Annotated in this window: 42 protein-coding genes and 1 pseudogene; 31 read left to right on the top strand and 12 right to left on the bottom strand. The window is 33.6% G+C overall.

Going from position 1 to position 41,565, the window contains the following annotated elements:
• Positions 1–445: 445 nt before the first annotated feature.
• The 4 genes from CaldiYA01_RS12135 to CaldiYA01_RS12120 are packed head-to-tail and all read right to left on the bottom strand — an operon-like array spanning position 446 to position 4,407.
• Positions 446–664, bottom strand: coding sequence for a hypothetical protein (locus tag CaldiYA01_RS12135; protein WP_207180085.1), 219 nt, complete (start codon positions 662–664; stop codon positions 446–448).
• Between the two features lie 21 nt (positions 665–685).
• Positions 686–1,810 carry a Ger(x)C family spore germination protein gene (locus CaldiYA01_RS12130; RefSeq protein WP_207180083.1) on the bottom strand — a complete coding sequence of 375 codons (1,125 nt, stop codon included), beginning with the start codon at positions 1,808–1,810 and terminating at the stop codon, positions 686–688.
• The gene (locus CaldiYA01_RS12125; RefSeq protein ID WP_207180081.1) at positions 1,807–2,913 is read right to left on the bottom strand and encodes a GerAB/ArcD/ProY family transporter; all 1,107 of its coding nucleotides are present in this window, start codon (positions 2,911–2,913) and stop codon (positions 1,807–1,809) included. The genes CaldiYA01_RS12130 and CaldiYA01_RS12125 overlap by 4 nt, the downstream gene beginning before the upstream one ends.
• Before the next feature lie 21 nt (positions 2,914–2,934).
• The gene (locus CaldiYA01_RS12120; protein ID WP_207180080.1) at positions 2,935–4,407 is read right to left on the bottom strand and encodes a spore germination protein; all 1,473 of its coding nucleotides are present in this window, start codon (positions 4,405–4,407) and stop codon (positions 2,935–2,937) included.
• Between the two features lie 350 nt (positions 4,408–4,757).
• Between CaldiYA01_RS12120 and CaldiYA01_RS12580 the strand changes: the two are divergent.
• The 10 genes and pseudogenes from CaldiYA01_RS12580 to CaldiYA01_RS12070 all read left to right on the top strand — a co-directional run.
• Positions 4,758–4,933 (top strand): annotated as a pseudogene (locus CaldiYA01_RS12580) (RNA-guided endonuclease InsQ/TnpB family protein); the annotation flags it as partial.
• Positions 4,934–5,213: 280 nt separating this feature from the next.
• Positions 5,214–5,348: a 50S ribosomal protein L34 gene (gene rpmH / locus CaldiYA01_RS12110; RefSeq protein ID WP_013291559.1), complete on the top strand. Its 135-nt coding sequence runs from the start codon at positions 5,214–5,216 to the stop codon at positions 5,346–5,348.
• Positions 5,349–5,437: 89 nt separating this feature from the next.
• Positions 5,438–5,797, top strand: a complete 360-nt coding sequence (rnpA, locus tag CaldiYA01_RS12105; RefSeq protein ID WP_207180078.1) for a ribonuclease P protein component — start codon at positions 5,438–5,440, stop codon at positions 5,795–5,797.
• Between the two features lie 3 nt (positions 5,798–5,800).
• Entirely contained in the window at positions 5,801–6,028 is a 228-nt protein-coding gene (gene yidD / locus CaldiYA01_RS12100) for a membrane protein insertion efficiency factor YidD (protein WP_207180076.1), read from the top strand.
• A 53-nt stretch (positions 6,029–6,081) separates the two neighbouring features.
• Entirely contained in the window at positions 6,082–7,107 is a 1,026-nt protein-coding gene (yidC, locus tag CaldiYA01_RS12095) for a YidC/Oxa1 family membrane protein insertase (protein WP_207180074.1), read from the top strand.
• 29 nt (positions 7,108–7,136) lie between these two features.
• The gene (gene jag, locus CaldiYA01_RS12090; RefSeq protein ID WP_207180073.1) at positions 7,137–7,763 is read left to right on the top strand and encodes an RNA-binding cell elongation regulator Jag/EloR; all 627 of its coding nucleotides are present in this window, start codon (positions 7,137–7,139) and stop codon (positions 7,761–7,763) included.
• An 89-nt stretch (positions 7,764–7,852) separates the two neighbouring features.
• A complete protein-coding gene (gene mnmE, locus CaldiYA01_RS12085; protein WP_207180072.1) occupies positions 7,853–9,220 on the top strand; it encodes a tRNA uridine-5-carboxymethylaminomethyl(34) synthesis GTPase MnmE in 1,368 nt (455 codons plus the stop codon).
• A 32-nt stretch (positions 9,221–9,252) separates the two neighbouring features.
• Positions 9,253–11,139, top strand: coding sequence for a tRNA uridine-5-carboxymethylaminomethyl(34) synthesis enzyme MnmG (gene mnmG, locus CaldiYA01_RS12080; protein ID WP_207180071.1), 1,887 nt, complete (start codon positions 9,253–9,255; stop codon positions 11,137–11,139).
• A gap of 34 nt (positions 11,140–11,173) precedes the next feature.
• Positions 11,174–11,890, top strand: a complete 717-nt coding sequence (gene rsmG, locus CaldiYA01_RS12075) for a 16S rRNA (guanine(527)-N(7))-methyltransferase RsmG (protein WP_207180070.1) — start codon at positions 11,174–11,176, stop codon at positions 11,888–11,890.
• 137 nt (positions 11,891–12,027) lie between these two features.
• On the top strand, positions 12,028–12,870 hold the full coding sequence (locus CaldiYA01_RS12070) for a ParB/RepB/Spo0J family partition protein (RefSeq protein WP_207180069.1): 843 nt from the start codon (positions 12,028–12,030) through the stop codon (positions 12,868–12,870).
• A gap of 77 nt (positions 12,871–12,947) precedes the next feature.
• Here the strand turns inward: CaldiYA01_RS12070 and CaldiYA01_RS12065 are convergent, their stop codons facing one another.
• Positions 12,948–14,591: an alkaline phosphatase gene (locus tag CaldiYA01_RS12065; protein WP_207180068.1), complete on the bottom strand. Its 1,644-nt coding sequence runs from the start codon at positions 14,589–14,591 to the stop codon at positions 12,948–12,950.
• Between the two features lie 36 nt (positions 14,592–14,627).
• A complete protein-coding gene (locus CaldiYA01_RS12060; protein WP_207180067.1) occupies positions 14,628–15,773 on the bottom strand; it encodes a phosphate ABC transporter substrate-binding protein PstS family protein in 1,146 nt (381 codons plus the stop codon).
• Positions 15,774–15,993: 220 nt separating this feature from the next.
• On the opposite strand from CaldiYA01_RS12060, the gene CaldiYA01_RS12055 reads away from it, so the two are divergent.
• The 7 genes from CaldiYA01_RS12055 to CaldiYA01_RS12025 all read left to right on the top strand — a co-directional run bounded on the left by CaldiYA01_RS12055 (position 15,994) and on the right by CaldiYA01_RS12025 (position 21,961).
• Positions 15,994–16,782 (top strand): ParA family protein, encoded by a 789-nt coding sequence (locus tag CaldiYA01_RS12055; protein WP_207180064.1) that lies wholly within the window; start codon positions 15,994–15,996, stop codon positions 16,780–16,782.
• The gene (locus CaldiYA01_RS12050) at positions 16,783–17,643 is read left to right on the top strand and encodes a ParB/RepB/Spo0J family partition protein (protein WP_207180063.1); all 861 of its coding nucleotides are present in this window, start codon (positions 16,783–16,785) and stop codon (positions 17,641–17,643) included. It abuts the gene before it with no gap.
• 92 nt (positions 17,644–17,735) lie between these two features.
• Positions 17,736–18,248, top strand: a complete 513-nt coding sequence (locus CaldiYA01_RS12045; RefSeq protein ID WP_207180062.1) for a DUF4446 family protein — start codon at positions 17,736–17,738, stop codon at positions 18,246–18,248.
• A 67-nt stretch (positions 18,249–18,315) separates the two neighbouring features.
• The gene (locus tag CaldiYA01_RS12040; protein ID WP_207180061.1) at positions 18,316–19,398 is read left to right on the top strand and encodes a PP2C family protein-serine/threonine phosphatase; all 1,083 of its coding nucleotides are present in this window, start codon (positions 18,316–18,318) and stop codon (positions 19,396–19,398) included.
• 17 nt (positions 19,399–19,415) lie between these two features.
• Positions 19,416–20,450, top strand: coding sequence for a hypothetical protein (locus tag CaldiYA01_RS12035; RefSeq protein ID WP_207180059.1), 1,035 nt, complete (start codon positions 19,416–19,418; stop codon positions 20,448–20,450).
• Positions 20,451–20,457: 7 nt separating this feature from the next.
• On the top strand, positions 20,458–21,087 hold the full coding sequence (locus tag CaldiYA01_RS12030; RefSeq protein WP_207180057.1) for a CvpA family protein: 630 nt from the start codon (positions 20,458–20,460) through the stop codon (positions 21,085–21,087).
• A gap of 37 nt (positions 21,088–21,124) precedes the next feature.
• Entirely contained in the window at positions 21,125–21,961 is an 837-nt protein-coding gene (locus tag CaldiYA01_RS12025; RefSeq protein WP_207180056.1) for a fumarate hydratase, read from the top strand.
• Between the two features lie 152 nt (positions 21,962–22,113).
• On the opposite strand, the gene CaldiYA01_RS12020 is transcribed toward CaldiYA01_RS12025, so the two are convergent.
• Positions 22,114–23,118, bottom strand: coding sequence for a CAP domain-containing protein (locus tag CaldiYA01_RS12020; RefSeq protein WP_207180054.1), 1,005 nt, complete (start codon positions 23,116–23,118; stop codon positions 22,114–22,116).
• Between the two features lie 170 nt (positions 23,119–23,288).
• Between CaldiYA01_RS12020 and CaldiYA01_RS12015 the strand changes: the two genes are divergently transcribed.
• From CaldiYA01_RS12015 to CaldiYA01_RS11995, 5 genes are all read left to right on the top strand, one after another.
• On the top strand, positions 23,289–25,298 hold the full coding sequence (locus CaldiYA01_RS12015) for a methyl-accepting chemotaxis protein (RefSeq protein WP_207180052.1): 2,010 nt from the start codon (positions 23,289–23,291) through the stop codon (positions 25,296–25,298).
• A gap of 406 nt (positions 25,299–25,704) precedes the next feature.
• A complete protein-coding gene (locus CaldiYA01_RS12010) occupies positions 25,705–27,018 on the top strand; it encodes a helix-turn-helix transcriptional regulator (RefSeq protein ID WP_207180050.1) in 1,314 nt (437 codons plus the stop codon).
• On the top strand, positions 27,002–28,009 hold the full coding sequence (locus CaldiYA01_RS12005) for a WYL domain-containing protein (protein WP_207180048.1): 1,008 nt from the start codon (positions 27,002–27,004) through the stop codon (positions 28,007–28,009). Before CaldiYA01_RS12010 ends, CaldiYA01_RS12005 begins: the two co-directional genes overlap by 17 nt.
• A gap of 73 nt (positions 28,010–28,082) precedes the next feature.
• Entirely contained in the window at positions 28,083–31,133 is a 3,051-nt protein-coding gene (locus CaldiYA01_RS12000; protein ID WP_207180046.1) for an EAL domain-containing protein, read from the top strand.
• Positions 31,134–31,301: 168 nt separating this feature from the next.
• Positions 31,302–31,697 (top strand): hypothetical protein, encoded by a 396-nt coding sequence (locus CaldiYA01_RS11995; protein WP_207180044.1) that lies wholly within the window; start codon positions 31,302–31,304, stop codon positions 31,695–31,697.
• A gap of 73 nt (positions 31,698–31,770) precedes the next feature.
• On the opposite strand, the gene CaldiYA01_RS11990 is transcribed toward CaldiYA01_RS11995, so the two are convergent.
• Entirely contained in the window at positions 31,771–32,031 is a 261-nt protein-coding gene (locus CaldiYA01_RS11990) for a stage V sporulation protein S (protein WP_013404418.1), read from the bottom strand.
• Between the two features lie 186 nt (positions 32,032–32,217).
• Here CaldiYA01_RS11990 and CaldiYA01_RS11985 point away from each other — a divergent pair, with 186 nt between their 5' ends.
• From CaldiYA01_RS11985 to csx20, 4 genes are all read left to right on the top strand, one after another.
• Entirely contained in the window at positions 32,218–32,922 is a 705-nt protein-coding gene (locus CaldiYA01_RS11985; protein WP_238480548.1) for a hypothetical protein, read from the top strand.
• 121 nt (positions 32,923–33,043) lie between these two features.
• The gene (locus CaldiYA01_RS11980; protein WP_207182865.1) at positions 33,044–33,448 is read left to right on the top strand and encodes a hypothetical protein; all 405 of its coding nucleotides are present in this window, start codon (positions 33,044–33,046) and stop codon (positions 33,446–33,448) included.
• Positions 33,449–33,526: 78 nt separating this feature from the next.
• A complete protein-coding gene (locus tag CaldiYA01_RS11975) occupies positions 33,527–34,369 on the top strand; it encodes a hypothetical protein (protein WP_207180042.1) in 843 nt (280 codons plus the stop codon).
• A gap of 252 nt (positions 34,370–34,621) precedes the next feature.
• Positions 34,622–35,020 carry a CRISPR-associated protein Csx20 gene (csx20, locus tag CaldiYA01_RS11970; RefSeq protein ID WP_207180040.1) on the top strand — a complete coding sequence of 133 codons (399 nt, stop codon included), beginning with the start codon at positions 34,622–34,624 and terminating at the stop codon, positions 35,018–35,020.
• Between the two features lie 10 nt (positions 35,021–35,030).
• Here the strand turns inward: csx20 and spoVAE are convergent, their stop codons facing one another.
• From spoVAE to spoVAC, 3 genes are read right to left on the bottom strand one after another with little or no spacing between them, the layout of a single operon-like run.
• Positions 35,031–35,384 carry a stage V sporulation protein AE gene (gene spoVAE / locus CaldiYA01_RS11965; protein WP_207180038.1) on the bottom strand — a complete coding sequence of 118 codons (354 nt, stop codon included), beginning with the start codon at positions 35,382–35,384 and terminating at the stop codon, positions 35,031–35,033.
• Positions 35,385–35,431: 47 nt separating this feature from the next.
• Positions 35,432–36,442, bottom strand: a complete 1,011-nt coding sequence (spoVAD, locus tag CaldiYA01_RS11960; RefSeq protein ID WP_207180036.1) for a stage V sporulation protein AD — start codon at positions 36,440–36,442, stop codon at positions 35,432–35,434.
• 19 nt (positions 36,443–36,461) lie between these two features.
• A complete protein-coding gene (spoVAC, locus tag CaldiYA01_RS11955) occupies positions 36,462–36,920 on the bottom strand; it encodes a stage V sporulation protein AC (RefSeq protein ID WP_207180034.1) in 459 nt (152 codons plus the stop codon).
• Positions 36,921–37,128: 208 nt separating this feature from the next.
• Between spoVAC and CaldiYA01_RS11950 the strand changes: the two genes are divergently transcribed.
• The 5 genes from CaldiYA01_RS11950 to recD2 all read left to right on the top strand — a co-directional run bounded on the left by CaldiYA01_RS11950 (position 37,129) and on the right by recD2 (position 40,744).
• On the top strand, positions 37,129–37,341 hold the full coding sequence (locus tag CaldiYA01_RS11950; protein WP_207180032.1) for a DUF1659 domain-containing protein: 213 nt from the start codon (positions 37,129–37,131) through the stop codon (positions 37,339–37,341).
• 58 nt (positions 37,342–37,399) lie between these two features.
• Positions 37,400–37,612 (top strand): DUF2922 domain-containing protein, encoded by a 213-nt coding sequence (locus tag CaldiYA01_RS11945; protein ID WP_207180031.1) that lies wholly within the window; start codon positions 37,400–37,402, stop codon positions 37,610–37,612.
• 110 nt (positions 37,613–37,722) lie between these two features.
• Entirely contained in the window at positions 37,723–37,872 is a 150-nt protein-coding gene (locus tag CaldiYA01_RS11940) for a YvrJ family protein (protein ID WP_207180030.1), read from the top strand.
• A gap of 84 nt (positions 37,873–37,956) precedes the next feature.
• A complete protein-coding gene (locus CaldiYA01_RS11935; protein WP_207180029.1) occupies positions 37,957–38,469 on the top strand; it encodes a hypothetical protein in 513 nt (170 codons plus the stop codon).
• A 49-nt stretch (positions 38,470–38,518) separates the two neighbouring features.
• Positions 38,519–40,744: an SF1B family DNA helicase RecD2 gene (gene recD2 / locus CaldiYA01_RS11930; RefSeq protein WP_207180028.1), complete on the top strand. Its 2,226-nt coding sequence runs from the start codon at positions 38,519–38,521 to the stop codon at positions 40,742–40,744.
• On the opposite strand, the gene CaldiYA01_RS11925 is transcribed toward recD2, so the two are convergent.
• On the bottom strand, positions 40,674–41,228 hold the full coding sequence (locus CaldiYA01_RS11925; RefSeq protein WP_207180027.1) for a biotin transporter BioY: 555 nt from the start codon (positions 41,226–41,228) through the stop codon (positions 40,674–40,676). The genes recD2 and CaldiYA01_RS11925 overlap by 71 nt on opposite strands.
• Positions 41,229–41,565 lie beyond the last annotated feature (337 nt).

Raw genomic sequence — 41,565 nt, 5'->3', positions numbered from 1 at the left:
GTGAATATCCACCCTTTTTATGTAGTTTTAAAAATCAATTTTTAAATGTTATCCACAATGTTATCAACAACTGTGGAAAAATAATTTCCACAACCGAAAATATGTTTTATAATCTTAGAAGCATTATTAAATATACCAAAAAAAATTATCCACATCAATAAGAAAATATATTTTGAGAATCAAATTTTCCACAGTGAAAAAATTGTCTACACCCTGTTAAAAGTCTGTGGATAAAATTGTGGATATGTGGATTATTTTTGTGAATTAAATTTATTAAAATTAAATTTTCACATGTGGATATCTTGATTAACAATGGTTAACTTTTTATAAGAACAATGCTTTTATAAAGATACAGAAAAAATGACGGGTTTTAAAAAGTAAGTAAACATAGTTTTTCTTGTGAATAATTTTTCATGTTATTTTTAAAAGTTTTTAAGTTTTTTGTTTACATAAATAGAGAAAATAACTTGTCAAATAGCTTTTCAATTAAAATGTGAGGATTTGGTACATTTTTCTTGAAATTCAAGATTAGGCTGAGTAAAAGCCCTATTAAAATCAAAATGCTTGTAAAAAAAATCTCTTTTTGAAGATACCTTCTTTTTAAGATAAGAAACTCTGTAGAAAAAATTAGCGTGTAAGCAATAACTATAAATCCTATATTCATAGCCTTTTTTCTCCTTAAATTTCATTCTTTCATCATACCAAATCGCCTTATGAAAGGCTTTACAACAATTGAGACAGAAATAAGATTTTTGTCAAAATTTAAAAGCTTCTTGTAAGAAGAGTAATAAAAATCGCTAAGGTGCAGAATGTCACAATTGAGGTCAAACGATTTTTCCAATACCTTGTTAACATCGTTTTTGATAGATTTACTGAATTCTTTTTTTATTTCTTCAATCAATGAACTTGAGATATAAGAGTTTGAATATTTTTCACCAAGGTTTGTCTCAGTAGTTATTTGAAGAGTAAAAAGAGCTTTGCCAAGCTTTCTTTTAACATTGATACTAGTCATGCTTTGTATAAGTTCTAAAGAAAACATGTCTTTGCCAATCTTTACAGGATATATTCCACTTTTTATTTTACCAACTGCCCATAAAAGTCCTCTTAACTCATTGTGAGTAAGATATCCTATCAGTTTGTAGTTGCTGAACACAGCCGTTTTTTCTACATAAAACATCTGTAATTGTGAAGATTGACCACCTGACAATTTTGTTGTCACAAATGGTACAGGTGCAGTTTTTGACTTTGTATTAGACATCTTTTGAAACTCATATATGCTAATAGGAAGCACTTTTGAATTTGCATAATAATTTTTTATTACATTTTCAAGCTCTTTTGCGGGTATCGATTCTATCGGAACGTTTGTGTCTAAAAACTTTTCAATGTCATCTGAAGTAACTATTATATATGCATCTGGTCGGAACTCGTGATATCTTAAGAACATATCAAGAATATTTTCAATTCCTTGATGTGCAACTTTTTCACTAATAACAATAATCTTGTTGTGAGAAAAGAAAAGTTTTTTATCTGACGAAAGCGTTGCATTTCGAATAGCGTCAAATATGCTTTTGCCTGTTGAAGAGAAACACCACACTCCTTTTTGTTGAGAGGTGGAAGGTATATTTGCCGGATTTTTGAGAACCTTTGGTTTTAATACCTGGTATGTTAGTTTGAACTGCCCGCTTTGGTTTTTGTCAACTCCAACTGCTTGAACAATCAGTATATCGTTAAGTTCTTTTCTGTTCCAGCAGCCTGTCAGAAAAATTAATGTTAAAAGAATTACTGTTAGAGAAAATACAAACTTTTTCATTTCTTTCTCGCCCTCAGCTTTATTTTTGCAAATAAAAGGGTAAAAAGTGGTATAAAAAATATGAAGATATATGAATACAGTGTAAAATATCTGTAACTCATAAACCTGTCAAGAGACAAAAAGTTAGGAATTATATAAAAAACAAAAGGAGTAAGCACAGATGTAAAAGGAATTGCATATACAAAGTAGTCTGCTGTATTTCTGAGCTCTTGCATTGTAGTAAGAAGGATGTACATGAAATATGTGATTTTGAGAAATATACCCATTATCCAAATGGCCATGTGAAGAGATTCAAATCTTTCAAGAAACTCTGCAATATTTAGTACCTTTATTGCAGAGTAAAATGGAAATGAGAGCCTGCTTGCTTGAGTATAGCCAAAAAGTGAAAGTACAAGCATTGTAATTGCAAGATAAAATATGTCGACTAATAAAAAAGCCACTGCAATGATTTTTGTCATATCTTTAAATATACAGTTTTTATTTTTGACAATATACGGATTTATCATTCCAATAGTAATTATTTCAGAGCTCAGTGAACACAGATATATTCCACCAAAAATAGACTGTGTAATATTTTTTTCTAAAACAGGTTTTAATGCTGCAGGGTCAAAAAATCTTAAAGAAATTATTATGATAATTGCAAGACTCAGGATTGTAATAAACGTTGTTATTTGAGCAAATCTTGCCAAAGGCTCTATACCTTTTTTAAGTGCGTAAAGACAAATAGTTAGCATTGTCACTATTAAAAAAAGAATTGGCGTTTGTGGCATAACAGCTGTTGCCATAAACTCAACAAACTGTGCAACTTGTATTGCTGTAATGTGAAAGAAAAACCAGATATATAGGATAGATAAAACTATAGAAAACCTTCCAAATACAATGTGAAGCATACTTGTAAATGTTTGATTTGGAAATAAATAGCATAGATAAATAAGTGGTAATGATACTAAGATAGAAAACGGATACATAAATACGACCGAAAGCCACACATCCTGGTTTTTTGGCGGTGCATTGAATATTGGTAAAAATGTAAGTACCATCACTATTCTGTTTACAAAAAATAGACACAAGAATTGGTAATATGATATTTTTGAATTTGACATTTTAACTTATACCACCCAGCATTAGAATTTTTTATTGAAGACAATAGGTCTTTTTTTCAAAATTCGCCAAGGGAGTCGGACAAACACGTCTTTGAGATCATGGACCACAACTGGAGCTATAGGTGCAAGATAGTTTATTCCAAATGATTTTAAGCTACAAAGATGAATTATCATTAAAATCCATATAAGCATTATTCCGTAAAGTCCACATATAGCAGACATTATAACACACGCAAATCTTATAATTGTGGCTGCGTCGGATATTGCAGGAATCATAAAAGTGGATATTGCAGTAAATGCAACTGTTACAACCATTGGAGCACCGATAAGCCCGGCTGAGACAGCTGCCTCACCAATGACAAGTGCACCAACAATGGAAATTGCTTGACCTACCGGCCGTGGAAGCCTCACACCAGCTTCTTTTAATATTTCGTATATTACAAGCATTGTAAGTGTTTCTGCAAACGAGGGGAAAGGAATACCTGCCTGGGCGCTTGTGATGCTGATTAAAAGTGATGTTGGTAAAAGCTCCTGATGAAACGTTGTAACTGCAATGTACAGTGCTGGCAGGGTTGTTGAAACAAAAAATGAAAAGTATCTCAAAAGCCTTACAATACTGTAGTAGTACGGCCTTGAATAGTAGTCTTCACTTGTCTGAAAAGCTTCAACAAATAAGTATGGAACTGTTAAAGCAAAAGGTGTTCCATCCACAAGTATTGCAACCCTTCCTTCCATAATTTTCCCGACAACTACGTCTGGTTTTTCTGAATTTCCAACAGTTGGGAAAATAGAGTATTTACCATCTTCTATAAAAGATTCTATATATCCTGATTCGAGAATGTACTCCATATCAATCTTTTCGAGGCGTCTTTTTACCTCATCTACAAGTTCTTTTTTTGCAATTGATTCTATATAGCATATTGCGATGTCTGTTTTTGATATCTTTCCAATTTTGATTGACTCAATCTTAAGTTTTGGGTCGCGTATCTTTCTTCTGATAAGTGCTGTGTTTGTTCTCAAGTTTTCAGTAAAACCTTCCCTTGGTCCTCTTACAACAACCTCTGTGTTTGGTTCCTCAATTCCGCGGGACTCCCATCCTCGTACAGATATCAAAAGACATCTGTCTATACCTTCGATAAAAAGTGCAACATCACCGCACAATATACAATGAACTGTCTTTGCCCAGTCACTTTCTTCTGTTATACAGTGGCTGTATAGAATGTTTTCTTTAATAAAGGTATATACCTCTTCACATGTAAATTGTTCCTTTCTATAAATACTGATATCTCTCATGAGAGGTTTTAAAATGTGTTCATTTATTACCATCTTGTCAACAAGCCCGTCTATCATAACAAGAAAAGCTTTTATATTACTGCTTCCTATCTTGAATTCTCTTATTATAAGGTCACTAAAGTTTCCAAATTCGTTCCTAATGTTTTGAATATTCTGGTCATAAGATGGTGTGATTGAATTTGAACCAGAATTTTTTTTCATCTTTTTCTCCAGCAATATATTTTCTGATAATAATTTTGCCCTGTAAGAAAAAATATTATACCATTGAGGTTAATAAGTGTTATAATTCTTTATAAAAGAGGTGGTAGATAAATAGTGTTAAAGATATTTATGGGATAGAACTTAAACAAAGCCTATGAAATAATCCCTTTGACTTTTTTGCATGATTTGGAGTATAATAAAATTTGTTTTATCGAAAAATTAAGCAATGAGATTTTACCTTCTCCAAGATAGAGATAAATTGCTGAAAATGTGATATAATATTCCTCAGGTGTTTAAAATGTACAAAATACAAAACCATATAAGATATGATTAACAAACATCAAGATGGAAGGTACCTGTATGTTGAGTTGCCAGCCACGGTTTTAGGTAAGAAAATAAGTAAGTAAGGATAGTGCCAAGGCTAGGTGGTAGATGGTTTGAGATTGAGTATGTGTATGAAGGTAAGCAGCAGCTGAGAATTTTTGATTTGAGCAGGTATTTAGGGGTAGACTTAGGGCTTGACAATTGAAAGTTTCACCTCACAAAGAGGCTGCAGATGCGTGCATGTTAGCAAAAGTAGCAGGAAATATAGAGGATTGTATGTATGCAAAGATTGTGAGGTTGTGGGTATGTAGTAAATGCAGATATAAATGGATCGATAGACATAGTTGTAAGGGTAACTTGAGATGTTACCAAACTTTTTGCCAAGATTCCACCTCTTTAAGGTGGATTGTAGTTCACTGTATACTGAGTAACGAAAATATAGCTAAAATAGCATAACTTTTTTAGAGGGAGGAGGGCAGAATATGAAAAGAACATACCAGCCTCATAACAAAAGAAGAAAAAGAACGCACGGATTTTTGGTAAGGATGCGAACCAAAGGTGGAAGAAAAGTTTTAAAAAGAAGAAGACTCAAAGGTAGAAAAAGACTTGCGGTGTAGTGGAAGACCACTTTAGAGCAAAAAGTGGTCTTTTTACTTAAAAAACAAATAATTGCAATAAAAAATATATTAGCAAGGAAAGAAAGTGAATGAACAAGTTCTATTCACTAAAAAAGAATGAAGAGTTTGAAGCTTGTATAAAAAGAGGAAGGTTTGCTGTACAAGAAAAGATTGTTGTTTATTCGTTGAAAAATAAACTTGCGATTAGTAGGTTTGGGATTTCGATGTCGTCAAAGTTTGGCAAGGCAACAGCGCGAAATCGGTTTAAAAGGATTGTGCGTGCTTGGATTTTAGAAAACATTGATAAAATCAAGCAGGGGTTTGACGTTGTGGTGATTGCAAGAAAGATGAAAGATGATAAAGTAAAAGCAAGAGAGATTCATCTAAACTATTTTAAAGATGACCTTGAAAAAGCGTTTAAAAGACTGAGGCTTTTGAAAGAGGAATGAAAAATGAGTGTAAAAAAATATATTTTACTAACATTAAAATTTTTGATAAGATTTTATCAGAAGTTTATATCACCACTAAAAGTAATACCAAGTTGCAGGTTTTACCCGACATGTTCTGAGTATACACTGCAAGCAATTGAGAAATATGGGTTTTACGGACTATGGCTGGGATTTAAAAGAATTATCAAGTGCCATCCGTTTCATCCCGGTGGATATGACCCTTTAAAGTAGAAATAATTTGAAATTGAAATAAAAAGTTAGAAAATTAGAGGAGGAAAGAAATTTTGAACCCGACATGGCTTGATTTTTTAGCAATCCCACTTGGACGGCTTTTAAAGTTCATATACGACTTTTTACACGGCGCTCACATTCCAGGAAGCTATGGCATAGCTATCATACTTCTTACATTGATAGTAAGAGGGCTTCTTCTTCCTTTGTATATAAAACAGATTCAATCAACCTCCAAGATGGCAGAAGTTGCACCAAGACTTCAGGAGATACAGCAAAAATATAAGAACGACCAGAAAAAGATGCAAGAGGAGATGTTAAAACTCTACCAAGAGACGGGTTACAATCCTGCAGGTGGTTGTTGGCCGCTGCTTATACAGATTCCTATTTTGTTTTCGCTGTACTATGTATTTCAAAACCCGCTTGTGTACGTGCTTGGAAAATCTCATCAGTATGTTAAAGACCTTATAACAGGCGCAACAGGTTACAATATTACGCAAAGGATTGTAGATGAGGCTCAGAAGCTTGGTCTTGACATGCACTTTTTCGGGATAAACCTTGCCCAGAAAGAGCTAATAGTACTGCCTATTTTGAGCGCTGCATTTTCATTCTTGTCAATCCTATATTCGATGAATAGCCAAAAGAAGTTCAACCCACAGTATTCCTCATCCCAGTCAAATGTTATGGCAGAGAGTATGAACAGAAGCCTTATGATTTTCAGCCCTCTTATGTCTTACTTTATAGCTCTGCAGGTGCCTTCTGGTCTTGTGCTTTACTGGACTGTTACAAACCTATTTACAATCCTGCAACAGTTTATAGCAAACGAGGTTGTGTACAAAAAGCTGAAACACAAAAAAGAGGAAGAAGAGAAGAAAAAACAGCTCGAAAAACAGGCACTCAAAATGCAGGAGATTGAATCAGAAAGAGAAAAAATTGATGAGCAAGATGAAAGCAAAAAGACTAAAACCAGAACAGAAAATTCTCAGGACGATGATCAGGAAAGATTAAGAAAAAAAGAGCTTGAAAGGTTGAAACAACAAATTTCTGGTCAGCACAGAACAAGTAAGAAAAAGAAAAAATAAAAAATTTCTTGTGCGGAGGAGAAATTTTTATGAAATGGGTAGAAAAAACTGCAAAGACGGTGGATGAGGCAGTTGACCTTGCTTTGAAAGATCTTGGTATATCGCGTGATAAGGCTGAAATTGTGGTGATTGACGAGGGGTCGAAAGGAATTTTGGGGATTATTGGTGCGCGTCCTGAAAAGGTAAAGGTGATTGCAAAACAGACGCCTGAAGAAAAGATTGAAGAGTTCTTGAGAAATGTTCTTGATAACATGGATGTCAAGATTGACAGGATGGATATGGTAAGAGATGGAGAGTTTATAAAAGTGAATCTTTTTGGGAAAAATACGTTTAAGCTTATTGGCAAAGATGGAGAGGTGCTTGATGCTCTTCAGTTTTTGACAGGTGTAGTTGTCAACAGAGGAGTAAAAGAAGATGAAACTGTTAGAGTTCTTCTTGACTGCCAAAACTTTAGAAGAAGGAAAGAAGAGCGGCTTAAGAAGCTTGCACTGTCGCTTGCAGATAAAGTGGCAAAAAGTAAAAAAAGTATCAAGTTAAGACCTATGACTCCATACGAAAGAAGAATAATTCATACTACTTTGCAAAATCACAGGTTTGTCACAACATACTCAGAAGGAGAAGAACCTTATAGAAAGGTTGTCATTACATTAAAATAAATTGATACGAATTTAAAAAGCAGGGTAAAATACTTTTGCCCTGCTTTGTTTGTATTCTAAAATGTTTTTAAAAGAGGGGAAAGTAAAAGATGGAGTTTGACACAATAGTTGCAATTTCAACTCCAATTGGAACAGGTGGAATAGGGATTGTTAGAATATCAGGTAAAAATGCTTTTGATATTGCTGAAAGGATTATAAGAAGCAAAAAATACAATACAGTGAAAGACATTCCTATAAGGTATGCAGCACTTGTTGACGTGTACGATGGTGATGAGTTTATTGATGAAGCAATTTTGATAAAGTTTAAATCTCCCCATTCGTACACAGGTGAGGATGTTATTGAAATTCAGAGCCATGGGGGATTGGTTGTACTAAAAAGGATTGTGGAAACAGCAATTAAAAATGGAGCGCGTCATGCCATGCCGGGTGAGTTTACAAAACGAGCATTTTTAAACGGCAGACTTGACCTGTCTCAGGCTGAAGCTGTTATTGATATAATAAATTCAAAAACAAGGCTTTTGCAACAAAATGCTGCAAAACAGTTAAAAGGGTTGCTAAGCCAAAAAATTGAAGAGATCACTCAGCTTCTTTTGAATCTTGTTGCATCTATTGAGGCATCAATAGACTTTTCTGAACATGAGGTTGATGAAATTTCACACAGTGAAATTTTGAGCATAATAGATGCTGCGCTGGCAAAAATAGAGAAACTTGAAAAATCATATGAGACTGGAAAAGCGATAAAGAGTGGGATTTATACTGTTATTGTTGGAAGACCAAATGTAGGAAAGTCTTCGCTTCTTAACAGGCTATTGAAAGAGGAAAAGGCTATTGTGACTGACATACCAGGTACAACACGAGATGTGATTGAAGAGGTTTTAGACATAGAAGGTATTCCGATAATCCTTGCTGACACTGCAGGGGTAAGAAAAACAGATGACATTGTTGAAAAAATTGGTGTTAAAAAGACATTGGAAAGCATAGAAAGGTCTGATCTTGTGCTATTCATGGTAGAATCAAGTGGTATATTGCAGGATGATTTGGAGATTTTTGAGGCTATAAAGAATAAGAGGTTTATTGTTATAGTAAACAAAATAGATAAAGAAGTAAATATTTCACAGGATGACATTAAAAGGGTTTTTGGGAAAGAAGGGATTTTCATATCTGTGGAGCATGACAAGAACTTGGAACTTGTTGAAAAGGCAATTGCAAATGAAGTTTTAAGTCAAAACCTTGAATCACAAGATAGTGTGCTTATAACAAACCTTCGTCACAAAGAACTTCTTTTAAAAGCAAAAGAGTTTTTACTTTCAGCAAAAGAAAACCTGTATACAGTGCCACTTGATATTCTTTCAATTGACATAAGAAATGCACTTGATAGTCTTTATCAAATAACTGGAAGAAATGTTACAGAAGATATGGTAGATAGGATATTTTCAATGTTTTGTATTGGCAAATAAAATATTTAAAAAGGGGGGTAAATCTTTAGATTATGGAATTTGTTGCAGGTGAATATGACGTTGCGGTTGTTGGAGCTGGACATGCAGGAATAGAAGCTGCGCTTGCATCTGCTCGGCTTGGACTTAGAACCATCGTTTTTGCTATTAACTTAGACTCTATAGGCAATATGCCGTGCAATCCAAGCATTGGCGGGACAGGTAAAGGACACTTAGTTCGTGAGATTGACGCGCTTGGTGGTGAGATGGGTAAGGCTGCAGATGCAACAGCAATTCAGGTACGGATTTTAAACAGGGCAAAAGGTCCTGCGGTGTATTCACTGCGAGCACAGTGTGATAGAAGCCGATATAGGCTGTATATGAAAAAAGTACTTGAAAATCAAGAAAACCTTGATATAAGGCAAGCAGAGGTATGCGAGGTTTTAGTAGAAGATGGACGTGTAAAGGGTGTTAAAATTACAACAGGCGCAATTTTTTTAGCAAAAGCGGTTGTGCTTGCAACAGGTACGTTTCTTGGTGGAAGGGTAATAATAGGTGAGACTGTTTTTGATAGTGGTCCTGACGGTATGCATCCAGCAAGATATCTGACAGAAAATCTTAAAAAACTTGGAATTGAGATGATGAGGTTCAAGACTGGCACACCTGCGCGTGTTCACAGAAGGTCTTTGGACTTTTCAAAGATGCAGATTCAGCCAGGAGATGAAAAGCCTTTGCCCTTTTCTTTTGAGAATGAAGATAATTTTAATATTGAACAAGTGCCTTGTTATTTGACATACACAACAGAGGAAACTCATAGAATAATAAGAGAAAACCTTCACAGGGCACCACTTTTTACTGGTCTTATTTCTGGAATTGGGCCAAGATACTGTCCTTCGATTGAAGATAAAATTGTAAGATTTTCAGATAAACCAAGACATCAGGTGTTTATTGAACCAACAGGGATAGATACAGACGAGATGTATGTCCAAGGAATGTCAACCTCTTTGCCAGAAGATGTGCAGGTGAGGATGTACAGAAGTGTGATAGGGCTTGAGAATGTAAAGATTATGCGACCTGCATATGCAATTGAGTATGACTGTATAAACCCATTACAACTTGAACCTACGTTGCAGTTTAAGAAAATAAAAGGGCTTTTTTCGGCCGGACAGATAAATGGGACGTCAGGATACGAAGAAGCAGCTGCACAGGGAATAATTGCAGGTATTAATGCAGCAATGTATGTCAAGGGAAAAGAAATGATTGTTTTGGACAGGTCACAAGCTTACATTGGAGTTTTGATAGACGACCTTGTAACAAAAGGGACAAATGAACCTTACCGTATTATGACATCAAGAGCAGAATACAGACTAATTTTGAGGCAGGACAATGCAGACCTTCGTCTTACTGAAATTGGTTATAAGATTGGGCTTATATCACAACAAAGATATGAAAAGTTTCTGCAAAAGAAAAAGATGATAGAAGATGAGATTAACAGGGTAAAAAATACTATAATACCGCCAAACGAAAAGGTAAATAATCTTTTAGTGCAAAAGGGTTCGTCACCAATCTCATCGGGTGTTAGGCTTTCTGACTTGTTAAAGAGGCCTGAGCTTTCGTATGACGATTTGAAGGATATAGATACAAACCGACCAGAACTTCCGTGGTATGTTCAGGATGAGGTTGAAATTGAGATAAAATACGAAGGGTATATAAAAAAGCAACTTGAGAGGATTGAACAGTTTAAAAAACTTGAAAATAAAAAGATACCAGAATGGATTGATTATAATAAAATTATTGGTCTTTCAACTGAGGCAAAACAAAAACTTTCGCAAATAAGACCTACTTCAATTGGCCAGGCTTCGAGAATTTCTGGTGTTTCACCGGCAGATATATCTGTTCTTCTTATCTGGCTTGAGACAGTCAAACACGACCAAAAAGATTAATTTTAACCTTTACATTTTAAAGGGGAAACGAAAAATGGAATTGTTGGATAAAGTTCTTGAATACTATAAGGTTAAAAATCCACTGGTTGTGAAACAACTTTTTATTAAGTATATGAATTTGGTACTGGAGAAAAATAAACTTTTTAACCTTACAGCTATAGAAAATGAAAATGAGTTTGTGGTAAAACATATTGCTGATTCTCTGTCACTGTTAAAATTCATTGAGGAAGATAACTCGTATCAAAACCCTGTTGCTATAGACATTGGCTCTGGATTTGGTGCACCAGGACTTTTTGTTAAGATTGCAATGCCAAGATTGAATATATTTCTCAATGACTCAAACAAGAAAAAGTGTAAATTTATGAATGAGGTAAAAGAATGTTTGGGAATTTCTGGTGTGACAGTTGTGTGTGAAAGAGCAGAAATTTTAGGCAGGAAAGAGGAGTTTAGAGAAAAATTTAGGTTTGTATTTGCTCGTGCAGTTGACAGATTGAATGTCCTGTGTGAATATGCTCTTCCGCTACTAGAAATTGGCGGTGTTTTTTTAGCTCAAAAAGGATTTGAATGTGAAGATGAAATTGACACTGCGAAAAATGCAATTGAAGTTTTGGGTGGAGAAATTTATAGTATAGAAAAATTTGTGCTTCCATACTCAGAGGAAAAAAGAAGTATTATTGTTATAAAAAAATTGCGACATACACCGTCAAATTTCCCCAGAAATACAAAGCAGATTGTAAAAAAACCCCTATAGTCAATGAGAAAATTGTTTTATCTTGTTTGAAAATGTATGAAAAATTTAGAAATTAAAAGAAGGATTTTTTTAAGGAGGGAAGAATATAAATAAATAGATTACCAAAGAGGATTTTTAAAGGAAGGGGAAAATAAAAGTTGTTTTCGCTTTTGATACGTCAGGCAAACAAGGGGGATATTGAAAAAGATATATATTACATTGAAGATGTTCCAATTGAAAAGGTTTTGCCAAATCCATATCAACCAAGAATTAATTTTGATGAAAGACTTATTGAAGAGTTGGCTGTATCAATAAAAACTTATGGGCTTTTGCAGCCAATTATTGTGAGGAAAAAAGGTGAATTTTATTATCTCATTGCGGGCGAGCGAAGACTCAGAGCTTGCAAACATCTGGGCTATAGTAAAATTAAAGCAGTTGTGATAAATGTAACTGACATTGAAAGTGCAATTTTAGCGCTCATAGAAAATATACAACGTCAAGACCTTGACTTTTTCGAAGAAGCTCAAGGTTACAAACAACTTGCTGACGAGTTTGGTCTCACACAAGTCGAGATTGCAAAAAGAGTTGGAAAAACCCAGTCCGCTATTGCTAATAAAATTAGGCTTTTACAGCTACCGGCTGATATAAGATGGATGATACGTGAACATGGTCTTTCAGAACGTCATGCGCGTGCTCTTTTAAAACTTGAGTCGCAGGAGGATATGAAATATATACTATCGCGAATAATTGAAGGCGGTCTTACTGTTTCACAGACAGAAAGACTTATCTCTGATTTTCTTAGTGGCAAAAAGGCTAATAAAGCTTCAAGAGTAATTAAAGTATCTATGAACGATTGCAGAGTGGTATATAATACCATAAAAAAGGCCTTGAAAATATTCCAAAAAACTGATATAAATTATGATATAAAAGAAAACAAAACAGAGGCATACTACGAAATAATCGTTAGAATAAATAAAAAATCCCCGCAGACCTCCTCATAAAAGAGGAGGTACTTTTTTGCAAAAAAAGTGCAGAAAGGGATTGTCCTTTCTGCACTGACTGTTATTTTATTATTTTATTACTTAATTATATCGAGTATATCGCTTGATACAAAGAATTTCTTAGCAGATGGGATATATACACTGACAAATTTTAATTTGTACTGGTTTGATCCCTCAATAACAATGTTTTTGTTCTGTGGAATGATATATGTTTTGTCACCTTTATTTATTAAAAGCTGTATATTGGAAGGATTGCTGTTATCAATTGAGACCTGATATCCCTTTTCTTCTAATTCTATGTTAGATAAATATGCATTTTCATTGAATGAATAAAGGTCAATACCTAAAATCTCACACATGTAGTCACAAACCTGAGTGTTATCTATAACTCCTCTTGGGATATAATTTTTTGGATGGTATGCATAAAGTACCACTTCTTCTCCTGTATGTTCATCAGATGTCCAACCAATATATGACCTTTTACTTATCATCTGGCCAAGCACTGTGTTTAGTTTACCTTGCGGAGCTGACTTAATTGCGTTTATCTCATCCTGTGTGAGGTCATCAATTCCGTAATATTTTGAAACAATCTTTTTGATATTCTCATCTGTTCTGTTATTTCCAAGAAGTTCTTCAACTCCTAATCCTGTTCGTGTAGCTTTTCGAATATATTTCAAAAGACTATTTAACATAATGCTGTCAATAGATACACCTCTTGTGCCAAGTGTCATTCCTCCATTATTATGGTCAGGGACTATTAAAACAGCTGTATCTTCTCTTGATTTTGCAAAGTCTAATGCCACTTTGACTGCTTTGTCAAAAGCCAAAACTTCTGACACAACTCCGACAGGGTCGTTTGCATGTGATGCCCAGTCAATTTCACTTCCCTCAATCATTAAGAAAAACCCGTTTCTATTCTTAGATAGAATATAAAGCGCTTTTTGTGTCATCTCTGCCAAAGATGGTTCGCCTGCATCTTTTCTGTCAAAATCATAATGCATAGCATCCTGTGCAAACAAACCCCAAATTTTTTGACCAGAATAGTTTTTTGCGTCATGCCAGTTTGTTGTAACAAAATATCCATTTTGTCTCAGGTATCCTACCAAATCTTCTTTGTCTTTTCTTTGATTCTTATCGATATACTTGTATCCTCCACCAAGGACAACATCAATATTGTTGTAAACCATCTGTTCAGCTATTGATTCATAATCGTTTCTGTTATCTGTATGTGAAGCAAATGCAGCAGGTGTTGCATGTGGAAATTGACAAGTAAAAACAAGACCAGTTGATTTTCCTAACTTTTTAGCCGCTTCCAATACAGTTATTATAGGTTTATAAAAATCTTTTTCATCAACCTGACCAACTCCAGGCATTGAAACCATCTCAGGATAAATGGAAAGGTACCTGTTTTGTGTTTTGAAACCTGTTGCATAGGCTGTTGCAGCCGGTGCTGAGTCAGTAATAGGATTGTTAGCAGAATATGTTCTTATAAGACCACATGCAAGTTCGTCCATTGCTAATGGTTCGCCATCTTGGTACCAGCGTGCAAGTGTTGTGTGTGCTATTGTCATACCATCAGGAATCATTAGAATCACATTTTTTACTCTGTTTTCATTGTCGTTTGTATCTTGCTGGGCAAATGCAAAGGTTGATAAGATGAGACATAGGATTAAAATTGATGTAATAAGTATATTTTTTCTTTTTACAAAAACATTTTTCATTTACGCTGTTCCCTCCTTGTTATTGTTTTGTAAATTTTATTTTACTGATATATAATTTTTAGCAACAATTGCCTGACCTTCATCAGAGAGAACAAAATCTACAAAAGCTTTTGTAACTTTACTTGGGTTTTTGGAAACTAAGAAGAGAAACGGTCTTTTAATTTTATATTTCCCAAGTTTAACATTCTTTTCTGTTGGTTCTACACCTTCAACCTTAACACCTTTTACTGTGCTATCTAATACACCAATCGATATATATCCAATTGAATTTTCATCCTGTGAAACTGTTGTTTTTACAGCACCAGTTGACGGCTGGACAATTGCAGAGTCTGTAATTTTTGATGATTTTCCCATAACTATTTCTTCAAATGCACCTCTTGTTCCTGAACCTTCTTCTCTTGTTACAACAACAATCTTGGCATCTTTTCCACCAACTTCTTTCCAGTTTTTAATTTTGCCAGAGAAGATATCTCTTATCTGGTCAATAGTAAGATTTGATACTGGATTTGATTTATGAACAATAATTGCAATGCCATCTTCTGCAATTTTTATCTCCTGCCAGCCTTTTGCTGATAGTTGTTTTGATTCATCTTCTGTTAATTCTCTTGATGATGTTCCAATATCAACAATTCCTTGTATAGCAGATTTTATTCCAACAGATGAACCTCCACCCTGAACTTCAATTGATACTTTTGGATACTGTTGCATGAAATATCTTGCAAGCTCGTCAGCAAGTGGCTGGACAGATGTTGAACCTGCAATCATAATTCTTCCAGAAAGATTTGATGAATAAATCTGTGGAATAAATGTGTACTTTAGTTCTAAGTTTGATTCACCTTTTGCTGACATAACAGCATTTTTTGGTATTGTCAAAAGATACTGAGCTTTTGCAGTAAGATTTTCTTTTATGGTTATAACAAGCTTGTTATATGAAACCTGTGCAACAAATTGTACCTTTGTTTTTTTGTTCTTTAATAGTGTAATCTTATTAAAGTTTGGGCCTTTAGAAATGTCTTGAGAAAATGTAATCACAATCTGTCTTTGTGTAGTTGTTGATGGTAATGATTTTGACTTTACTGTTAAACTTTGTGAATAAGAGATTAGTGGAATTAGGCATATTGTTGATATCATAAAAACAAGTACTAATAATGAAATTAACCTTTCAAAAAGAGCTTTTTTCATGGTTTACCCCTCCTTAAAATTTTTTGCAATCTCTAATATACACTTTCAATGTTTAAATTTTATTAAATCAACGTTAAATGTTTGTTTATTTTAGGTTAAAGTTTAGTTAAGGTAATATTAAGAGTATGTTAAAGATGTACTTAAAAATTAATCAAATGTTCCACGTGGAACATTCTTATGATATAATTTAATTAAAAAACTTGAAGTGAGAAGATGGAAAATGGCAAGAATTGTTGCAATTGTTAATCAAAAAGGTGGTGTTGGGAAAACAACCACCTGTGTTAATTTGTCTGCTGCTATAAGTAGAATGAGCAAAAAGGTTTTGGCAATTGATTGTGACCCACAAGGTAATCTCACAAGTGGGTTTGGAATAGACAAAAAATCTCTTGGAAAAACAACATATGATGTTTTGATAGGAAACTGCTCAGCTGACGAAGCTATTGTAAAAGAAAAGTTTGAGAATTTGAGTATTCTTCCTGCAAATGTGAACTTAGCTGGTGCTGAAATTGAACTTGTGTCAATGATTGCAAGAGAATTTAGATTAAAAGATGCTATTGAAAAGATAAAAGATGAATATGACTATATTTTTATTGACTGTCCGCCATCATTGGGATTATTGACTATTAATGCATTGGCAACCTCCAACTCTGTAATTATACCTATACAATGTGAATATTATGCTTTAGAAGGATTAAGTCAGCTTTCAAATACGATTTCACTTGTAAGAAAACATTTAAATAAGAACTTAGAGATTGATGGTGTTGTTCTTACAATGTTTGATTCAAGAACAAATCTTTCGTTGGAAGTTGTTGAAGAAGTAAAAAGGTTTTTTGGGCAGAAAGTGTTTTTGAGTTTAATTCCAAGAAATGTAAGACTTTCAGAGGCACCCTCATTTGGTCTTCCGGGTATATTTTATGACCCTGAATCAAAAGGTGCAAAAGCATACATAGAACTTGCTGAGGAGTACATAAACAGAATAGAAAATACATTTTCAAGGGGTGCGATATAAATGAAAAAGAGGCTCGGAAGAGGTCTTGATGCCCTGTTTGGGGATGAATATTTAGGTAATGAGAATGAGTCGACAGTTGAAGAGGTTAATGACCAAAATATTGAGCGAATAGAAGAAATTGATATCGATTTAATTGAGTTATCTGAAAATCAGCCAAGGAAAATATTTAATGATGAAGAAATTGAGGAACTTGCAAACTCAATTAAAAGTGTTGGGTTAATTCAGCCTATTGTGGTTCAAAAAAAAGATGGTAACAGGTATATTTTGATTGCAGGTGAAAGAAGATTAAGAGCATGTATGCTTGCCGGTATCAAGAAGGTTAAATGTATTATAAAGAAATATGAAAATCCTTTTGAGATAGCTTTGATAGAAAATATACAGAGGAAGGATTTAAATCCATATGAAAAAGCATTAGCGTTTAAAAAACTTATAGAAGAGTTTGGATACACACAAGAAAAGCTTGGGGAAAGACTTGGAATTTCGCGTGCAAAAGTTGCGAATACACTTCGAATTTTGAACCTTGGAGAAGATATAATAAACTTGATAATAGAGGGAAAAATTTCAGAAGGACATGCAAAGGTATTGCTATCAGTTGATGATGAACAGAAAAGAAATAAACTTGCACAGATTGTTGCTGAAAAGAATTTGAGTGTAAGAGAATTAGAAAAACTTGTCAAATCAAGCGATAATAAGAACGAGATTGAAGTTGAGAGTGAGATAATTCGGGAGATTGAAGAAAATCTGATGAAGCTTTTTGGACTTAAGGTTAAAATACAAAAAAAGAAAAATAGAGGGAAAATAGAAATTGAGTTTACGTCAGATGAGGAGCTTGAAAAGATAATATCTATACTCATGCCATAAAGCGAGACATCAACAAAAATCTATCCATGAAATGTTCCACGTGGAACATTAAAAACACATAGATAACATTAAATCATCGAGGGGGAAAACTAATGAAAGGTTTTATAATTACATATGCTTTTGAGATAATTATTTTTTGTCTTGCACTGAACATGATACTTTTTCTTGCACTCTTGATAGAAGTTACAAAAAACAAAAGTCTTAAAAAGAGGTTTATTGAACTTACTTCAAATCAAGATTTCAAAAATTTAGAAGATATCATAAGACAAACCAATGAAAAGGTTGAATATTTTGAAGAGGTCCTGAAAGCCTTAACAAAGAGTCACAGGACACTTAGTGAAAATACCAAACTGTGCATAAAAAAAGTGGGTATTATTCGATACGATGCATTTGAAAATGTGGGAAGCAGACTTAGTTTTGCATTAGCGCTTCTTGATGAGTTTGACACAGGAGTTGTGATAAACAGTATATATTCGAGAGAGGGTTGCAGTGTATATGCAAAACCAATAGAAAATGGAATTTCAAAGTATCCGCTTTCTGCTGAGGAGATGCAGGCAATTGACATTGCAAGAAAAAACTACATTTCAAAAGAGATAAAAGAATAATGATTATCACAAAAGAAAGGAGGGTACCTGCCAATGATGAAAAGTTTGTCATTGGCGGGGTGCAAGAATGGAGTTTTCAAAAAGCTTTTATGAGAGTATTTTGAATGGAATGCTTGACCTTGTAAGGGTCATTGACATAGATGGAGTTGTTGTTTTTTGCAATACCAAGATGAAAGAAGAATTTGGTGACCAGACAGGGAAAAAATGTTATGAACTTTTTTGCAAAGATTCGCGGTGTGAAGATTGCATTGCAACAAGGTCTGTGAGAGAAAATACACGGTTTATGAAGTATGCACATTATAAAGACAAGATATATTATGTAATAAGCTCACCAGTCTACGGTCAAAACGGGAAAGCAGTTGGAACTGTTGAGGTGTTCAGGGATATTACAGAACAGAGAAAGATTGAAGAAAGACTCAGACGCCAGAATGAGATTTTAAGACGTGATTTAGAGTTTGCAAAGAGGCTTCAACAATCCCTGCTTCCAGTAATACCAAGGATTGAAGGATACAGAATTACATACACCTATAAACCATGCGAAAGACTTGGTGGAGATTTTTTGGATGTCATTAGCATTGATGACAAAATAGTTTTCTATGTAGCAGACGTTGCAGGGCATGGACTTTTAGCATCAATGGTAACTATATTTGTAAAACAAAGTATCATTAAAAATGCGCATACATACATAAACTCAAGTGCACAAGAGATAATGAAAGGAGTTTTATTAGATTTTATTGAGATGAACTTTCCAAGCGAGATATACATCACAATCGTGCTTGGCATCTTAGAAAAACAGAGCGGAAAAGTAACAATGATTTCTGCCGGGCATGTGACAGAACCCATTTTGGTCAAAGCAAATAAGAAGGTAAAGATGTTTTCGATGAGAGGGCAGCCAATTGCATCAATTGACCTTGAACAAGGGTTTGAGATGAAAGAAACAATCCTTGAGAAAAATGACAAACTGATATTTTACTCAGATGGACTTATTGAAAGTAAAAACAAACAGGGTGAGATGTATGGCAAAAAAAGGCTTATAAAGAGAATACTGAGTATCAAAAACATAAATACAGAGCTTTTGATACGAGATGTGAGAAATTTTGTGTCAGACATAGATGACGATATAGCTGTTTTGATGATTGAGAAGATATAAAAGAGTGGGAAAGAAAAATGAGGTTTTTGAAATTTGTGTATAAACTGATTATTAGTATGGCTATAATTATTGCTTTTGTACAGACGTTAAATCTCTTTGGGATAGAGTATCTGAGTCTATATATGTTCATGAATTATAACTACACAAAAACGTATCCAAACATAAGATACTATGAAGATGTTTTGCCACTTAGAGACAAAGCTGTGGTTATTTTCAGAGGCAAGATAGGTATTTTAACAGATGATACAATAAAGTGGACAAAAATTGCATATCAAAACCATAAAGGATACTCAGATGGGCAGGTTGCAGTTGCATTTGTTGAAGGTGGGAAATATCTTCACATAATAACAGCATCAGAACAAAAAGACATTGTGTACCCTGTAACAATAAAAGATGTCAAAGCAAAAAATGGCAAAGTTTGCGTTCTTCTGAGCGACAAAGAAAACTATCTTATTGCCTATGATGATAAACAAAACATTCTTTATTCTGCAAAGATAAAGGAAGATGTCATAGATTTTGATATAGGAAATAATTTTGTTGTAGCCATTGTTAAAAGTGTATCAACTGGAGAAGTAGCAGTGTCATACATAGATAAAAGAGGGATTTTTATGTCAAGAATATTACCCTCTATCTTTATGAAAGTAAAAAAACTATACATCATACAAAACAATATTGCTGTTTGGGACGGTAAAATGCTCGATATATATGATATACAGCTGAAAAAAAGGAAAAAATCTTTTAGTTTTAGCAGTACTCCAAAACCTGTTGATGGAAACTCAAATATCTTAGTTTCGTCAAAAGAAATTCTTTCGTATAATATCTATACAGACAATTTTTCGTTCAAAAGATTATCATCATTTAATTGGGTTGTTGCGACAAACGACAAAATAGCACTGACAAAGGGCAACGAGGTTGAGATTTACTCATTGAATTTAAACAGATTAAAACAACTAAACGTAAATTCTTTTGGCTTTGTAAAAGCTGTTCTAAGTCAGGACAAGTTATATTATATATTTAATGATAGAATCGAATGTTATAAAGAAAGGTGGTAAAACTTCAATGCCAAACACAGTTGACCTTGTTGTGCTTGCAATAATTTTACTGGGCAGTTGGATTGGATATAAAAAAGGTATGCTTAGGATGGGGTTTAATATGGGGTCGTACATAATATCGTGGTTTGTTGCAGTGTTTGGGTACAAGTATGTCAGCAGCTTAATACTTCAATCACCAGTTCTTAGAGAAGCGATTTATAGTTTTGTAAGACAAAAGGTTGTAATTAAAGGGGATATTTTGCCAACAGTACCTCAGTTTTTTAAAAGTGCAATAATACAAGCTCAGCAAACGCTAAACAGAACTTTGCAGGATGCTGCAGCAGTTGTACTTGCAAACTTTATTGCGATGATTCTTGTCTTTGTCGGAACAAAAATTATAATCTCAGCGCTAAAAACATCGATTGGATTTATGAGTAAAGTTCCAGTTATTGGACAAATAGACCGTTTTTTGGGATTAATAACAGGAGTAGCTGTGGCGCTTGTAATAATCTATTTAGCTTTTTCAGTTCTTTATTTTTTCCCAAATGCTGAAATTTTCAAGACAGTCCAAAAGGGCATAAAGTCCTCAATGTTTGCCGAGTTTTTGTATGAGAATAATATAATTGTAATGCTTATGAGGCAATACTTGAAGATATAGATTTGCAATCTGAAAAATAAGGCAAAGGAGAAAAAAAATGAGAGTTGTCAAAGCTGAAATTATTGAAAAAGAAGTATATGATGTTATAAATAAAGCAGTATGTGTACTGCCAAGTGATATCAAAGATAGTCTTAACAATGCGTATGATTCAGAGGAAGGGATTGCAAAATATACATTGGAAAATCTTATAAAAAACATTAGCCTTGCACAACAAAAGATGCGACCTGTTTGCCAAGACACCGGTGCTGCAGTATTTTTTGTAGACATTGGCGAAGATGTTTTCATAGAGGGTTCATTAAAAGATGCGATAAACAACGCAGTTGCAAAAGCATATACAGATTTTTTCCTTCGAAAGTCCATGGTAAAAAGTCCAATTGAGAGGGAAAATACTAAAGACAACACTCCAGCTATAATTCACATTGATATGGTAAAAGGCGATAAAATTACAATACATTTTATGCCTAAAGGGTTTGGAAGTGAGAATAAAAGTGCGCTTTGTATGCTCGCACCGGCAGATGGTGTTGATGGGATTGAAAATTTTGTTGTTGAGACAGTGAAAAAAGCTGGTTCAGACCCGTGCCCACCAATTTTAGTTGGAGTTGGAATTGGCGGAACGTTTGAGCTTGCGGCACTTTTGTCTAAAAAAGCGCTTTTGAGGAAGGTGGGACAAAGACATCCAAAAAAATATATAGCTGAACTTGAAGAAAGGTTGCTCAAAAGAATAAACTCACTGGGGATAGGACCTGAAGGGTTTGGCGGGAAAACAACAGCGCTTGATGTTTTTGTTGAAGAATTTCCAACGCACATTGCAGGGCTGCCAGTTGCAGTGAATATATGTTGTCATGTCGCAAGGCATGTGAAGATAGAAATATAATTTAGAAATAACCAAATCAAACCGTTTTAAAAGGGGATATCTGATTACTGCGTTAAGACATCCCCTTTGAATTTTTTATCAAAAAATTAAGTAAGAAGACTTCATATTCTACAATATAAAGATGAATTGCTAATTATAGGCCAATATGCCTCTTATTTCACAAGAATGGCAAAATCCTGTGTATAGTACACATTTTCATAGTTTGGGTCAATGGCACATCCAGTACCAGCTACTTCAAAACTTTCTTCAATATTTTGCCTATGACCTTTTGAATTCAAGAGCATATGGTTAGCAAAAAAAGGTAAAAGTTTTGTCCCCATGGCAATATTCTCACCAAGTTTTCTATATAGAATATGGGCATCTTTGAATCTGTCCGAAGGAGTTTTATCAAAATTATCTGTGTGAGAAAAATAATTATATTTTGCCATGTTTTGCGAATGTATTTTCGCAAGTTCAGAAATATTATCAGAAAAACTTAAATATGGCTTATGGAGGAAAAATCTAATTGAATTCAAATGAAAAAAGTTTATTTTTTCAAAAGATGTAAGAATACTTGGTAATATATCTTTTTTCGAAGAAATAGGATGTTCATTTATTAAAAATTCATCCCAAATAGTTTTTTCTACCATAAAAATTCCACAAACGTTATTTGGCTTTGCAATCCTGTCGAAAAACAGAAAAACATAGTACGAGTTTTTTACAGCGGCTACGTCGTAATTGACTTTTAAATTGCTATCAAAATAAGTATAAGTTGAGTTTTTTCTGATTATTACAAACTTATCTATAAAAGAAAGCTTTGATTTTTTTACAGCATCAACATTCGACCCAATCTTTATATTGCTTAGTCCAGAAAAGAATTTCGAGTTTGTATAATAAAAAACAAGCTTATCATTTTTAAACCCTGCAATAAAAAAGTCAGCAGGATTTCCTGACACAATAAAAGGAAAATCAAAAGGACTTTTGAATGTTTGCACATCCATATCAAAGTAGACCTTGTCAAAATATGATTTAGGGCAGAACATATATACATTTCTATTTTTAGGATTTTCAGCAAAAACGAAACCATAGTCAGTAAGCCCTACAGTAATACTAACAATAAAGATTGTTATTAAAGATATTAAACAGTGGTAAAACAAAAAGCATTTTTTAATAAACATTTCTGTAGAATCACCCAGCTGATAAATTTACTGTAATTTAATAATACCACATATAATGAAACATACATAATAATTATTTTTAACAATAATTTAACATATCTAAAACTTCTTTTTAACAAAAAAGAAGTAAAATTCATACTGAAAAAGCGAAAAGGGAGTTGAGACAAAAGATGAATGCATTAAAAGAGGTAACAAAAATAATATCAGGATCATTAAAGTCACGCATCATGTTTTGGTTTGTCGTAATATCGTTTATACCAATTGCAATATTTCTAATATTCTCAATAAGACTTATTCAGAATGATGCCGAAAAAGAAATAAAGTCAAGATTAGAAAGTGCAAAAAATGTTGCGTTACAAGAGATAGAAAGGCTTTGCAAGCTATCCCTTGACTATAGCATTCTTATATCAAATAATCCACAGCTCAGAGAAGCAGTTGCTAAAAAAGAACATCTCAAGGTTGTCCAGATAATTTCACCTCTTGCAAGTGAACTGTCTATACACCAGATTGTTGTAACAGACAATAAAGGCATTTTGATAGGGCGAAGCGATATTCTTTCAAAATTTGGGGATGACATGAAAGATGATTATTTGGTCAAATGCGGTCTTGCACGACTTAAATATACATCTGTTCAGTGTGAAAATGGTACAGTTTATATAAAATCAGTGTCAGACATAGTAAGTAAAATGTCTGCAAACAACATGCAGGTAATAGGCACAATTATTGTTGGGTATAAACTTGACAAAAAATTTGTTGAAAATCTTACACAACTTACTAAAATGGATATTGCAATATTTCCAAAAGATTCAGGCAAAACAATTTCATCTTCTACAACCGGGAGGCTGATAGACAATAACAACCTAAAATTAGTATTTTCGGGACAATATGAATACATTGCCGCAAATACACAAAAGGGTAACTATCGCTATATTCTTATTCCAATCAGAAAAACTGAAAAGATGGATGTAGCTGGAGTTTTAGCGTTATTTAGTACAAATGCAATAGCGTCATCTTTTATAAAGACGTCTTTAAGATTTTCTATTGTTCTTTTAGTTGCAACACTTATCCTAGTTATAACAGTAAGTTTATTTGTATCAAATAGAATAACAAGACCAATTATTAAACTTGCAGAAAGTGCAAAGAAGATAGCATCAGGAAGTTTTGACATACAGATAAAAGTAGATAGAGATGCAAATGACGAGATAGCACTTTTAACACAGGAATTTTCGCGTATGGTTAAAAATGTTCATACTTATGCCACAAATATTGAACAGACGCTAAACACAACTCAGCAGTACATAGACAGACTAAACAAAATTGCATCTGAGGCAGCAAAGACAAGTAAAATAACAAGCGAACAGATAAAAGAGATTATAACGTTGGCAGAGAGTCAAAAAATGGTTTTCGAGCAAACAACACAGATGGTTTGTGAACTGGAAAGCCAGATTCAAAAGATGTTTGATATATTCAAAATGATACAAAATGAGATTTCAATGGTTTATGCAACAACATCAAAAGAACAGGAGTCTATAAAAATGCTAATTAATCACATGTACACTGCAAATTCAGCAATAATCGAGGTAGCAACCGACTTGAAAAAAGCAATAGATGACTTTAAGAGTATTGCAAGAATGTCGCAAAGTGTTTCAAGTCTTGCAGAGAGAATAAAGATAATCGCACTCAATGCATCAATTGAAGCAGCAAAGAGAAATATTCCAACATTTGAAGTAATAGCAACAGAGATTTCAAGGTTATCACAGTCAGCAAACCAGCTTGCTAAGAATTCTGTTGAAAGTATCGAGACAGGACTTTCAGCGTTTGAAAAAACAGGACAAAAACTTGAAAACGCGCTTTCGATTGTAAAGGAGGGTGCTGATATGGCAAAACGTTCATCAGAATCTTTGTCAAAAATAGAAATGACAAATCAGCAGATAAAAACAAAAATAGAAAATATTATAGATAAGGTTGCAAGCCAACAAGAAAAGATTTTTACCATAAACAATGTTTTAAAGAATCAAACGCAGGCTGTTTCGCAGTATTTTAAAACACTTGTATCCATAAGAGACATTTTTCAAAATCAAAAGAAAGCTGTCGACAACCTTATTGACCAGTTTTCAGATGTACATGAAGGCATAGTAAAACTTGCCTCAATTTCAATGGGTTCTAACGAAAATTTATAGTATTAATAAGATTTAGCATAAAGAGAAATAAAAGGAGGAATATTGAGATGAAAAAGGCAACAATCATATTAAGAAGGCTTTCAGTATTAATTTTGATGTTTATAGCAGTGAATATCATATTTTATTTTAGTCTGTGTATAAGCAATGAGATTTTTCTAAATCTATTTAAATCAGGGTATTGGTATACTATCCTTAGGCTATGTAAAGATTATATACTATTATTTCAACTTTTAGTTGGATATATGTTAACGCTTTTTACAGTTTTTATCATATAAAAAGTGGATTTCAGATGAAAAGTATAAGAAGGGCAGACTGTGCTGCCCTTTTTTTATGTTATATAATATAATTATATTGTTGCAGATTTTTTATTATTTCCAATTACAAGGTTATAAGAAGGTGTAAATGAATGCCGGGATTCAATCCGTTTGTAAATGATTTTAACAAACTAAGAAATTTTACAAGGATTGTATATCTGTATGGCTGCTATTCAAGAGAGGATGCTGAGAACTTTAACATTTCAAAAAGGACGTTTGACGATGAACTTCGAAGAATGAGAGTATTTTTGGGAGAAGACCAGTATTTTTCAGCAGAAAAAGAAGGGAAAAAATCCTTGCCACGTATTGTGGAAAACTTCTTCAGGGATGTTGAGAATCCTCTTATAAACATATATTTTTCAAAAACTTCAACTGCATTACAAACAACATTGTTTTTTCTGATATTACAGATATTAAGTTCATCAGAGAACAAAAAAGCAACTATGACCCAGATGTTAGATAAAATATCACAGGTGCTTGAACAAGATGTTGCTGATACCGATTTAGAATCAAGCCTTAAGAGAGTTTTAAAACAACTTCAAAACTTAGGTATTGTTAGGTATCTAAAAGATGAAAAGATGTATATGCTGTGCTCACAGGCAAAGGATGTTTTTGAGGAATTTTCAATAGAGGAAATAAAAGATATTTACATATCTATTTTGTTTTTTATAAACACGAATGTTCCTAACGTTCCGGGGTGGTATCTCAAAGAAAGTCTGGAGAAATACCTTTTAGAACTTGGGCAAGATGAGTTTTTGAAAGAAGTAGATGAACTGTTTTGGTTTACATACATTCCGCATCACTATATCCTTGAAGAGGAACTTGTATGGAAATTTTTGGTGGCAGCATCAAATAATAAAAATATAAGGGTTTGGTATTATCCCCGTCAAAAAAGGCAAATAACAGAATTTATATGTACACCTGTAAGAATAGTGTATGATGTGAAACTTGGCAGATGGTATTTTATGGTATTAAAAGAAGATGATTTATCAGCTTTGCCGGTTTGGCGTATAGAAAAGATAGAGATTTTACATGATAGTTTTGACCCGCAAAAGATTATGCATTTGGCAAAAAAAATTGAAAAATGTTTTTTTGTATCTGTTCCATGCAGAAGAAAAAAATTAAAAAAGATTAGGATTATGTTTAAATGTCCAGCAGAGTCGCAATACAATTTTGTGCTCGCAAGAGTGAAAAGAGAGCTCAAAAACGCGAAAATAACCAAAATTGGTGATGAATCATTTGAAGTAGAGTATGAGATTAGCAATATAAAAGAGTTCAAAGGATGGCTGAGAAGTTTTGGTGAAAGATCAGTTGTGCTGGATGATACAGAAGCTGGGATCAAGCTGAAAACAGAAATGATAAACGAATGGAAGGAGATCTTGAAAAACTATGGAGATATTTATTGAACCAAAAAGCACGTTTTACAAGGCATTAGAAGATATTATAAACAAATCTTACAAAAACAGTATGATATCACGCAAAGAGATTTATGATATTTTAACAAAATACAATTGTAATTTTCCAGTAATTGAAAACAGGGTGTTTGCTAGAAATGATTCATATCAGAAAAATATTTATATTCTAAAACCTTATGGAGACAAAACTTACAGACTTAGAATAAATACAAAGATTGAGCCGTATATTACTAACATAGAAATAATGTGGTTAAAACTAATTATGTCAAGCAGGTATGCAGAACTTTTTTTAGGTGAGAACACCATTGATAAAATAAAAAAGCTAAATATTTTTGGTATTCCGTCAATTGATATTAATTTGATAGTTCCGAAGAACTATTCAAAGATTTTGGGAAGAGAAGATATAAAAATCTTAGCCCCAAAATTTAGAATGCTGTTAAAGAGTATAATTGAAAAAAAGATTGTACAATATACATACAAAACGCGAAATGGACAAATTTTTAGAGATATTGTTGGTATCCCTGTGAAGATTCAATATTCTCTTAAAGATGACATGTTCTATATCATTTTTTATTCTCTTGAACATAAAGCATTTGCTAAATGTATTATTCAAAATATTGAGAGAATAGAAATTAAAGAAGGAAGTTTTAACAGGGAACAAGTTTTTAAAGAGTATGAAATTTATCTAAAAAATGCAAAATCAAAGCAGCCAATAGTAATTGAAGTGATAAATACAAGAAATGCATTAGAAAAGGCTTTTTGTGTGTTTTCTTCTTTTGAAAAAAGTGCGCGATATTTGAAAGAAAAAAATAGACATGAGATAAGAATTTATTACTATGACTTTGAAGAAGCAGAGATAATCTCAAGAATATTGTATTTGGGTAAAAATGTTGTTGTAACACAACCTCAGCATATCAGAGAAAATATAATTTCAAGAGTAAAAAAAGCTCTAAAGACATACTGCAACAATTATATGGTTTAAATTTACTTTAAAATGGGTATATATTTTGTTAGAATTATAGTTATATTTTTATGTTAAAAAGGGCGTAACAATTATGGTAAAAAATAGAGTAGTCTTAACAATATTTACAATTATATTGATAATATTTTTTCAATCCTCAGCGAATGCTAGTCATCCTTCTATTAAATTTGAAGTTGATAAAAATTATCCACCATTTTCGTATACAGCAGGTGGTCGCGTTTATGGGTTTGCTATTGACCTTGTAAACCTTGTATTCGAACCTGACAAGTTCAAAATTGAGCTTTCGAGTGATACGTGGAGTCAGGTTTACAAAAAACTTATTGAAGGGGAAATTGATGTCACAGTTCCTGTTGCTATAGTTGAGGAGAGAAAAAAATATGTTTATTTTTCAAAACCAATATTTACCCGACATGTTGGATTATATACGCCAAGAGGATTTTTGAAAGATGTATCGCTTAAAAACCTTGAGAGATATAAGGTAGGGGTATTAAAATCAGATTATACAGAAACATTTTTAAAAGAGAAACTGGGGATAAAAAAGTATTATACCTACCCCACAATTGAAGAGTTGATTTTAGCATTAGTTAACAAAAAGATTGATGCGGCTTTAATGTCGCAAGAAATAGCAAATTACTTTCTCATCAAAAACAATTTGAATGACAAAACTCAGCTCAAAATCAAAAATATCTTTACTGTTAAAAGTGCGTTTGCAGTGAGTAAAAAAAGACCAGAACTTGTTTCATATATCGACCAGAGATTAGATTATCTTATAAACAAGGGCATATTTGATGAGCTATATTATAATTATTTTTCCACATATTCACCTGAATACTATGAAAGAAAAAACAAGCAAATATTACTAACAGCTTTGTATCTTTTACTTGTGATAATGTTTGCTGCATCAATGGCAATATTTGTAATGACAAGAATAAACAGAAGACTTGAACACGGCAAACAGGCATATGAAAAGTATGCTCAGCTTTTAGCAGAAAATGCAAATGCAATTGTTTTGACTCTCAACCTAAAGGGCGAGATAATATATTTTAACAGGTTTGCTGAACAGATTACTGGATATAAAAGTGAAGAGGTTGTGGGTAAAAAATGGACTGATATTTTTATCCCATCTCACAGGCGCGAGTACATAGAAAATCTTTTTAAAGAAATAGCTGAAAAGAAGGCTTTGAATAATCATGAAAATGAAATTATAACAAAAAATGGAGATATAAAATGGATTTTGTGGAACAACACTCTTATCGAAAGCCCATACTTAAATGAACATTTGATAATATCAACAGGACTTGACATAACACAAATAAAAAGGACACAGCAGCTTTTAGAAGAAAGCTATGAAGAAATTGAACAGACCAACCAGAAGCTTATAAATACCTTAGAGATTTTAAACAAACAATCAGAGATGCTACATGAAGAGAAAGAAAAATACAAGTTTTTGGTAGAAAATGTCTCTGACTGCATCTGGGAAATAGATTTTGATGAAAAGAATATTGAATTTTATGGAAAACTTAAAGACATTTTTGACATTGATGCTATAAAAGCTAAAAATGATTTTTTAGCATGGCTTGAGTTTTTCCATGAAGATGACAGAAGTATTGTATTTAAAAAATTACAGGATGCTATACTTCTTCATGAAGAAAAGGTAGAATTTGAATCACGCATAAAGGATAAAAACGGGAACTGGCGCTGGATTTCTTCTCATGTTCAGATTTTATACAGTGCAGATGGCAAGCCTGAGAAAATTATTGCAGTAAACATAGACTGGACAGCAAAAAAAGAGTATGAAGATAAATTAGAGCACATTGCATATTACGATGCTCTGACAAATCTGCCAAATAGGAAATTATTTGAGGTAAAATTGGAAAATTTGATTAAAAAAGCTGAAGATGGAAGAATTCAAGGTGCTGTTTTGCTTATAGACATTGACAATTTTAAGGACATAAATGACTTATACGGGCATGAAGCTGGAGACGAATACTTAATAGCTGTGAGCAAGAAAGTTTTAGAATATCTCAATAGCATAAGTCTTGATACCTTTTTTGCGAGGGTTGGTGGTGACGAATTTGCGGTAATTTTGCATGGACTTATCAAAAAAGAACAGGTCATTGATATTACCACCAAGATTCTTGCCATCTTTGAAAGTGAAATTTACATAGAAAAAATAGAAGGGTATATCTTTACATCGGCTTCAATAGGTGTATCATTTTACCCTGATGATGGCAGAAACGTCAAAGAAATTTTCAGAAATGTTGACATAGCACTATCTTCGGCAAAAGAAAATGGCAAAAACGATTTCCAGATTTTCATGCCTTTGATGCTTATGAAAAATCTTAAAAAGATTGAAATTGAAAAAAGTCTCAAAAAAGCAATTGATGCTGACCAGTTTGAGCTTTATTACCAGCCAGTTATAAATTTAACGGATATGGAGATTCATTCTGTTGAAGCTCTTTTAAGATGGCATTTGACAGGAAAGGGTATTATTCCACCTCTTGAATTTATCCCTGTTGCAGAAGAAAGTGGGCTTATTGTAAAGATTGGTGAGATGGTCATAGAAAAGGCCTTTTCAGACCTAAAAGAGTGGGAAAACAAGGGAATTAACTATTTACACATGGCAATAAATCTTTCAGCACGACAATTCAAAACAAAGTTTTTTGAAAATATGATTCAAAAGCTTATTGAAAAGTATGAAGTAGATCCCAAAAAGATTTCATTTGAAATAACAGAAACAGGTGCTGTTGAAAATTTTGATGTATCTCTCAAGATTTTAAGTTTTCTTTGCCAGCTGGGGATAAAATTTATGATAGACGACTTTGGGACAGGTTATTCATCTTTGATTTATTTAAAAAAGCTTCCAATTGGAGGAGTTAAAATAGACAGAAGTTTTATTTCAGAGATAGAATTTTCAAAGGAGAGCAGAGCGATTGTTGAGGGAATAATATTGATGGCTCATAGACTTGATTTAAAAGTTGTAGCAGAGGGTGTTGAGACTAAAAGAGAGCTTGAGATATTAAAAGAAATAGGATGTGATTTTGCGCAAGGGTATTTGTTTTCAAAGCCTGTGCCTAAAACAGAGATTGAAAAGCTTTTGATAGAAAGAAAAATAACTGTTTAAAAAGGATTACAGAGGCTGCCAAAAAGGCAGCATATTTTTTTTAACATATTAATTTTCGCAAAAAATTTGACATTAACAAACACTCATTTTGGGTATATAAAATTTATGTGAAATCTTTTCTTTAAAACAGATTACAAAAGCTTTTTTAGAAAGAGGGGAATATTCAAAGTGGGGTTTGTTTCAATTGAAGTAAAAGAACTTGTAAATATTCTTCTTAAAAACATTAATATGCCTGATATTGTTACAAATGTTGAAATAGAAAAAAATGAGGTTACAGTAAAAGTAAAACCTGCAGCATTTTTGCCACATATGTCTTTAAAGTTTACTGTAGAATCTGACCATAACAAATTATTAATATTGTTTGATTCAACTAAAAGCCTCATTATATATGGTTTTTTGCTTGGAAGACTAAAAGATGAAAAGGTTGAGGGTATTAAACTTCTTAAAGACAGACTTGAAATAGATTTTCAAAAGGTTTTAAATTTTAATGTAAATGGAGTAGTTATAAATAGGCTTGAGGTTAAAAATGATGGTAGAATTGAAATACATTTTTCTTGTGCTTAAAAAAGCAAGCTTGCTAAAACAAATGGGCTGCTGTTAAAAACAGGTGTAAGCAGCCCATTTGCTATTTTTATTATTATCTTGACTTTACAATAAACTTTATAGCTGTTTTCTTCTCGCCGTCAATTACAATGTCTGCAAATGCAGGAATTACATAAAGATCAATTCCGTTTGGAGCAACTTTACCACGAGCAATAGCTATAGCTTTTACAGCTTGGTTTACAGCAGATGCGCCAACAGCCTGAAGTTCTGCTTCACCCTGCTCTTTTACAATTGCAGCAAGTGCGTTTGCAACCTTCTGAGGCATTGATGTAGCAGCAACTTTTAAAACTTCCATACAACCACCCCTCCAAATTGTTTTTTGATTTGTTACAAAGAAAATATTCAGGAATATATACTGATACAATATAAATTTTAGTAGAAAAAAGTATAATCTTGCAAGAGTCAAAATTGAATAAAATTTAAAATGTGTATTTGTAATTTCGTATAAGTTGGGTTAAAATAAAATTCAAATAAAAATTTATTGAAAAATGTTCAAGGGGGTTTTAACATTTTAACATTTTCAGAATTTTTAAACACAATAATACAAGAGAATAAATGGATATATACACATGAATTTTTAGAAAAGATAAAAGTACCTCTGCCAACACAAACTCAGCTCAAAAGCTTTGAGGTTGCAAATTCATTTTACAGAGATTTTTTGCACATTGTATATGCTAAAGACATTCTTTGTATGCTAAATTCGCTCAAAATCTGGGCAGCAAATAACAATTTTGAAATTTTTTCTTTGCTTACAACAGATATGATACCAATAATCTGGCTTGGCGAAGGGTATTATGGTATAGTTGCAAAGTACAAGGAGAAATTAATAATTCCATGCGCACTTTACCAGTATTTTGAAGAGCTTTATATAAACTTTCCGATGTCTGATTTCGTACCATTTGACATATGTGAGGCGTATAAAAAGTTATTAGAGAATGAAGAAAATGTTGCAATGAATATTATTTATGCAAGAACAGTTGATGAGATAAAAAGAGAGTTTAAAAAGAATTTTAAGGAGTTTGAAATAATATTCAAAGGACCTGATTATTATGACCTTTATGTAAGTCCTATTACCAAAAAGTTTATTGTCGCACCTTTAAAGGAAATTTTAAAAGATTTTTTTCAAAATCAAATTATATATTTTACACAGCTTCTATCTTTTCAAGATGATATAAACAAAAAATGAAATTTCAGCTTCAAAGGGGTGGATAAAGATAAAAAAAGTAACAGTTACTTTTTATTCACAACAGGTACTGGATAGGTTCAAATGTATATTTGAAGATATTGATGTGGGTATATTTTCGCAAATGTCACCTTCATTTGAGATATTTGTCGATAAAGTTGTTCAAGTATTAAAGGCTATGAATTTGAATGTGCAAAAGGATATAATAGATGATATAATTATAGAAATTAAAGACTTTAAAGCAAAATACACAAACTCTTCAATAGATGTAACAGAGCTCTTGGACGACCTAATATTGCTTAATCAGAGAGAATTTTTAGAGTTCAGAATAAAATGTAATGTATTTTTGAAAAGCAAAATTGGAACTACATTGACAGCACGAAACATTGAGGTTTTGTATTTCCAACCTGATAAAGATGAAAATTTAAAACTTTTAAAAGAATATCTTCTTGACGTTCAACCAATCAAAAACGTGGCAGAAAAAGATTTTGGGTTTTTGAAGAAGGCTATTAATACCATTTTCAAGTAAAAAGTTGTGTTCAAAGCTTTTGAAAAGTGGTATAAATATTATGAAAGCTTATTTTTAGAAAAAGAGGCTGGTATTGTTATGAATAATAAAGATTATAAAAATAAAAACTTAATAAAATATGGTAACAGTCAAACAATTCTTGACTTTGTAGAAAAAAAGCTTTTAGAAAACGCGTCAATAAGAGAACTTATGAAAGATGAATATATAAGCTTTGGTGGAATAAGAGACTTTTTATATTTCAAGTTCTGCCCACTATTTTTTGGTTTATGCCCACATAGTAAAGACAAAAAAGATAGTTTTTGCAATACTAATTCGTGTTGGCTTGAAAAAATGTCTGATATGAATCCGGTGGAGGAAGATTATGACCATCAGTTTTTCCACAACCTTGTTAAATTGACTGTGCAACCAAGTATCTGTCCGGAATGTGGAGAAGATAATCTTGAACTCAAGTGGCAGGACGAAGGGTATCTTGCCAAACTTGGACTTATAAATTTTGCAGATGTTGCATACTTAGAGTGTAAAAACTGTAAGAAAAGGTTTATTACAAATCAAGACAAAATGGCTGTTGAGTTTTTGTTAAAGGTATTTCTTGCAAAGCCGAGCAAAAAATCGCCTGTGAAAGCTGGTCAGACAGTTGTTCTTCCAATTGACAAAGTTGGACTTGAAATTTTTGTTGAATATCTTGAAAAAGAAAAAGATATCAAGACCATATGGAAAAGGCTAGATCCTTTTTCAATATCGGACCAGATAGGTGAGCTTGACCTGAACATTGCTGTTGCAGACTTTATGTGTGAGTATTATAACATAGAATACGAAGAGAAAAATGAGTCAGACACATTTTTTGAAGACTTCGAAGATGATGATATCAGTTCAGAAAAATTTGATATATCAGACCTGTTTGATGATTTTGATGAGAAGTAAAAGATTTTAAAAGCTGCAGTATTTTGACTGTGGCTTTTTCTTTACAACTTTTACTCAAAGCGCATAATCATATGCTAATTCTGAAATATATTGAATAATATTACAAAGTTATGAAAGACAATTATTAACAATAAACAGATTCACAGAATTTTTGAACTTTAAAATTTTGATCAACAATTGTATCATAATAAAAAGAATCTTTGTGTTATACCAGCCTATTGAATTAGAGTTTTTTGAGAGGAAGTGAGAATATTGAACAAACTATTTTTAATTTTCAACCACCAACTTTCTAAAGAACAAGAAAAAGAAGCGAGAGAAGCTTTAAAGGTTAAAGAAATTATAAATCTTCCACCTAAGCTTCAGGATTTTTGGAGTAACATCCCACCAGATATAGAACTATCAGAAGAAATGTTTGATGATATCACAGCTTTTTTGCTTCAAAACAAAGGTGAAGAAGAAAACTTCTGCCTCATTCAAGGCGACTTTGGAGCAACAGTTTACCTTGTAAGCTGGTGTTTTAAAAATGGATTTGTGCCTATTTACTCAACAACAAAAAGGGCTGCAAAAGAAGTTGTAAAGTCCGATGGAAGCATAGAAATGACAAAGGTTTTCAAACATGAAAGATTTAGAAGATACATTCTGTGCAGGTAGAAAAATTTTGCTACTTACTCCTTGGATTAAAAATAAGCGAAATTACATATCCGAAAAACACTGCGGCAGAGATGCCACCAGCTGTTTTTGAGACTCCGCCAGTAAATGAGCCAACAATGCCTATTTTCGACACTTCTTCGATAGCACCTTTTGCCAAAGAATAACCAAAGCCGGGCAGAGGTACTGTTGCACCTGCTCCGGCAAATTCAACAAGCTTTTGATATATCCCAAGGCCTTGCAGTACTGCCCCAAGTGTTACAAACAAAACAAGAACTCTTGCAGATGTGAGTTTTGTTTTGTCAATGAGAATTTGCCCAAAGGCACAGATAAGCCCGCCAACTAAAAATGCTTTCAGATAGTCCATTTTTACTTTCACTCCTTTTTTACAAGAATCTTAAAAACATGCAATTTCTAAATCATTTCAATTGCAAGTGCATGGGCAATTGCAGGAATACTTTCTCCAAGTTGGACTGTTGATTGAGACATTAAAGCGCCTGTTGGCACAATCAAAATTCTTTCAAAAGTTTTCTCACGCAAAAGCTTGTAAAGATATCCACCAAAAACACAGGCAGAGGCTGCGCATCCGCTTGCTCCAGCGCCTGTATTTTGAGTTTTTGGATCAAACATCAAAATTCCACAGTCAAAAAGCTCATAAGAAAATTTTATTCCTTCCTTTTTGAAAAGTTGGTCTAAGATTTTTCTTCCAACGTACCCTAAATCACCTGTGATTATCATGTCATAATACTCAAAACTCCTCTTTGTATCAGAAAAGTGCCTCATGATTGTGTCAAAAGCAGCCGGTGCCATTACAGCTCCCATATTGTTTTGGTCTTTTATTCCAAAATCAAGTATTCTGCCAATTGTAAAGTGAGTAATTTTGGGAGAATGAAAACTATCTTCTTGCCTTATCAAAAATGCAGCAGCACCTGTTACAGTCCACTGTGATGTTGGAGGTCTTTGTGTGCCAAGCTCCAGAGGGTATCTGAACTGCTTTTCAGCTGAACAAAAATGAGATGATGTTGCAGCTATTACATTTTTCGCAAAATTTGCATCTACAAATATTGAAGCAAGCCCAACGCTCAAAGCAAATGTTGAACATGCGCCATAGATACCAATAAACGGAATGTCAAGGTCTCTTGCAGCAAAGTGTGAACTTGAAAGCTGGTTTAAAAGGTCACCGCTTAAAATCAAGTCTATGTTATCTGGGTTTTCCCCTACCCTTTGCACAAGCTTTGTAATTGCAATATTTAAAAGCTTTCCCTCTGCAAGTTCCCAAGACTTTTGTCCTGCATACTCATCTTCGATAACCATGTCAAAATATATTGAAAGAGGGCCTTGTCCCTCTTTTTTTCCAACAACTGTAAAACAGTCGGATATAGCCACATTTGATTCAAATCTGAATGTTGACCTTCCCAGCTTCATTGCAATGGCAACCTCACTTTCATATCATTGGGAATACTTTAACAAGGTAGTACAAAATCCCTACCAGTATGGATGTGGAAATTCCATATACAAGAACAGGTCCTGCAATCAAGAACATCTTACTTCCAACACCAAACACAAATCCCTCTTTTTTGTATTCGATTGCAGGCGAGACAATAGAATTTGCAAAGCCTGTTATGGGGACAATAGAACCTGCACCTGCAAAAGCACCAATTTTATCGTATACACCAAGGCCTGTCAAAAAAGAACCAAGGAATATCATTGTGATAGATGTAAGAACCTGTGCCTCATCTTTTGGAAAAAAGCTGCTGTAGAGATTCAAAAACGCCTGACCAACGCTGCATATACTCCCACCAACTAAGAATGCAAAAATACAGTTTTTGAAAGAATTTGTCTTTGGCTCATCTGCTTTTACAAGTTTCTGATATTCAGAAGCTTTCTTGTCTTTTACATTCACTTTATTATTCACCTCCTCAAACAAAGTCTCAAGATGATATTATTTTAAATTTTTTCGAAATTTATTCACAACCAAGCGAGATTTAGAACAATCTGATTGATATTTAGCGTAAAATACCACTCAGATATTACAAACAAACGTTCGAATAATTTTTGAAAATGTCCTTATAAAGAGTTTAAAATAGAAGCAGAAAGGAGGTGAGGTGAGGATGGCAGCAAAACCACTTGTAGGCTCATTGCAGCTCAAACTTGAAAACGGCACTACATCCACTGGAAAAATAAGACTCAAAACACTCTCATTTGACATCAAGCCAGATGCTCAAGATATGGATGTATATCAGGTTGGCCAAGCAATTGCAAGTCTTCAGTCAAAGCCGCTGTACACAATTATAAGAAGCAACAACTTTGAACTTTTATACTAATTTAGGAGTTCAAGCTGTCAAAAAGTACAAAGAATAGCTGAAAGGAGGTGAAATAGGGATGCTTACCCTAGTTTTGACATTCAAGCTTCAAAACGGCAAAAACTTTAGACTTTCCATCCCCGACCCAAAGCCAAACTTATCAGCTGCTGAGGTTGACAGTGTTATGAACTTGATTGTCCAAAAAAACATATTTGTAACATCAAGTCCGATTGTTGAAAAGGTATCAGCAAGAGTTGTTGACAGAGAGGTAAACACATTAATCGGACAATAAAAAGCATAAGATAAAGCGTGCCGACCTGACCTTTTTAAGTCTTGGCAGGTCGGCATGTTTTTAAAAACTTTTAGTGTACATAACAAACTAATGGATAGGAGGTGAAAAATATGCAAGATATAATTGCTAACATAGCCAACATAGGCTTTCCGATTGTGCTTTGCATCTATCTTCTCACAAGGTTTGAAAGCAAGATAGACAAGCTCTCAGAAAGCATTGACAAGCTTTCTGAAAAGATTTTGCAGATGAAAAACAATTGACATGCAAAAGAATGTTCGATATAATAAAAATATACTTTCAAAAATATGGGAAATAAAGCCTTTTTCAGGATGGTGATATTAATTATGAACAGCATTCCAAAAGACATCATATATTTTGTGCCGCAATATACAGAAAATGGCGACGGTGTTTTGATTCTTTTTTTGAGTGGAGAAAAGAAGGTTTTGCCAATGTCAATTCGAAGTTTTTCCAAAAAACTATATTCACTTTATGCAATAGATTGCCAGGCAATCAAAAAACTTATTTCCCAGCGGATTGGTCAAAAAAATCTTCTTCCCATTGTTCTTCCGGATGCTACCTTCATTCCTGTAAAGACAAGAAAAGCAGTTGTGAAAACAGACCCCATCTTTGGTTATGTAAACATGAGCCAGATATTTAAAATTGATGACAAAACCGACCACTTTGAGATGCTTTTGCGCTGCGGTGCAGTTCTGAGCTGCCTTGGTTCTGCAAAGTACTTTAAAAAGAGGATAACTCTTGCTTCTGTCATAACAGACTATCTGCAGGGTATCTGGGCGCAAGGCGCGCTTAAAATAAAAGAAGAGTGTGAGCTTGAGAATGTGTTTGGATTGGAGTAAAATAATGTAGCAGGTAAATTGCAATTTTTGAAGGGGAAGAAATGAAAATATGCAGCAAAACATTCAGGGCATGGTAAGTGATATAATCTACAGGAATTTGGAAAATAGCTATACAGTGTTTGAGATAATCTGCGACAATGAGGTATTCACAGCTGTAGGGATAGTTCCAGACATTGCTATTGGGGAAAAGGTAAGCGTGTACGGCGAGTTTTATGTTCATCCTGTTTATGGTCAGCAGCTTAAAGTAAGTTACCTTGAAAAGCTATTGCCACAGACAAAGGATGAGATATATCTTTATCTTTCTTCTGGAGTGATAAAAGGTATCGGGCAAAAGACTGCAAAAAAGATTGTTGATACCTTTGGAGATGACACAGCAAGGATTTTGCAGCAAGAACCAGAAAAGCTTTTGAGTATTCGAGGAATGACTCCTGAAAAGGTTGAACGAATAAGAAACATGTTTGCCTTTCAAAAATTTTTGAAAGATATCATGTCAATCTTTTCACAATATGGGCTTTCACAGAACCATGCAATGCGACTTTTTAAGCTTTATGGATTTTCTGCAATATCACTTTTACATGAAAATCCATATTTCCTTTTAGATGTATTTCCAGAACTTGACTTTAAAAAGGTTGACAGGCTTGCTCTTGACATGGGAGTTATGCCAGATGACAGAAGAAGAATATCTGCCAAGATACTTAATCTTTTGACATTGGCAGCAAATAACGAAGGGCACACCTGTCTGCCAGAAAATAAGCTCAAACAGCTCTGTATCAGAACCCTTGACCTTCCAGTGGAAAAAATAGAAGAGGCAATTGAAGCTTTAGCTCAAGAAAGAAGAATTGTGAAAGATGAGGTTGACTCTCAAGAGATGGTGTTTTTGTACGGCTACTATGAGTGTGAAAAGTATATAGCAGATAAAATTCTCTCAATACTAAAAGAATATGATGACATTGCTGATATAGATGAAAAAATTAAACAGTTTGAAGAAAAAAATTGTATCAAATTTTCGCCAAACCAGAAAAAAGCTATCAAAATGGCTCTGACTCAAGGTGTTAGCATTATAACAGGCGGTCCCGGCACAGGTAAGACCACAATCATAAAATGCATCATTCAGATTTTTGAGGGTGAAGGCAAAAAGGTTTTTCTTTGTGCACCAACCGGAAGAGCTGCAAAGAGGATGCAGGCAGCCTGTGAAAGAGAATCAAAAACAATCCACAGACTTTTAGAGATGACAGTTTTAGACACACATGTTATTTTCCAAAGAGGGCCAAATAATCCTTTAAAATGCGATGTTATCGTGGTTGATGAAATGAGTATGGTAGACAGTTTTCTTATGAACTGTCTTCTTGCTGCGACAAAACCGACAACCAGAATTGTCCTTGTTGGAGACAAAGACCAGCTTCCATCTGTTGGAGCAGGGAATGTTTTAAAAGATCTAATAAAGAGCCAGATTGTTCCTTGCGCAACCTTGACTGAGGTGTATCGCCAGAGCGAAAATAGTTTTATAGTTCTCAACGCGCACAGGATAAACAGAGGTGAATTTCCACACCTTCAAAGAGAGAGCGATTTTTATTTTATTCAGAAAAACTCTCAGGAAGAGATTTTAAAAACTGTAGTTGAGCTTGTGACAAAAAAACTTCCGAACTATCTTTCGTGTGACCCGATGACAGACATTCAAGTTTTGTGCCCTTCCAAAAAGGGAATTGTGGGAATGTACAATCTAAACCGCGTATTGCAAAAGTATCTCAACCCGCCACATCCATCTAAAAAGGAGTATGCTTACAAAGAAAACCTGTTTAGAGTTGGGGACAAGGTTATGCAGGTGAAAAACAACTATTCGCTGGAATATGAGATTGTACAGGGAGAGGAGAAGGGCAGGACCTCAACAGGGATATTCAACGGCGACATTGGAGTTGTAAAGGACATCGACAGGGCTCAAGGTGTTTTGGAAATTTTGTTTGACGATGAAAAGCTTGTGTATTATGACTTTTCGCTACTTGATGATTTAGAACTTGCATATGCCATGACTGTTCATAAATCTCAAGGGTCTGAGTTTCGCTGCATAGTGATGCCCATAGTTGAGACCTACCCCATTTTGATGACAAGAAACCTCCTTTACACTGCCGTAACACGAGCAAAAGAGCTCGTTGTACTGGTGGGTAAAAAAAGCGCATTAGAGTACATGATAGCAAACCAGAAAGAGGCTATGCGATATTCAGCACTTTGCGACTTTTTACTGCGCGGGCAATCAAATATGCAATTGCAAGTTTTATAATGTCGGGGATTATAAATGGCAGAACACCTACTGCGAAGGCTTTTTTGAGCGTCATATGCGCAGCCCATGACAGATACAAAAATCCAAAGACATAGATGATTGCAAGCCCTAAGATAAGTGCCAAAATTGAGTTTGCTACCTCATTTTTTATTGGCTTTTTTGCATTTATATAACTTGTAACAAACGCTGCGATTGGGAAAGCCATCAAATAACCGCCAGTTGGACCGGCAAATTTGGACAATCCACCTGTAAAACCAGCAAATACAGGCACGCCGACAGCACCTAAGAGGTCATACACAAGAAGACTAAAAAAGGCATATTTTGGTGGAAGAATTAAACTTGCGAAAAAAATTGCTAAAACCTGAAGGGTAAATGGCACTGGTCCAATCGGAATCGAAACTTGGCTACATGCAGCAACTATTGCCGCAAAAAGCGCAGATAAAATAAGCATTTTTGTTGTGTATGTGGTCTTTGCGTTTTCCATCTATTTTACCTCCTTAATGTAAACCAATAATTTAAAATGGTTTACTAAAAATATAACAGCTAAACGTAAGATTGTCAAGAATAATTGTTCAAATAAAAAAGGGGGGCATAGCAAAAGAATTTTACTTAAGCCCCTCATATCAAGAATTATTTTCGATTATAAAATTATCTGAGCAACTTCATTTGTCCTGTCAAGTGTAAATTTTGATTTTTTATCTTTAAAAGATACTTCATATAGTTGCAAAAATTAATAAACGGTTTTAAACATATTAAAATTTTTAATAAAATATATTTGCCTGGCTTCTAAATTGTGCTATAGTATTTATGGATGATATAAA

The sequence above is a fragment of the Caldicellulosiruptor diazotrophicus genome (assembly GCF_017347585.1).
GTDB lineage: Bacteria > Bacillota > Thermoanaerobacteria > Caldicellulosiruptorales > Caldicellulosiruptoraceae > Caldicellulosiruptor > Caldicellulosiruptor diazotrophicus.
This window is presented reverse-complemented; position numbering and strand designations above follow the sequence as displayed.

Excerpts from the sequence above, each read along its gene's own strand:
- CaldiYA01_RS12135 (WP_207180085.1), bottom strand. The coding sequence starts at position 664 with ATGAATATAGGATTTATAGTTATTGCTTACACGCTAATTTTTTCTACA.
- CaldiYA01_RS12130 (WP_207180083.1), bottom strand. The coding sequence starts at position 1,810 with ATGAAAAAGTTTGTATTTTCTCTAACAGTAATTCTTTTAACATTAATT.
- CaldiYA01_RS12125 (WP_207180081.1), bottom strand. The coding sequence starts at position 2,913 with ATGTCAAATTCAAAAATATCATATTACCAATTCTTGTGTCTATTTTTT.
- CaldiYA01_RS12120 (WP_207180080.1), bottom strand. The coding sequence starts at position 4,407 with ATGAAAAAAAATTCTGGTTCAAATTCAATCACACCATCTTATGACCAG.
- rpmH (WP_013291559.1), top strand. The coding sequence starts at position 5,214 with ATGAAAAGAACATACCAGCCTCATAACAAAAGAAGAAAAAGAACGCAC.
- rnpA (WP_207180078.1), top strand. The coding sequence starts at position 5,438 with ATGAACAAGTTCTATTCACTAAAAAAGAATGAAGAGTTTGAAGCTTGT.
- yidD (WP_207180076.1), top strand. The coding sequence starts at position 5,801 with ATGAGTGTAAAAAAATATATTTTACTAACATTAAAATTTTTGATAAGA.
- jag (WP_207180073.1), top strand. The coding sequence starts at position 7,137 with ATGAAATGGGTAGAAAAAACTGCAAAGACGGTGGATGAGGCAGTTGAC.
- mnmE (WP_207180072.1), top strand. The coding sequence starts at position 7,853 with ATGGAGTTTGACACAATAGTTGCAATTTCAACTCCAATTGGAACAGGT.
- mnmG (WP_207180071.1), top strand. The coding sequence starts at position 9,253 with ATGGAATTTGTTGCAGGTGAATATGACGTTGCGGTTGTTGGAGCTGGA.
- rsmG (WP_207180070.1), top strand. The coding sequence starts at position 11,174 with ATGGAATTGTTGGATAAAGTTCTTGAATACTATAAGGTTAAAAATCCA.
- CaldiYA01_RS12065 (WP_207180068.1), bottom strand. The coding sequence starts at position 14,591 with ATGAAAAATGTTTTTGTAAAAAGAAAAAATATACTTATTACATCAATT.
- CaldiYA01_RS12060 (WP_207180067.1), bottom strand. The coding sequence starts at position 15,773 with ATGAAAAAAGCTCTTTTTGAAAGGTTAATTTCATTATTAGTACTTGTT.
- CaldiYA01_RS12055 (WP_207180064.1), top strand. The coding sequence starts at position 15,994 with ATGGCAAGAATTGTTGCAATTGTTAATCAAAAAGGTGGTGTTGGGAAA.
- CaldiYA01_RS12050 (WP_207180063.1), top strand. The coding sequence starts at position 16,783 with ATGAAAAAGAGGCTCGGAAGAGGTCTTGATGCCCTGTTTGGGGATGAA.
- CaldiYA01_RS12045 (WP_207180062.1), top strand. The coding sequence starts at position 17,736 with ATGAAAGGTTTTATAATTACATATGCTTTTGAGATAATTATTTTTTGT.
- CaldiYA01_RS12040 (WP_207180061.1), top strand. The coding sequence starts at position 18,316 with ATGGAGTTTTCAAAAAGCTTTTATGAGAGTATTTTGAATGGAATGCTT.
- CaldiYA01_RS12035 (WP_207180059.1), top strand. The coding sequence starts at position 19,416 with ATGAGGTTTTTGAAATTTGTGTATAAACTGATTATTAGTATGGCTATA.
- CaldiYA01_RS12030 (WP_207180057.1), top strand. The coding sequence starts at position 20,458 with ATGCCAAACACAGTTGACCTTGTTGTGCTTGCAATAATTTTACTGGGC.
- CaldiYA01_RS12025 (WP_207180056.1), top strand. The coding sequence starts at position 21,125 with ATGAGAGTTGTCAAAGCTGAAATTATTGAAAAAGAAGTATATGATGTT.
- CaldiYA01_RS12020 (WP_207180054.1), bottom strand. The coding sequence starts at position 23,118 with ATGTTTATTAAAAAATGCTTTTTGTTTTACCACTGTTTAATATCTTTA.
- CaldiYA01_RS12015 (WP_207180052.1), top strand. The coding sequence starts at position 23,289 with ATGAATGCATTAAAAGAGGTAACAAAAATAATATCAGGATCATTAAAG.
- CaldiYA01_RS12010 (WP_207180050.1), top strand. The coding sequence starts at position 25,705 with ATGCCGGGATTCAATCCGTTTGTAAATGATTTTAACAAACTAAGAAAT.
- CaldiYA01_RS12005 (WP_207180048.1), top strand. The coding sequence starts at position 27,002 with ATGGAGATATTTATTGAACCAAAAAGCACGTTTTACAAGGCATTAGAA.
- CaldiYA01_RS12000 (WP_207180046.1), top strand. The coding sequence starts at position 28,083 with ATGGTAAAAAATAGAGTAGTCTTAACAATATTTACAATTATATTGATA.
- CaldiYA01_RS11990 (WP_013404418.1), bottom strand. The coding sequence starts at position 32,031 with ATGGAAGTTTTAAAAGTTGCTGCTACATCAATGCCTCAGAAGGTTGCA.
- CaldiYA01_RS11980 (WP_207182865.1), top strand. The coding sequence starts at position 33,044 with ATGTCACCTTCATTTGAGATATTTGTCGATAAAGTTGTTCAAGTATTA.
- CaldiYA01_RS11975 (WP_207180042.1), top strand. The coding sequence starts at position 33,527 with ATGAATAATAAAGATTATAAAAATAAAAACTTAATAAAATATGGTAAC.
- spoVAE (WP_207180038.1), bottom strand. The coding sequence starts at position 35,384 with ATGGACTATCTGAAAGCATTTTTAGTTGGCGGGCTTATCTGTGCCTTT.
- spoVAD (WP_207180036.1), bottom strand. The coding sequence starts at position 36,442 with ATGAAGCTGGGAAGGTCAACATTCAGATTTGAATCAAATGTGGCTATA.
- CaldiYA01_RS11950 (WP_207180032.1), top strand. The coding sequence starts at position 37,129 with ATGGCAGCAAAACCACTTGTAGGCTCATTGCAGCTCAAACTTGAAAAC.
- CaldiYA01_RS11945 (WP_207180031.1), top strand. The coding sequence starts at position 37,400 with ATGCTTACCCTAGTTTTGACATTCAAGCTTCAAAACGGCAAAAACTTT.
- CaldiYA01_RS11940 (WP_207180030.1), top strand. The coding sequence starts at position 37,723 with ATGCAAGATATAATTGCTAACATAGCCAACATAGGCTTTCCGATTGTG.
- CaldiYA01_RS11935 (WP_207180029.1), top strand. The coding sequence starts at position 37,957 with ATGAACAGCATTCCAAAAGACATCATATATTTTGTGCCGCAATATACA.
- recD2 (WP_207180028.1), top strand. The coding sequence starts at position 38,519 with ATGCAGCAAAACATTCAGGGCATGGTAAGTGATATAATCTACAGGAAT.
- CaldiYA01_RS11925 (WP_207180027.1), bottom strand. The coding sequence starts at position 41,228 with ATGGAAAACGCAAAGACCACATACACAACAAAAATGCTTATTTTATCT.